Source organism: Pseudomonas sp. S07E 245 (genome assembly GCF_019599025.1).
Lineage (GTDB): Bacteria > Pseudomonadota > Gammaproteobacteria > Pseudomonadales > Pseudomonadaceae > Aquipseudomonas > Aquipseudomonas shirazensis.
Genome location: NZ_CP080625.1, coordinates 227735 through 284641 on the forward strand (window position 1 = coordinate 227735; position 56907 = coordinate 284641).

Consider the following 56907-nt stretch of genomic DNA (forward strand, 5'->3'; position numbering starts at 1 on the left):
ATTTGATGGATGAAGCCATCGCCCCTGCCATACTTTCTCGGTTGCCCGTCCTGGAGCGAAAGCGCCTGGCGCGACTATCTCTACCCCGCCGATGCCCGCGTCACTGACTACCTTGCGCTGTACAGCCAGGTCTTCAACGCCGTCGAAGGCAATACCACCTTTTATGCCAGCCCGGCACCGTCCACGGTAGAACGCTGGGCGCAGATCATGCCGCCCGGCTTTCGCTTCACCGCTAAATTCCCGCGTGAAGTCAGCCATGGCGCTGATCTACGTGAGCAACTTGAGGCAGGGTTGGCCTTTACCCGGCTGATGGCGCCGCTGGGTGGGCGGGTCGCGCCGTACTGGCTGCAGTTGCCGGCCACCTTTGGCCCTTCGCGGTTGCCCGAGCTTGCGTACTTTCTGCAAGAGATCGGCGTGCCGGTTGCAGTCGAGGTGCGTAACGACGCTTTTTTCGCTCGCGGCGAAGAAGAGCGGTCGCTCAATCGTCTGCTGCATGGCATGGGTGTCGAGCGCATCTGTCTGGACTCGCGTGCGTTGTTCAGCTGCACCTCACGCGAGCCTGCCGTGTTGCATGCGCAGAGCAAGAAGCCTCGCGTACCAGCGCGTCCGGCTGCTTTCAGCCAGCACCCACAGGTGCGCTTCATCGGCCAGCCTGAAGTGATTGGCAACGAGCCGTTCCTGACGCCCTGGGTGAGCAAGGTCGCCGAGTGGATCGAAGCCGGCCTGAGCCCTTATGTGTTTCTGCATACTTCCGATAACCAGCAAGCGGCGGCCCTGGCTCAGCACTTTCACCAGCGCTTGAGCGAGCGTCTGCCGGGGTTGCCAGCACTGGCGGAATTGCCACGAGCGCCTGAGGTCGAACAGCTGGGTCTACTCTGACCACTCGTCAATCTGCCGGAGCCAGTGATCATGGATGTACAAACCCTGCGAGCTGAGGCCTTCAAGGCGCTGCATGAGCGTGACGGTGCCTTTGTCATGGCCAATCCCTGGGACGCCGGCTCGGCCAAACTCCTGGCCAGCATGGGCTTCGAAGCGCTGGCGACCACCAGTGCCGGCCTTGCCTTCAGCCTCGGCCGCGCCGATGCCGAGGGTGCGCTGAGCCTGGACGATACCTTGGATAACGCCCGCGCCATCGTCGATGCGAGCGCCTTGCCAGTCGCCGCCGACCTGGAAAACGGCTTTGGCGACTTGCCTGAAGACTGCGCCCAGGCGATCCTGCGCGCGGCCGAGGCGGGCCTGGTGGGCGGCTCGATCGAGGACGCCACTACCCGCAGCGATGCCCCCATCTATGACATGGGCCTGGCCGTGGAGCGGATCCGTGCCGCCGCCCAGGCCGCGCGTAGCCTGCCGTTCACCTTCACCCTGTGCGCCCGCGCGGAAAACCTGCTGCATGAGCGGATGGACCTCGACGACACCATCCTGCGCTTGCAGGCCTACGCCGAAGCGGGGGCCGATGTGCTCTACGCACCAGGCCTGCGCAGCGCCGACGAAGTGCGCGCGGTGGTGCAGGCGCTGGCACCCAAGCCGGTCAACGTGCTGATGGGCCTGGCTGGCGTGCGATTGAACGTCAACCAGCTGCAGGACCTTGGCGTGCGCCGCATCAGCGTCGGCTCGTCGCTGGCCCGCGCGGCCTTTGGCGCGCTGCAGCGGGCAGCGCTGGAAATCCGCGAGCAGGGCACCTTCAGTTACGCCGAGCAGAGCATGCCGTTTGCTCAGCTCAACGATCTGTTCCGTCGCTAAGCCCAGATGCGCTGGCTCGGTTGGCTGCTGTTCATCCTCTCTCTGGCGGCGGCGCAAGCCTGGTACCTGGGCTGGCGCCCGCCTGCCGCCTGGAACCCATGGGCAGCGCTCGACGTACGCCAGCCGCCTAACTGGTTGACCGCGTACAAGCTGTCGCGGCTGCGCCAGGATCCAGCCCTGTGCGAACAAGCCCTGCAAAGCTCCGGCCTGCGTTATCGCGCCCAGGCCGACAGCCCGGCCAGCGCGCGCTGCCCGTTGAGCAATGTGTGGCGGGTCGAGGCAGGCCAGGCCAGCCTGAGTAGCAGTTTCCTCGCAAGCTGCCCGCTGGCGGTGGCCTATGCCTTGTTCGAGACCCATGGCTTGCAGCCGGCCGCGCAGCGCGTGTTTGGCCAGCCGGTGACAAGGGTTGAGCACCTTGGCAGCTTTGCCTGTCGCAATGTGTACAACCGCAAGGAAGGGCGCCTGAGCCAGCATGCGACGGCCAACGCCCTCGATATCAGCGCTTTTCGGCTCAAGGATGGCCAGCGCATCGTGCTGGCGCAGGACTGGCAGGTTGGCGGGCAAAAGGCTGAGTTTCTGCGCGAGGTGCGCAAGGCTGCATGTGCCAGCTTCAGTACGGTGCTAGGCCCGGACTACAACGCTGCTCATCACAATCATTTTCACCTGGACATGGGCGTCTGGCAGGTCTGCCGTTAGGCATGTACGCGCACGTTGTTCAGCACCACCGGGCGTGCCCAGTGCATGTCGAACTCAAGGTCGTGCTGCTGCAGCGTCAGGGTCGGCTGATCGAATGGCTCCGGCGCCGGGTCGAGCAAGTCCATGTCGAATTCGGCAATCGGCAGGTACAGCGGGCGCGGCGCGGGGGCGGCGCCAGGCGTTGGCAGCGGCTGGCCCTGGTGCATGACGACCGGGCGTAACCAGCTGTTGTTAAGGTCCAGATCGCGCTGCTGCTCGATCATCTCGGCGGCGCTGAACGGCTCGGGTGCAGGTTCGAGCAGTGCGGCTTCAAGCTCCGCCTTGGGCAGAAACAGCGGCTCGGGTGGCTTGACCTCGGTGTCGCTGACCTGACAGCTACGCTGTAGGTCGATCAATGCCAGGGCGCGGGCGCCGCCGGTGGGCTCACCACTGACCTGGTCATGCTGCTGCAGCGCCTGGCTGACCGGGTCCACTTCGACAGCACTTTGGTCGGCCATCGCTCGGGCGAAGAAATCCTGCCACAGATGGCTGACGCCACCGAGTGCCTGGGTATTCTGCCGACCGTAGTTGCCGACAGGCGACAGGTAGGTCAAGCCGATGGGAAGAGTGTCTGTCATGGCAGTCGCGGCGGTTCAGCTCTGGCACAATAGCGGATACTGCGTTTATCGGCCGTGGCCGGGGTTTCATTAATTTTTTCGGGTGCAGGATCGGATGGTAGAGCAAGAGCAGGGCACGGGCATCACAGTCGAGGCGTTGGCGCCCGAGTACCAGGCCCAGGCGCAGCAGTGGGCTGTGCAACTGGGTTTGCCGCTGAACGACGACAGCGCCGCCGTGGCGCTGCAGATCGGCGCCGACGGCCTGCAACTGCAGCAGCTCGGAGCGCAGGCGCCAGGGCCGGTGCGGGTCGACTTCGTTGAAGGTCAAGCCGCGCACCGGCGCCTGTTTGGCGGCGGCAGCGGGCAGATGATCGCCAAGGCGGTCGGCGTGGCCCAGGGCGTGCGCCCGCAGGTACTGGATGCCACTGCCGGCCTGGGCAAGGACGCCTTCGTGCTGGCCAGCCTCGGTTGCCAGATGACCCTGATCGAGCGCCAGCCGCTGGTTGCCGCGTTGCTCGCCGACGGCCTGCAGCGCGCGCGTGACGACCATGAAGTCGGGTCCATCGTCGAGCGCATGCGCTTGCTGGTCGGCAACGCCATCGACACCATGCACGCCTGGCAAGGGGAGCCACCCCAGGTGATCTACCTCGACCCGATGTTCCCCCATCGAGAGAAGACCGCGCTGGTGAAAAAAGAGATGCGTGTGTTCCGCCCGCTGGTGGGCGACGACCTCGATGCTCCGGCGTTATTGGCTGCCGCGCTGGCACTGGCCAGCCATCGCGTAGTGGTCAAGCGCCCGCGCAAGGCGCCGATCATTGACGGGCCCAAGCCCAGCCACAGCCTGGAAGGCAAATCGAGTCGCTACGACATCTACCCGAAAAAAGCCCTCAAGGCCTAAGGCGCGTACGCCCGCACAAACAGCTCGACTACCTCGCGCACATGCGCCTCGGCCTCTGCGCCTACCAACGGCGGCGCGCAGCCGAGCAGCAAGCGATAATCCGGCGCGCCCTTGATCAGGCAGAAGAAGTGTTCGGCCGCTCGCCACGGGCTGTCGACGCGCAACAAGCCACGGTCAGCGGCATTGCGTAGCAGTGCTTCCATTTCGGCAAGAATCCGTTTGGGCCCGGCCTCATAGAAATACTGGCCAAAACTTGGGTCATGGCTGCCTTGGGCCATGATCAGCCGGCTCAGCTTGACCGACTCGTCGCTGCTGATCAGCGCGTGGAAGTTTCGCGCGATGTTCAGCAGCACCTGGTCAATCGGCACACCGTCGGGCAGCTCGAATATCAGCTCCGGCAATTGGCTTTGGCAGGTCGCCATCACCGCCGAGCCGAACAGGGTCTGCTTGTCGGTGAAATGGCTGTAGACCGTCAGTTTTGAAACACCTGCCGCCGTGGCGACCGCATCCATGCTGGTGTTGGCGTAGCCAAGGCTCAGGAATAGCGCTTTGGCAGCTTCAAGGATGGCCTCGCGTTTGGCTAGGTCCTTCGGCCGGCCAGGGCCGATGGGTGCGTCGTTTGGCATCAGGGTCTGCATCTTGGTGAACAGGAAGCCATCTTACCGGTTCAAAGGCGCTACGGCTGTAGTGGTCGATCAATCGTCAAGCCGAGCCGTCAGGCTTGTAGCCCAGGCTGCGCATCAGATCAACCGAGGCAACGCCGTAAGGGATGGCGTTGACCAGGCCGAGCCGTTGGCGGCGTTGTGTAGTGTGGCTGGCATCGCGGTCCTGGTAATCGGCCGCAAACGTCAACTCGAGAAACAGGCGGGCAGTGCGGTCGTCGCCAAGTAACTTACCTCAGCTGTTCTCCGATGCCCGCGTTTCTCTCTGAGGAGCGTGGGCATCGTCGTTTCCCGGCATGCGTCATTGTGGCCGTAGCTGTAGCAGCGCCCGCGGACCAGCTGTAGATCCTGTTCTGCTAGTGAGACATAGTCATGCGCACGGGTGACAAGGAGAGCACGATGAACACAGGTTCGGCGATGACAGTTGTGGTGGTTGGGGCGGGTATTGTGGGGGCCTCCGTGGCTTATCATCTCTCACGGCTGGGTGTGCGGGTCACCATAGTGGAAGCAGGGCGGGTGGCGTCTGGTGTGACATCGACGTCCTTTGCATGGATCAATACCTGCTGCAGCGGCGCAGACCCGGCCGCACCGCTGCGAGCCGCTGCGATCGCTGACTACCGCCGCCTCGAGGCGGAGTTGCCGGGGCTGAATGTGCAGTGGACAGGGGCGCTGACCTATGGCATTTCGCCGATGCCGGCTGCTTGTGCCAAGTCTGCTGGAGTCGCAACAGTCTCTTGTGCTGAGATTCTGGCTCTGGAGCCGAATCTCAAGCATCCACCTGTTCAGGCTGTTTATGCAGCAGAGGAGGGGGCACTGAACGCGGTCGATGTTACCTGGGCGCTGATTGAAGGTGCTCGGGGTCATGGTGCCAGGCTTATGGAAGGGACCCAGGTACTGGGGTTCACCGAAAGCGCTGATCGCGTCTCGGGTGTGCGAACCAGCAGCGGGGTAATCGATGCTGATCTAGTGGTGCTTGCAGCTGGTACGGGTATTACGGCGCTGATGGGCTCTTTGGGTTACTCGCTTGCGCTGGAGGCCTCACCTGCCATCTATATCCGCTACAGGTCGCCCAGTCGGCTGGTCAGGGGGATTGTGTCCAATGCGGCGATGGAGGTGCGGCAGGGCAAGGATGGAAGCCTGCTGGCGGCGGAGGATTATCTGGATGATGCGGTCGATAACCGGCCGGGGGCGATTGCGCTCAGAGTCGCTGGGGCGATCAAGAGTGAGTTGCATGGCGTTGCTTCGCTCGACGTCGTGGAGGCTTGTGTTGGTTTGCGGCCTGTGCCGAGTGATGGTGCGCCGCTTGTTGGGTATGTGCCGGGCATCGGTGGGGTGTACGTTTGTGTGATGCACCCTGGGGTTACTTTGGCTGCTACCGTGGGGCGTTTGGTGGGGGCGGAGATTGTGAGTGGCGTGGAGGCTGCTGATTTGGCGCCTTGTAGGCTTGAGCGCTTTGGTTAGCTTCGGGATTTATGGTGGTTGCCTTTGCTCTGCTCTGCGGGATTCCCTCGCTCCGGTCTTGCTCCCGGGAGGACCGCGCTGTACTGGGCCTCTTGGGCCGCTGCTTTTGACTTTCGCTCTTGATCTTGATCAACCTGCGACTTCTGGAGCAAGACCGGAGCGAGGGAATCCCGTAGCGCAGCGAAGGGGCCGGAACCATCACTTATGAATCGGATAAGTCCACCCTCTCATAGGCGCAATCCGGCCCCGCGCAGCCAGATGCCCAGCATCCACATACACTAACCACCACCCAATAATTTCTACCTTTCACCGACTTCCCGCCACCGCACAGCTGATTTAATATACTCGCCAGTATAAATATTAGAAGCGCCTTACACGGACGGTCCCCCATCATGTTGCGTCATGCCTGGTCAATCGCTTTGCCCGCCGCTGCAGCCTTGCTGCTGGCCGCCTGTGGTCAGGAGACCGCGCCGCCCGTCGCGCCGCGTCCGGCCCTGGTGGTGCAGCCGCAGCCGGCCAGCGCCGCCGCCTACAGCTACCCCGGCGAAGTGCGCGCCCGCTTCGAGCCTGAGCTGGCCTTCCGCATTGGCGGCAAAGTCAGCAAGCGCCTGGTGGAAGAGGGCCAGCGGGTCAAGGCCGATCAGCCACTGGCCGAGCTCGACCCACAGGATGTACGCCTGCAATTGCAAGCCAACCGTGCCCAGCTTGCCGCCGCGCAGGCCAACCTGGCGCTGGTGCAGACCGAACGTGAGCGTTATCAGAAATTGCTCGACCGGCAGATGGTCAGCCGCTCGCAGTTCGACAACGCCGAAAACCTCTACCGCGCAGGCCTCGCCCGCCTCAAGCAGGCTCAGGCCGAAGCTGATGTGGCCGGTAACCAGGCCGACTATGCAGTGCTGCGTGCGCCGCAGGCGGGGGTGATTTCCAAGCGTCAGGTCGAGGTCGGCCAGGTCGTCGCAGCAGGGCAGACGGTGTTTACCCTGGCAGCAGATGGCGAACGTGAAGTGGTCATCGGCCTGCCTGAGCAGCAGTTCGCGCGCTTTGCCGTCGGCCAGCCCGTCAGTGTCGAACTGTGGTCGCAGCCCAATCAGCATTACCCCGCGCGCATCCGCGAACTGTCCCCGGCAGCCGACCCGCGCTCGCGGACCTTTGCCGCACGCATCGCTTTTGACTCGAGCAAGGCCCCGGCTGAGCTGGGCCAAAGCGCCCGAGTGTTCGTCGCCCATGAAGGCCAGCCGGCATTGGCGCTGCCGTTGTCGGCGGTGACCGCCGAGCAGGGCCAGGCCTACGTGTGGCGAGTTGACAAGGACAAACGCCTGCAGCGCGTTGCGGTGCGCCTGGGTGCCTATGGCGCCGACAGCGTGCCGGTGCTGGACGGGCTGGCGCCGGGCGACTGGATCGTCGCTGCCGGTGGTCATGTATTGCGCGAGGGCCAGCAGGTGCGGCCGGTCGACCGCAGTAATCGTGATGTGGATCTGGCGGCCAAGGAGTAAGTCCCGATGGGTTTCAACCTTTCCGCCTGGGCGCTGCGCAATCGCCAGATCGTACTGTTCCTGATGATCCTGCTGGCCGCGATTGGTGCGATGTCCTACACCAAGCTGGGGCAGAGCGAGGATCCGCCGTTTACCTTCAAGGCCATGGTCATCCGTACCATCTGGCCAGGTGCGAGCGCCGAAGAGGTGTCGCGCCAGGTTACCGAGCGCATCGAAAAGAAGCTGATGGAAACCGGCGAGTACGAAAAGATCGTTTCGTTCTCGCGCCCAGGCGAGTCGCAGGTCACCTTCATGGCGCGCGACTCGTTGCACTCCAAGGACATCCCCGAGCTGTGGTACCAGATCCGCAAGAAGGTCGCGGATATCCGCCATACCTTGCCGCCGGAGATCCAGGGGCCGTTCTTCAATGACGAGTTCGGCACCACCTTCGGCAATATCTATGCGTTGTCTGGCGAAGGCTTTGACTACGCCGTGCTCAAGGATTACGCCGACCGCATCCAGATCCAGCTGCAACGGGTCAAGGATGTGGGCAAGGTCGAGCTGATCGGCCTGCAGGATGAAAAGATCTGGATCGAGCTGTCCAATCTCAAGCTGGCTACCCTTGGCGTGCCGCTGGCCGCCGTGCAGCAGGCGCTGCAAGAGCAGAATGCGGTGAGCAGCGCGGGCTTCTTCGAGACCCCGAGCGAGCGCCTGCAACTGCGCGTCAGTGGCCGCTTCGACAGTGTCGAGCAGATCCGCCAATTCCCGATCCGGGTCGGCGAGCGCACCTTCCGTATCGGCGATGTCGCCGAGGTGCACCGTGGCTTCAATGACCCACCGGCGCCGCGCATGCGCTTCATGGGTGAAGACGCCATCGGCCTGGCCGTGGCGATGAAGGACGGCGGCGATATCCTGGTGCTGGGCAAGGCGCTGGAGGTCGAGTTCGCTCGGCTGGCGCACAACCTGCCAGTTGGTATGGAGCTGCGCAAGGTGTCTGACCAGCCGGCGGCGGTCAAGGCCGGGGTCGGCGAGTTCGTGCAAGTGCTGGTCGAAGCGTTGGTGATCGTGCTGCTGGTGAGCTTCTTCTCGCTCGGGCTGCGTACCGGGCTGGTGGTGGCGCTGGCGATTCCGCTGGTGCTGGCGATGACCTTTGCCGCCATGCACTACTTCGGCATCGGCTTGCACAAGATTTCCCTCGGTGCGCTGGTATTGGCCCTGGGTCTGTTGGTCGACGACGCGATCATTGCTGTGGAGATGATGGCGATCAAGATGGAGCAGGGCTACGACCGGCTCAAGGCGGCCAGTTACGCCTGGACCAGCACGGCGTTCCCTATGCTCACCGGCACCCTGATTACCGCGGCGGGCTTTTTGCCAATCGCCACCGCGGCCTCCAGTACCGGCGAATACACTCGCTCGATTTTCCAGGTGGTGACCATCGCCCTGCTGACCTCCTGGGTAGCGGCGGTGCTGTTCGTGCCGTACCTGGGCGAGCGTTTGCTGCCGGATCTGGCCAAGCTGCATGCCGCTCGCGGCCACACTGACCCCTATGCGACGCCGTTTTACCAACGTGTGCGGCGAGTGGTGGAATGGTGCGTGCGCCGGCGCAAGACGGTGATCCTGCTGACCATCGCCGCGTTCGTCGGCAGCATCCTGCTGTTCCGTTTCGTGCCGCAGCAGTTCTTCCCAGCCTCGGGTCGGCCGGAGCTGATGATTGACCTCAAGCTGGCCGAAGGCGCCTCGCTGAGTAATTCCGCCGAACAGGTCAAGCGCCTCGAAGGCCTGCTCAAGAACCACGACGGCATCGACAACTATGTGGCCTACATCGGCACCGGCTCGCCGCGCTTCTACCTGCCGCTGGACCAGCAGTTGCCGGCGGCCAGTTTTGCCCAGTTCGTGGTGCTGGCCAAATCCCTGGAAGATCGCGAGGCGCTGCGTAGCTGGTTGATCGCGACCCTGGATGAGCAGTTCCCGCAATTGCGCTCCCGCGTCACGCGCCTGGAAAACGGCCCGCCGGTAGGTTACCCGGTGCAGTTCCGGGTCACCGGCGAGCACATCGAGAAGGTCCGCGCGCTGGCCCGGGAAGTGGCGAGCAAAGTGCTGGAGAACCCGCACGTAGTCAACGTGCACCTGGACTGGGAAGAGCCGAGCAAGGCGGTGTTCCTGCAAATCGACCAGGAGCGTGCGCGCGCGCTGGGGGTGAGTACTTCCCAGCTGGCGAGCTTCCTGCGCAGCTCGTTGACCGGCAGCTCGGTCAGCCAGTTCCGCGAAGACAACGAGCTGATCGAGATTCTGGTGCGGGGCACGGCCGAGGCGCGTGGCGACCTGGGTAACCTGGCAAGCCTCGCAGTGCCGACCGATAACGGCCAGAGCGTGGCGCTGTCGCAGGTGGCGACTCTTGAGTACGGCTTCGAGGAAGGCATTATCTGGCATCGCAATCGCCTGCCAACGGTGACCGTGCGCGCCGATATCTACGACAAGCAGCAGCCGGCGACGCTGGTCAAGCAGATCGAGCCATCGTTGCAGCAGGTGCGTGCCAGCTTGCCGGACGGCTATCTGCTTGAGGTCGGCGGCACTGTCGAGGACTCCGAGCGCGGGCAGAAGTCGGTCAATGCCGGCATGCCGCTGTTCATCGTGGTGGTGTTGAGCCTGTTGATGATCCAGCTGCGCAGCTTCTCGCGCACGGTGATGGTGTTCCTCACCGCACCGCTGGGGTTGATCGGGGTGACCCTGTTCCTGCTGATCTTCCGCCAGCCGTTCGGCTTCGTGGCCATGCTCGGCACCATTGCCCTGGCCGGGATGATCATGCGCAATTCGGTGATCCTGATCGATCAGATCGAGCAGGACATCGCCGCGGGCATGCAGCGCTGGCAAGCCATCATCGAAGCCACGGTGCGGCGCTTCCGGCCAATCGTGCTGACTGCACTGGCCGCCGTGCTGGCGATGATTCCGCTGTCACGCAGCGTGTTCTACGGGCCGATGGCGGTGGCGATCATGGGCGGCCTGATCGTCGCCACGGTGCTGACGCTGCTGTTCCTGCCGGCGCTGTATGCGGCATGGTTCAAGGTCAGGAAGGAAGCGTAAGAGGCGCTGGGCGGACCTGCTGCCAATCTGCAGCAGGTGCGCCAGCGAAGGGCCTCAGAGGGCGCCGAAGACTTTCTTGGCCAGGCTGGTAGCGGCCTGCGCCGGGTTCTGGCGAATGCTCTGCTCTTGCTTGGCAATCATTTCGAACAGGCCATCGAGGGCCTTCTCGGTGACGTAGCTTTCGACGTTGGCGCTCTTGCTGCTGCCAAGGCCCAGGGCCGAGGCTTGACCGGCGAAGCTGTTGTACTGCTGGACGACGCCGACCTTGTCGGTGGCGGCCTTGACGATCGGCAGGAACTTGGCGCGGATCTGCTCGCGGCTGCTCTTGTTCAGGTACTGCGTGGCGGAGTCTTCACCGCCGCTGAGGATGCCCTTGGCATCGGTCACGGTCATCTTCTTCACCGCATCGACGAGGATCGCCTGAGCCTGCGGCACGGCGGCTTCGGCGGCCTTGTTCATGCTGTCTTCCAGCGCTTGCACCTGGTCGCCCTTGCCAAACATCTTCATCGCCTTGGCGGCTTTGCCGAGGTTGCCTGGCAGCTCGATGCGCACGTCGGGATTGTTGCTGAAGCCACCGGGGGTGCCGAGTTGCTTGATCGCCACTTGGGCGCCTTGGGTGAGGGCGTCTTTCAGGCCGCCGGTAGCGTCCTGCTGGCTGAGGTCGCCGAGCGACAGCGCCAGCGCACTGGCGGACAACAGCAGGCCAGCGCAGAGGCCGCCGAAGCGCAGGGAGGAGCGAATCATGGATTATTCCTTATGACAGTGAATAGGTGCAGGGCTCAGCGAGCCGGGTCGACTTTGATCCGCAGCGGCTGCTGGTCGCTGCCGTCGAGCGCGACGCTGTGCTGTTCGGTGCTGATGAACAATAGTTGGCCTTGATACTCGATGCGGGCACTGACCGCGTAGCGGTGTCCCGGTTTGACCTGAGCAGGGTCATAGCTCAGGTGGAACGGCAGCGGCACGTTGCCTTGGATCGGGCCAGCCTGGCTGGCCAAGGTCACGGCTGGGGCATCCATCAGCGATACATCCTGCAAGCTGACGCTGAGGGTAGCGGCTGGCGGCAGGGCAATGCGCTGCAGGTAGAACACTTCGCCATCAAGGCTGGCCTGTGGTGCCGGGCTGTTGCTGGAGCAGGCTGCAAGCAGAGAGGCGCAGCACAGCATAAAGAGCTTTTTCATGGATTCTCCGTAGTCCTGGGGTCGGCTTGTGACCAACCCCGGGGACTGTAGCGGATTTTCCTGCCAAGGTCGCGGCAGTCGCGGCCGAGGGTTTGCACTCAGGTGGGGATTTGCTCCACACCTTCTATTTCGCGGTGCAGCGCCACCTGGCGAATCGACAGGCGCAGCTCGGCCGACAGCACGCGCTTGGCCACACCTTCGGCCAGCTCGCCGAGCTTGTCGTGATGGCTGAGCTTGCCGTTGCCGGCGGGCCGCAGCACGCCTTGCTGGAGCAAGGTCTGGATGAAGTGGCGGAACAGGCTCTTGTCGAAGAACTCCGGTGCATTCAGGCCATGCAGGATCGACAGCCGCTGGGCCATCATCACGCAGAGGTCTTCCAGTTCCTCGGCGGTCAGGGTCTGCTGGCCGTTGTTGACCAACAGTGAGGTCGCCATGTAATAGCGCTGCAGGGCCTGGGTGATGGTCCGCGAGAGCAGCGTCAGCAATACGAACGCACGCGAACTCGGTGCCGGGCGCAGGTAGACGCCGTTTTCCAACCGCAGCAGGCCTTGGGCAACCAGCGCGTCGAGCCAGTGATCGATGGTTTCGTCGAGTTGCTCGGGCGTCCAGCGCAGGAACAGCTCGGCTTGCAGGTACGGATACAGCGCCTTGACGTACTGGCCGATCAGCTCGCGGCTGATCCGTGAGCTGCTCTGGAAGAAGCTCGCCAGCAGCGCCGGCAGGGCAAAGATGTGCAGTACGTTGTTGCGGTAATAGGTCATCAGCACCGCGTTGGCTTCATCCAGATAGAGGATGCGGCCCATGGCATCGTTCTGCTCGGACAGCAGGTTCATGCCTTTGACGTGGCTGATCAAGGCCATGCCATCGCCCTCAGGCAGGGTGGTATGCGCCGAATAGGGCACTTCACGCAGCAAGCTCAGGTATAGGTCGAGCACCCGCACAAGGGCGCTTTCGTCGAGCGCGTGACGGCTGGTCGAGAGCAATGCGAGCGCGACCAGGTTGACCGGATTGACCGCCGCGGCTTCGTTGAGGTGGCGGGCCACGGTTTCGCCCAGGCGGTGGGTGGTGTCGTTCAACCAGGCCGGACGAAACTGCTCGCCGTGATCCTCTTCGCGCCAGCCTGGGCGCTGCTCATCGAGGAAGCTGGCCAGGCGGATCGGCTCGCCGAAGTTGACCGACACCTGGCCGTAGCGCTGTTTGAGCGCGCCGATGACCTTGAAGATGTCGAAGATGGATTCTTTTTTCTTGCTCGCCCCACGCAGCTCGCCTAGGTAGGTGCGGCCTTCGAGCACCCGCTCATAGCCGATGTAAACCGGCACGAACACGATCGGTGTGCGCGACGAGCGCAGGAAACTGCGCAGGGTAATCGCCAGCATGCCGGTGCGTGGCTGCAGCATGCGCCCGGTGCGCGAGCGGCCGCCTTCGACGAAGTATTCGACCGGGAAGCCCTTGGTGAACAGCGTGTGCAAGTATTCGTTGAACACCGCGGTGTACAGCGGGTTGCCCTTGAACGTACGGCGCATGAAGAACGCCCCGCCACGGCGCAGCAGGCTGCCGATGACCGGCATGTTGAGGTTGATGCCCGCGGCTACGTGCGGTGGCGTCAGGCCGTTGCGAAACAGCAGGTAGGACAGCAGCAGGTAGTCGATGTGGCTGCGGTGGCAGGGCACATAGATCACCTCGTGACCGGGAGCGATGCCTTGCACCTGCTCGATGTTGTTGACCTTGATGCCGTCGTAGATCTTGTTCCAGAACCAGCTCAGCACCACTTCAAGAAAGCGGATCGCGGTATAGGTGTAGTCCGAGGCAATTTCGTTGCCGTAGCGCAGCGCTCGCGCCTCGGCTTTCGCCAGCGGAATCTGCTCGCGTTCTGCCTCCTCGGCGATGGCCTGACGCACCTGCTGGTCGTGGATCAGGCCTTTGACCAGGTTGCGCCGGTGCGAAATGTCCGGGCCGATGACCGCGCTCTTGAGGTTGCGAAAGTGCACGCGCATCAGGCGCTGGGCCATACGCACGGTACGCGCATGGCCCTTGTTGTGCTCGACCAGCTCGCGCAGGTGGATCGGCGCCGAGAACTGCACGCGGGTCTTGCGCCCGAGCATGATGATGGTGAGCAGGCGACGCAGGCGTCCGGTTACCGCCCAGCTGTCGGCAAACAGCAGCTTCCATGGGCTCGATTCACTGGCCGGGGTCTGCCCCCAGAACACGCTGACCGGGATGATCTGTGCGTCTTCTTCGGCATGCTGGCTGACTGCTTCGACCAGCCGCTCCAAGGTCGGCGGCGCGCCGCGTTTGTCGTGGCGGCCGAGCCAGTCCGGCTCCGGGGTCAGATAGAAAAACGCCGCAGGCTCGTGCAGCGGGCCAACCACAACGGGCAACACTGGCCGCGGCAGCCCCGCTTTGGTGCATTCGCGGTCGAGCACCGCCAGGTCGGTCAGCGACGGCGAGGGCAGGGCATAGAACACCGGGCGGCTGCGGTCGAGCTTTAGGGTCAGCGATGACTGATTGATGGTCTCGGAGCGTACCCACAGGTAAAGCACGCGGCGCAGGGCGCCGAAGATCAAGCGGCGCAGGGGGGAACGGGTCATGTGATGTGTGGGCCCTGGGAAGAATTTCGGATCGATTTGCAGTCAGTGAGTCTGCCGTATCTGCGCAAGTTCAGCAAAAAACTGCATTGAACAGGCCTGTCATGAATTTTCTTTGTTCTCTGTCATATACTCGGTCCGCCCCTTGCAGGATATTTCAGCAAGCGGCGTCGGCACGGGGAAACCCAGTGCCTGCAAGGCGATCTTCACAATAAAAAAACTGGAGTAGTTCAGATGTCGTCTCGTGAGACTGGGAATGTAAAGTGGTTCAACGATGCCAAGGGTTATGGCTTCATTCAGCGCGAAGATGGGGCCGATGTATTCGTCCACTATCGGGCGATTCGTGGTGAAGGGCATCGCTCGCTGGTTGAAGGGCAGCAGGTTGAATACAACCTCACCCAAGGCCAGAAAGGTCTCCAGGCCGAGGATGTAGTGGGCCTGTAAGCGCTGGTTGGCAAGCCTCAAGCTGCAAGTTGTCCGTGGAACTTGCAGCCTGATGCGATTGCTCGTGTTACATCCCTCTCGCAGTATTACTGCGTGCGCCAGGTGATTTCCTCTTCACCGTCGGCGCTGATACGGATCCAACGGTCGGCATCCTCCTCCCCGTGTTCTTCGCTCCAGCTGCCCGGTGCACAACGCACTTCGACGTTGAGTGCGGCAAAGGCTGCGCGTGCGCAGGCAATGTCGTCCTCCCACGGGGTCTGGTCGCTTTCCAGGTAGAGGCTGTTCCATTTCCCTACAGCCTTCGGTAACCAGGTCACCGGGATGTTACCGGCCTGGCATTTCCAGGTCAGGCCTTTCTGGGTCCATTCGGTGCACGGGCCCAAGGCCTCGACCAACCACTGGGCAATCTGCTTGTGGTCGACGTCGGTGTCCTTCAGGTAAATCTCGATATCAGGTTGACGCATAAAGGGCTCCGGTGTGCTCAGGATTGGCGCAGGAAATAGTCATAACGCATGGAAACGGTTACCTCGAACGGCGCGGCCTGGTCGATCACCAGCGCGCGCTTTTCAGCGCTTGCTCGCCAGCCGTGCGGGGTCATCGCCAGCAGGTCGGCGCGAGCCTTGGGTGCGGCCAGGCTGAGGCGAAACTCGAGGGTTTCACTGTGAGCATGGACCATTCCCGCTGGCACCAGTGCCAGGTGCTTGTCGTCAGCATACGGACGCACTTCATCGTAAAGCACCTCGCGCAGCTCCATCAGGTGACCGCTGGTCGGGCCGACCCGCATCAGGCCGCCGCCGGGGCTGAGCAGGCGCAAGGCCTCCTGCCAGTCGAGCGGGCTGAAAACGCTGGCGATGAACTGGCAGCTGGCATCGGCCAGGGGCACGCGGGCCATGCTGGCGACCATCCAGGTCACCTGCGGCGCGCGCTTGCAGGCGCGTTTAACCGCTTCACGGGAAATATCCAGGGCGTAACCCTGGGCCGCCGGCAGGGCATTGGCGAGCTGCGCGGTGTAATAGCCTTCGCCGCAGCCGATATCCAGCCAGGCGCCGGGCTGGCGCTCGGCAGCCAGCTGCGCCAGGCGCTCGGCGACCGGGGCATAGTGGCCACCGTCGAGAAAGTCACGGCGGGCCTCGACCATCGCCTGATTGTCACCTGGATCACGGCTGTTCTTGTGCTGCACCGGCAACAGGTTCAGATAACCCTGGCGAGCACGGTCGAAGCGATGGCCGGCGCTGCACGCGACACCGTTGTCCAGCGCTGCCAGGGCCGCCTGGCAAAGAGGGCAGATGAGCATCAGGCGAGCAACCGCACCAGGGTCTGGTAGTAGATCTCGGTCAGCAGGTCGAGATCGCTGGCCAGGATGCGCTCGTCGACCTGGTGGATAGTGGCGTTGACCGGGCCGAGCTCGACCACCTGAGTACCCATGGTGGCGATGAAGCGGCCGTCGGAGGTGCCGCCGCTGGTCGATGGCTGGGTGTCGCGGTCGGTGACGGCCTTGATGCTGGCCGCTACCGCGTCGAGCAGTTCACCTGGCTCGGTGAGGAACGGCAGGCCCGACAGCGCCCAATCGATCGACCAGTCCAGCTGATGCTTGTCGAGAATCGCCGCCACCCGCGCCTGCAGGCCCTCGACGGTCGACTCAGTGGAGAAGCGGAAGTTGAACAGCGCAGTCAGGTCGCCAGGCACGACGTTGGTCGCGCCGGTACCGGAATTGAGGTTGGAGATCTGGAAGCTGGTCGGCGGGAAGAACGCATTGCCTTCGTCCCAATGCTCTGCTGCCAGTTCGGCCAGCGCTGGCGCCGCCAGGTGGATCGGGTTGCGCGCCAGGTGCGGATAGGCAACGTGGCCCTGCTTGCCGCGTACGGTCAGCTTGGCACCGAGCGAACCGCGGCGGCCGTTCTTGACCACGTCACCGAGCAAATTGGTGCTCGATGGCTCGCCGACGATGCACCAGTCGAGGCGCTCGTTGCGTGCCACCAGGCGCTCGACGACGGCCTTGGTGCCGTGATGGGCGGGGCCTTCTTCGTCGCTGGTGATGAGAAAGGCGACCTTGCCGCGGTGGTTGGGGTAGTCGTGCACAAAGCGCTCGCTGGCCACCACCATCGATGCCAGGCTGCCCTTCATGTCGGCAGCGCCGCGGCCGCAGAGCATGCCGTCGGCATCGATCAGTGCCTGGAACGGCTCATGTTGCCACTGCTGCACCGGGCCGGTCGGGACCACGTCGGTGTGGCCGGCAAAACACAACACTGGGCCGTCCTTGCTGCCATGGGTGGCCCAGAAGTTGTCGACGTCTTCGATGCGCATCGGTTCAAGCTGGAAGCCGACAGCGCCCAGGCGGTTCATCATCTGGGTCTGGCAGTCGGCATCGACCGGGGTCACCGAGGGACGACGGATCAGGTCGCAGGCCAGTTGAAGGGTAGGCGAGAGCTCGGCGGGGGCCGTCATGGGGAACTCCGGGGGCAAGGCAAGGACGAAAAAACAGGCGCGTTATCTTATATCAAATGCGCCCGCCGGGCACCTTCAGGGTGCCAGCGGGTGGCCTTTATGGTCAGGCAGTCGAGGCTTGTGCTGCATCGCTTGCCGGTTTGGGCAGCGACGACAGGAAGGCCATGATCAGCGCGGCCAGGTACGGCAGCGATTGCACCAGCAGCATGGCCACCCAGAAGCGCATGTCCGAACTCGGCAAGCCCTGCACCAGGTAGATGCCACCGGCAGCGCCCCACAGCAAGAGCATGATGAACAGCTCTTCGCGCGCTTCGGAAATCGCCACCAGCAAACCATGGCTGTCGGCGTTCTTCGGCGTGCGGAAGAACGGCATGCTGCTGGTGAAGAAACCGTACAGCACGGCCTTGGCAATCGTATGCGACAGCGCCAGCCCGGCCAGGGCGGCAGCGAAGGCGTCCTTGAGGTTGACGCCGACCGCACGACGGTAGAGGAACAGGATCTTGCCGACCTTGAAGAAGAACAGCGCCAACGGCGGGATGGCAAAGATCATCAGCGGTGGATCGACCCGGTGTGGCACGATGATCATCGCCGCCGACCACAGCAGCGCACCGACGGTGAAGAAGATGTTCATGCCATCGGCGACCCACGGCAACCAACCGGCGAGGAAGTGATAGCGCTGGCCGCGGGTCAGTTCACTGCCCTTGCCCTGCAGCAGGGCGCGGGCGTGGTGCTTGATGATCTGGATCGCGCCGTAGGCCCAGCGGAAGCGCTGCTTCTTGAAGTCGATGAAGGTATCGGGCATCAGGCCCTTGCCGTAGCTGTTGTGCGCGTAGGCGGCAGACAAGCCTTTTTCGAACACGCGCAAGCCCAGCTCGGCGTCTTCGCAGATGCACCAGTCGGCCCAGCCGAGTTCTTCCAGCACCGAGCGCCGGGTCATGGTCATGGTACCGTGCTGGATGATCGCGTCACGGTCGTTGCGGGTGACCATGCCGATGTGGAAGAAGCCTTTGTATTCGCTGTAGCAGAGCTTCTTGAAGGCGCTTTCGTGCTGGTCGCGGTAGTCCTGAGGCGACTGCACCACAGCGATCTTCGGGTCGGCGAAGTGCGGCACCATGTGCTTGAGCCAGTTGCGGTCGACGCAGTAGTCCGAGTCGATCACGGCGATCACTTCGGCGTCCTTGGCCGTGTGCGGCAACAGGTAGTTGAGTGCGCCACCCTTGAAGCCGGCCAGCGGCGCAACGTGGAAGAACTTGAAGCGCTCACCGAGCAGCTCGCAGTGGGCCTTGAGCGGCTCCCACACGGCCGGGTCCTTGGTGTTGTTGTCGATCACCAGAACTTCATAGTCGGGGTAGTCGAGCGCGGCGAGGGCGTCGAGGGTCTGTTTGACCATCTCCGGTGGCTCGTTGTAGCAGGGCACGTGCACCGACACTTTCGGCCGGTAGGCGCTGTCGCCCTGCACCGGCAGGAATTCGCGACGGCGCTTGGCCGTCCACACCGTTTCGGCCAGTTCATGGGCTTCGGTCATCAACACGATGAACACACCAATCGCCCCCAGCGCCAGCAGGAAACCGACGATCAGGCTGAACCAGGTGCTGTATTGCTGGCTGTAGTCGTAGGCGATCCACACCAGCACCGAGCCACAGAGGAAGGTAATGAAGGTGAGGAAGGTGCGCCCGCGTTGGCGTAGCGCCGAGCCATCGATCAGCAGGATGGTCAGGGCAAGCATCGCCAGCACCACCGAAGCGACCGCAAGGGCGCGCCACTGCGGAATCGCCACCACCGGCCCTTCGAAGTTGAATTTCTGTTGGCGCTCGGCGTTGAACACGCCCCAGTAGGCGCCCACTGAACCTTCGTCGCTGGCCTTCCACGGTTGGTCGTAGGCCTCGATGACGAAGTAGTTGTAGCCGCGTCGGTTGAGGGTGTTGACCAGCGTGCGCAGGTAGATGGCCTGGTCGGCCTGGGTGGCATCGGCGCCGCCGCGCATGCGGCCGTTGCTCGGCCAGCCAACCTCCGACAGCAGCAGCGGTTTGCGCGGGAACTGCTGCTTGAGCTCACGGGCGCGATCAAGCACGAACTCGACCGAATCCTGCATCGGCACAAACTCCCAGTACGGCAAGATGTGCGCGGCGATCAGGTCGACGTGGGGGGCAAGCTCCGGGTTTTCTTTCCAGATATGCCACTGTTCACTGGTGGTCACCGGCACCTTGACCGCCGCGCGGACCCGATCCAGGTACTGGATCAGCGCCTCGGGGGTGACCTCTTTGCGGAACAACGCCTCGTTGCCAACCACCACCCGCACCACGCTGCGCGAGCTGTTGGCCAGCTCGATGGCCTTGCTGATCTCGCGCTCGTTGCGCTCAAGGTCCGGGCTGATCCAGATACCCAGGGTGACGCGCAGGCCGAATTCCTCAGCCAGCCGCGGGACTTCGGCCTGGGTGCCTTCGACGGTATAGATACGGATACTGTCGGTCAGTTTGCTCAACTGCTCGAGGTCCTGGCGCATCTCCTCCTCGCTCGGGTACTGGCCCTTTTGCGGGCTTTCACCCAGGCGAAACGGCGAGTAGGAGAAGCCGGAAATCTGCTCCGGCCAGGCCGGCGCGGACACCGGGCGGTTGATCAGCGCCCAGAACCCGGTGAACAGCGCGGCGATGACCAGCACCACTACCAGGTTGAGGCCGAATTTGCGTGATGACATAAGCGATTGTAGGTTCCGAAGAGGGGAGTGGGCGGGTGCCAGCTGGGGCTGCGTTCTACGCTTGGACAAGAAAGCAGCAGTGCCATTCGGCGCAGAGGGTGAAGCTCTGCTCCCACTCGGTTGTCGTCCAAGTCTGACTCTCTGATCGGACATTAAAGCAGGATTGGTAGGTTTTTTACCAACTAACAGCGCCGTGCGGCCCGGCAACCCGCCAGCTGGCATATAATGCGCGCCGGTTTTTTGCGGATAGCGAGCATGAGCACAGAAGATCCACGCTTCGCCGGCGTTGCCCGTTTGTACGGCGACCAAGGCCTGCAACGCCTGCGCGACGCCCATGTGGCGGTGGTCGGCATCGGCGGGGTCGGCTCATGGGTGGCCGAGGCGCTGGCGCGCAGCGGTGTTGGCGAAATCAGCCTGTTTGACCTTGATGATGTCTGCGTGAGCAACACCAACCGCCAGGCGCATGCGCTGGAAGGCCAGGTGGGGCGGGCTAAAGTCGAGGTCATGGCCGAGCGTCTGCTGGCAATCAACCCGGCCTGCACAGTCCATGCAGTGGCAGACTTCGTCACCCGTGACAGCATGGCCGAGCACATCACCGAGCAGATGGACTGCGTCATCGATTGCATCGACAGCGTGATGGCCAAGGCGGCGTTGATTGCCTGGTGCCGGCGGCGCAAGATCGCCGTGGTCGCCACCGGTGGCGCCGGCGGCCAGATCGACCCCACGCAGATCCAGATCGGCGACCTGAACAAGACCTTCAACGACCCGTTGGCCTCACGCGTGCGCTCGACCCTGCGCCGCGACTACAACTTCTCGCGCAACACCTCGCGCAATTACGGCGTGCCGTGCGTGTTCTCCAGCGAGCAGCTGCGTTATCCCAAGGGTGACGGCAGCGTTTGCCTGCAAAAGAGCTTTGTCGGTGAGGGCGTGCGCCTGGATTGCTCCGGCGGCTTTGGCGCGGTGATGATGGTCACCGCCACGTTCGGCATGGTGGCGGCGAGCAAAGCCATCGAAAAACTGGTGGCCGGTGCGCGCCGGCCGTCGGAACGGGTGGTCGCGCCGGCGGCTGATCTGTAAGCAGCGGTCAGCGCTTCAGGCTTCGCTGGCGAGCTGCGCCATACGCTGCAGTACCGCATGCAGGCCGTTGCTGCGCGACGGCGACAATTGGCGTTCAAGCCCCAGCTCGCTGAACCAGCCGCGCAGGTCGAGCTGGGCCAGCTCGGCGCTGGCCAGCCCTTGTACCCGCGCCAGCAACAACGCCAGCAAACCGCGTAACAGACGCGCATCGCTGGTGGCCTTGAAACGCCATTGGCCGTCATCGACTCCGGCCACCAACCAGACCAGGCTTTCACAGCCGTGGACACGGTTGCTTTCGGTTTTCTCGGTGTCATCCATCGGCGCCAGGCGCTCGCCCCACTGCATCAGCAAGCGTGCGCGCTGTTCCCAGCCACGGGCTTCGGTGAAGCACGCCAATGCCTCGCGGGCTTGATCGGGCAGGCTCATCGCAGCAGCTCCAGGCCTTGATCCAGCGCTTCGAAAAGGCGCGCCAGATCGTCACTGTCGTTATACAGCCCCAGCGACACGCGGATCGCGCCCTCAAGGCCGAGGCCTTTGAGCAGGGGCATTGCACAGTGATGACCGGCGCGCACGGCGATGCCTTGCTCGGTCAGTACATGGGCGATGTCGGCGTTGTGTACGCCGTCGACGACAAAGCTGACCAGCGCGGTCTGTGGTGCGCCCAGTACGCGAACGCCCTCGCGATCGGCCAGACCGCGCAGCAGGTGCTGGTGCAGGCTTGCTTCGTGGCGCTCGACCGCGTTGGCATCAAGGCTGGCCAGATAGTCCAGCGTGGCGCCCAGGCCAATCACGCCGGCAATCGGTGGCGTGCCGGCTTCGAAGCCGAGCGGCGCAGGACGAAAACTGGCGCTGTGGTAATCCGACAGTTGGACCATCTCGCCGCCAAACTGCCAATGGCGCAACTGCTGCAGCGCGCGATGGCGGCCGTAGAGCACGCCGACGCCTTCCGGGCCGTACAGTTTGTGGCTGGAGAACACGTAGAAGTCGCAGCCCAGTTGTTGCACGTCGTGGCGTCCATGCACCACGCCCTGAGCGCCATCGACCACGGTCAACGCGCCTTGGGCGCGGGCGTGGGCGAGCAGGGCTGGCAGCGGTTGCCAGGTGCCGAGCACATTCGACAGCTGGCTGACCGCCAGCAAGCGTGTACGTGGGCCGATCAGCTGCAGTGCCTGGTCAAGGTCAATCTGGCCTTGCGAGTTCACCGGCAATATCACCAGGCGCAGATTGCGCCGCTGCGCCAGTTGCTGCCAGGGCAACAGGTTGGCGTGGTGCTCCAGCGCACTGATGGCGATCTCGTCGCCGGCATTGAAGCCGTGCTCAAGGCCATAGGCGAGCAGGTTCAGCGCTGAGGTCGCGCCGTGGGTGAAGATGATCTGTTGCGCATCAGCGGCATTCAGCCAGGCAGCCACTTTGTCGCGGCTGGCCTCGAACGCTTGAGTGGCCAGTGCTCCCGGCAGGTGTTGCGCGCGGTGCACATTGGCGGCGCCATGGCTGTAGTAATGGCTCAGTGCATCCAGCAGGGCCTGTGGCTTCTGGGTAGTGGCGGCGCTGTCCAGGTAAGTCTGGTGCTGGCGTTGCAACGCGGCGATCGCGGGGAAGTCGGCGCGCCAGGGGGAGGGCTGAAACATGTTTGCGGGACCTGCAATGAAAATCGGGCCTGGCTTTACGCCAGACCCGATCTTATCACTTCGAACCTGATGGTTCTCAGTTGTGCGCGTGCAGCGCCTCGTTCAGCTCGATTGCCGACTTGTGCGTCTTGCACTCGACTGCGCCGTTGAGCGAGTTGCGACGGAACAGCAGGTCGGTCTGGCCGGCCAGATCACGGGCCTTGACCACCTTGACCAGTTCGTTGTTCTCGTCGAGCAGGTTCACCTTGGTGCCGGCCGTGATGTACAGGCCAGCTTCAACGGTGTTGCGGTCGCCCAGAGGGATACCGATACCGGCGTTGGCGCCGATCAGGCAGCCTTCGCCGACCTTGATGACGATGTTGCCGCCACCGGACAAGGTGCCCATGGTCGAACAACCGCCGCCCAGGTCCGAACCCTTGCCGACGAAGACGCCCGCCGAGACGCGGCCTTCGATCATGCCTGGGCCTTCGGTGCCGGCGTTAAAGTTGACGAAGCCTTCGTGCATGATGGTGGTGCTTTCGCCAACATAGGCGCCCAGACGCACGCGCGCCGCATCGGCGATACGCACGCCGGCCGGGACCACGTAGTCGGTCATTTTCGGGAACTTGTCGACCGAGAACACTTCCAGCAGCTCGCCCTTCAGACGTGCTTCCAGTTGCAGTTCGGCAAGCTCAGCCAGGTCGACCGCGCCACGGTTGGTCCAGGCTACGTTCGGCAGCAGCGGGAAAATGCCGGCCAGGCTCAGGCCGTGCGGCTTGACCAGGCGGTGCGAGAGCAGGTGCAGCTTGAGGTAGGCCTCAGGCGTCGAGGTCAGTGCGCTGTCTTCGGCCAGCAGGGTGGCGACCAGCGGCTTGTGGCTTTCTGCCAGGCGGGTCAGCAGCGCGTACTGGGTAGCGTCGACCGACTTGACCGCATCGGCCAGCTGGCCGGCCTGGGCATTGCTGAACGCGATGGCCTGGTTGCCGCCTTCATAGCCCAGCACCGGGGCGATGGCAGCGATCAGTTCGGCGCTCGGGTTGAGCAGTGGTTGTGCGTAGAACACTTCCAGCCAAGTGCCCTGACGGTTTTGGGTGCCGACACCGAAGGCCAGGCTGAACAGAGTAGTGGACATGCGATTACCTCTTGCGAATAGGGGGGTGGCAGCGCTGTTGGGCTCAGCCCAGCGCAGCGGCGTACAGATCCGGCTTGAAGCCGACCAGGGTGCGTTCGCCAAGGTCGAGCACCGGGCGCTTGATCATCGACGGCTGGGCCAGCATCAATTCGACGGCCTTGGCCTGGTCAATGTCGGCTTTGCTGGCATCGTCGAGTTTGCGGAACGTGGTGCCGGCGCGGTTGAGCACAACCTGCCAGCCGTGCTCGTTGCACCAGCGGATCAGGCTGTCACGGTCGATGCCTTGGCTTTTATAGTCGTGAAAGGCGTAGTCGATGGCGTGTTCTTCAAGCCAGCTACGCGCCTTTTTCATGGTATCGCAGGCCTTGATGCCGTAGAGAGTGTAAGCCATTGAATTCAAAGGGTCCGGCGGGTTCACCCAAAACCTCCCCAATATCTCCCGTTGTTTAGTCGGCGGATTATGCGACATCGCTGGGGCTGGCGCCACGGCTGGCTGCCGAATGCCCGCGGTTAAGCGCGTTGAGTAGCACGCTGTTACACATTCTGCGGCAGCCTGCGACTATCGTGCAGCGGCAGATGCCCTTAACTCCCCGCTAACATATTGTTTCAATTGCGGTCCTAGCGCTGTAAGCGTTTCTCCAATTTGACAGGATTTTTACCGATGCAGTCAGCCTATACCGTCCTCATCCTGCTGACGCTGGTAAGCGTGTCCAAGCTGGTCGGGCGCTTGATCCCACTGCCGTTGCCGTTGGTACAGATCGCGGCAGGCGCACTATTGGCGTGGCCCAGCCTGGGCTTGCATGTGGCATTGGAGCCGGAGCTGTTCCTGTTTCTGTTCCTGCCGCCGCTGCTGTTCGCCGATGGCTGGCGTATCCCCAAGCGGGAGCTGTGGCGCATGCGCGGCCCGGTCATCGCCCTGGCGGTTGGGTTGGTGCTGTTTACCGTGGTCGGCGCGGGTTACTTCATTCATTGGCTGCTGCCGAGCATTCCGCTGCCGGTGGCGTTTGCCCTCGCCGCCGTGCTGTCGCCGACCGATGCAGTGGCCGTCTCGGCCATTGCCCAGGACCGACTGCCGACGCCGTTGATGCACATGCTTCAGGGCGAAGCCTTGCTCAATGATGCCTCGGGCCTGGTGACCTTCAAGTTCGCCCTGGCTGCGGCGATTACCGGGGTGTTTTCGCTCACCGACGCGAGCTTGTCGTTCGTGCTGGTGGCCTTGGGAGGGCTGGCCGTTGGCGTGGCGTTGAGCTGGCTGGTAGGGCGGCTACGCGCGTGGATGATCACCCGCGGCTGGGATGATCCGGCCACCCATGTGGTGTTCATGCTGTTGCTGCCGTTCGCGGCCTATGTGCTGGCCGAGCGTCTTGGTGTGTCGGGCATCCTTTCGGCGGTAGCCGCAGGCATGATGCAGAGCTGGCTGGATCTGCTGCCGCGCCAGACCAGCACCCGGCTACTCAATCGCAGCGTCTGGTCGTTGCTTGAGTTCGCCTTCAACGGTTTGATCTTCTTGCTGCTGGGCCTGCAGTTGCCGGACATCATCAAGGCAGTGGTCAGCCACGAAACCTCGCTGTGGCCGGCGCTCGCCTACCGCTGCCTGGAAGTGCTGGCGATCTTTGCGGCGCTGATCGTGCTCCGTTTCATCTGGGTGCAGAGCATCTGGCGGGCGATTGGCGTGGTACGCCGCTGGCGCGGCAAGCCTGAACTGGTGTTGGTGCCGACTGCACGTTCCTGCTGGCTGTTGACCCTGGGCGGCGTGCGCGGTGCGGTGACCTTGGCGGGCGTGATGTCGGTGCCGTTGTTGATCAGTGCCGGTGAGGCGTTCCCGCAACGCGACTTGCTGATCTTTATTGCCGCCGGGGTGATTCTGTTGTCGTTGATCAGTGCATGCATTGCCTTGCCGCTGCTCTTGCGCGGCATTACCCAGAGCCCGGACGAGCGCTTGCAGCAGGAAGTGCGGGAGGCGTGGCGGCTGACCGCAGAGGCAGCGATCCATGCCCTCGAAGCCGAGGAAGTGGTCGATGCCAACGCTGCTCAGGATGCGGATCAGGCAACCTTGGCGGTCGAGCTCAAGGCGCGGCTGATGGCCGAGTATCGCGATGAACTGGCCAGCTACAACGACAGCGCCGAAGCCCGTGAGCTGGCGCACCAGATGGACTTGCTCGAGCGTCGCCTGCGTTTGCGTGCGCTGCGTGCCCAGCGCCTGGAGCTCTATAGCCTGCATCGCCAGCACCTGGTAGGTGATGAGGTCGTGCGCCAGGTGCTGGGCGATCTGGACATGAGCGAGGCCAACCTTGGACAGGTTCGCTAGGTTCAGTCGTGCGGGTAGGCCAGGCGCATCAGCTCAAGGTCCTTTTCGCTGAGCTGGTGGTTGCGTGCGATTTCAAAATCGCCGATGGTCTGCCATTGCGCGACGGCATAATGCATGATCGACAACGGGTCGTAAGCGGTTTTTATCATGGCTGTATCAGCCTGCACGTCCAGATACTGCTGGTGCACATCCTGTGCAGTCCAGCCAGCGGCTTGGAGCGTGGCGATAAGCGCCTGTTCGTTCCACGGGATATTGGCATCAGGGTGGGTGTGTTCGTGCTGTAGTCCGAGGGCGTGGCCGAACTCATGCAGCACTGTACATTCAAACCACTCTTCGCCTGGAGCGACGTTCAGGCACATGGTCTCATCGGTATAGGCCAGCGCATCGGTGCCGAGGTCTGATTGATTGTGCAGGACATCCTTGCCGGTCAGAACCCTGATCTGGGCCTTGGCATCGTTGTCTTCGGCCAGATCCAATTCCAGATTCGCCTCGGACAAGTCAGTCCACTGGCTCGCCAGTTCGAAAATTGCCATTTTCAGGCTTCGATCAGGTGAGCCCATGAACGAGATCCACAGCGTGCGGCCCGGCTCCCACAAGTGCGTGTGTTTGACGAGGCCGCGTTTGTGTCGCCCGCCACTACTTACGCCTCTGTTGCGTGGGTTTTCGGCGATCGCCAGGTCGTAGGAGAGCTGCTCTGGGATGCGGTTGCGGCAACAAGGCCGGGAATCGATGATCATCGGGAAAGCTCCTGGTCAACTGATGGACCACGAGCTTCGCCGATCGGCTATGCAGCTGTGCCTTACATATATCAGCTTGTAACTGGCTCAGCGGCGTTCAAGGAAGCGCTGGATACGCGACGCCGCCTCGATGCACTCCTCCAATGGTGCGACCAGGGCCATGCGCACACGGCCTGCGCCTGGGTTGACGCCGTCGACTTCGCGGGACAGGTATGAACCCGGCACGACGGTGACATGCTCAGCTTCGAACAGATCGCGGGTGAAGTCAGCATCGCAACCCGGCACCTTGGCCCACAGGTAGAAGCTGCCATCGGGCCGCTGCACGTCCATAACCGGCTGGAGAATCTCCAGCACGGCGTCGTACTTGGCCCGGTACTGGTCGCGGTTGGCCCGTACGTGAGTTTCGTCCTGCCAGGCGGCCACGCTGGCCAGCTGGGTTTGCACGGGCATGGCGCAGCCGTGATAGGTGCGGTACAGCAAAAACGGCTTGATGATCTGCGCATCGCCCGCGACAAAGCCTGAGCGCAGGCCGGGCAGGTTGGAGCGCTTGGACAGGCTGTGGAACACCACGCAGCGCTTGAAGTCGCTGCGACCCAGCTCGGCGCACGCGGTGAGCAGGCCCGGCGGCGGGTTTTCTTCGTCGAAGTACAGCTCGCTGTAGCATTCGTCGGAGGCAATCACGAAGTCGTGCTCGTCGGCCAGGGCGATCAGCTTTTTCAGCGTGTCCAGCGGCACCAGCGCGCCGGTCGGGTTGCCTGGCGAGCACAGGAACAGGATCTGGCAGCGTTGCCAGGTGTCGGCCGACACTGCGTCGAAGTCAGGGTTGAAACCGTTGTCTTCCAGGCACGGCAGGTAGTGCGGGGTGGCACCGGCCAGCAGCGCTGCACCTTCGTAGATCTGGTAGAACGGGTTGGGGCTGATCACCAGGCCATCGTCGGCGCGGTTGACCACCGCCTGGGTGAATGCAAACAGGGCCTCGCGGGTACCGTTGACCGGCAGGATGTGACGGTCAGCGTCAAGCCAGCCGCCGGGCACATTGAAGCGGCGTTCGCACCACTGGCCAATCGCCTGACGCAGGGCCGGCAAACCCAGCGTGCTGGGATACACCGCCAGCTTGTCGAGGTTGTCTGCCAGGGCCTTGGCTACAAAGGCCGGCGACTCGTGCTTGGGTTCGCCGATCGACAGGGCAATGGCACGTTTGTCAGCGGCGGGCTGCACGCTGCCGAGCAGGGCGCGCAGCTTCTCGAACGGGTAGGGCTGCAGCTGGGTCATGGCTTGGTTCATCGGCACGAGGTCTCGTCAATCATCTAGATAGTCAGGCGGGCAGGGCTGTTGTCGCTGCCTTGGCTGGGCTGCAACTGCTGGACCAGCGCTTCTTGCAGGCGGCTGCACAGTTGCGGGTCGGACAGCGGCTGGTTGTTGGCGTCGGTAATGAAGAACACGTCTTCGACCCGCTCGCCGAGAGTGGCGATCTTGGCGTTTTGCAGCGACAGGTCGAACTCGAGGAAGATCCGCCCGATCCGTGCCAGCAGGCCAGGCCGGTCGGGAGCCGTGATCTCGAGAATGGTCACCGCGCGCTGGGCATCATTGAGGATGGTTACCTGCGGCGCAAAGGTGAAGTGCTTGAGCTGACGCGGGACTCGCCGCTGGATGATGGTCGGGTAGTCTTCCGGGTTGCGCAAGGCTTCGGTCAAACCATCGCGAATCTGCTTGACCCGCTGCGGATTGTCGCCGATCGAGCCGCCGTCGTTGTCCAGCACGATGTAGGTGTCGAGGGTGAACTGGCTGCTCGAAGTGATGATGCGCGCGTCGTGGATGTTCAGGTTCAGCTGCGACATCGCCGCCACCGTCACGGCAAAGAAGTCGTGCTGGTCGGGCGCATAGATGAAGATCTGCGTGCCACCTTCGAACTCGCGCTGGGTGGTTTCCTTGATCAGCACCAGCGGGCCGCCGTCAGCCGGCTGCTGCAGGATTGCATCGCTGTGCCAGGCGACGTCGGCGGCGGTGTGCTTGAGGAAGTAGTCGTCACCCAGTTGCGACCAGAGCTGCTCGACGTCGTCCGGGTCGGTGCCTTCGCGGATCAGGATGTCCAGCGCAGCGCTTTGTGTCTGGCGGATCTGCTCTTCGCGGTCGAGCGGGTTTTCCAGGCCGCGGCGCAGTGCGCGCTTGGTCTCGCTGTAAAGCTGGCGCAGCAGGCTGGCGCGCCAGGAGTTCCACAGCGTCGGGTTGGTCGCGTTGATGTCGGCAACGGTCAGTACGTAGAGATAGTCGAGGCGCGTTTCATCGCCGACGTGCAGGGCAAAATCATTGATCACCTGCGGGTCGGAGAGGTCCTTGCGCTGGGCCGTGGTCGACATCATCAGATGGTTGCGCACCAGCCAGACGATCAGCCGAGTGTCCCAGGTCGGCAGCTGGTGGCGTTCGCCGAACGCCTGCGCATCGACTGCGCCGAGCTCGGAGTGGTCGCCCTGACGGCCCTTGCCGATGTCGTGATAGAGCCCGGCCAGGTAGATCAGCTCGGGTTTGGGCAGGCGGCCCATGAGCTTGCTGGCCAGCGGGAATTTCTCTGAAACCGGGGTGTACTGCAATTTGCGCAGGTGCTTGATCAGGTTGAGCGTATGCGCATCGACCGTATAGATGTGGAACAGGTCATGCTGCATCTGCCCGACGATCAGGCCGAACTCGGGCAGGTAACGGCCAAGAATGCCGTAGCGGTTCATCCGGCGCAGGTTGCGGTGGATGCCGATCTCGCACTTGAACAGCTCGATGAACAGGCTGGTGTTGCGGATATCGTTGCGAAAGTCATCGTCGATCAAGTGTCGATGGGCACGCAGCAGGCGCACGGTATCGGCGCGCACGCCCTTGATTTCGGGGTGCTGGGCCATCAGCACGAACATCTCGAGCATGGCAAACGGGGTGCGCTTGAACACGTTCTGATGGGCGGCCTCGATGTAGCCATCATGCAGCCGGAAGCGGGCGTTGAGCGGCTGGGTGGTGCCGCTGTCTTCATCCGCCAGAATCACTTCTTCGAAATGCTGGATGATCAGGTCGCAGAGCTGGCTGATGCTCATCACCACCCGATAGTACTGCTGCATGAACTGCTCGATGGCACGCTTGGGGTTTTCGTCGCTGAAGCCGAGCAAGGCGGCGATGCTGCGCTGGTGATCGAACAGCAGGCGGTCTTCGGCGCGGCCGGCGAGCATGTGCAGGGCATAGCGCACCCGCCAGACAAACGCCTGGGACGATGCCAGCAGTTCGTTTTCGCTTTCCAACAGGAAGCCTTCGCCGGCCAGGGCGTGCAGGTTCAAGGTGCCGTACTGGCGGCGCGCGACCCAAAGCACGGTCTGGATATCACGCAGGCCGCCGGGCGAGCCCTTGACGTTGGGTTCGAGGTTGTATTCGGTGTCGTTGTACTTGTGGTGGCGGGCCTTGAGTTCGGCGCGCTTGGCCAGGAAGAACTCCTTGCTCGGCCACAGGTGCGAGGTACTGGTGGCCTCGAGCATGCGCTGACGCAGGGCTTCGGGGCCGCAAATGGTGCGGCTTTCCATCAGGTTGGTGATCACCGTCAGGTCGGCGCGGGCCTGCTCGACGCACTCGTCGACACTGCGCACGCTCTGGCCGACTTCAAGGCCGATGTCCCAGAGCAGGGTCAGTAGCTGTTCGATGGCGTCGCGATACTGCTCGTGCTGGGCGCCGTCGAGCAGAATCAGCAGGTCGATGTCCGAGTACGGGTGCAGTTCGCCGCGGCCATAGCCGCCCACGGCGATCAGGGCGATCGCTTCGGGTGGTTGCCAGTCGAACTGGCTCCAGGCCTGTTGCAGGATGTTGTCGACGAACCAGGCGCGATCTTCGATCAGCCGGCGGATGTCACGGCCTTCGCGAAAGCGCCGATCGAGCACCTCGCGGGCCAGGCGGATAGCCTTCTTGAAGGCAGCGATGGGGCTTGCCTTGAGCGCCAGTTCCGCCTGGAACTGGCCGCGGTCGAACAGCTCGGGATCCACCTGGGGCATCGAGTCGCTTTCCTGAAAGTGTTAGGCCGACTTGCGGGGGATGGTGTCGTCTTTGCGCAGGGTGAAGATCTCGTAACCGGTCGCGGTAACCACCAGGGTGTGCTCCCACTGCGCCGACAGCTTGCGGTCCTTGGTGATGGCCGTCCAGCCGTCGCCCAGTACTTTGGTGTCGGCCTTGCCCTGATTGATCATCGGCTCGATGGTGAAGGTCATGCCTTCCTTGAGTTCCATGCCGGTGCCGGCACGGCCGTAGTGCAGGATCTGCGGTTCTTCATGGAAAACCTTGCCAATGCCGTGACCGCAGAACTCGCGCACCACCGAAAAACCGTTCTTCTCGGCGTGCTTCTGGATCACTTCGCCGATGTCGCCCAGACGGCAGCCCGGCTTGACCAGCTCGATCGCCTTGTACATGCATTCCTGGGTGACCTGGGACAGGCGCTCGGCCCACACCGGCACGGTGCCGACATGGAACATGCGGCTGGTATCGCCGTGGTAACCGTCCTTGATCACGGTCACGTCGATGTTCAGCGTGTCGCCATCCTTCAACGGCTTGTCGTTGGGGATGCCATGGCAGACCACGTGATTGATCGAGGTGCAGATCGACTTCGGGTAGCCTTTGTAGTTGAGCGGGGCCGGGATGGCCTGCTGAATGTTGACGATGTAGTCGTGGCACAGGCGGTCGAGCGCTTCGGTGGTAACGCCGGGCTTGACGTGTGGCTCGATCATCTCCAGCACTTCAGCGGCCAGGCGGCCGGCGATGCGCATCTTTTCGATGTCTTCTGCAGTCTTGATGGTAACGGTCATTGACAGGCTCTCTACGGCGCCGTGCAGGGCGCGAACAAACGGGAAAGGCCAGATTCTACCAGAGCGAGGCGCCCATCTGTCGGCAGAAAGGCCCGCTGGCGGCTCTCTATATGAGGCATTTTGGCGCGATTGCGGGCCCGCTGCAAAAAGCACTGACGGACGCGACAGGATTGCAGTTCCGTCAGCGCCGAGTCTGTGGTATAAAGTGCGCCGCTTTCGGGGACGACCTCGACTGCCTTAACCCACACACGTGTCGACACGATGACCTGGGTGCCCCGACCGCTTCGGCGACGTGGGTTGGTCATTGGGATACGTGGAGGCCCAACCCGACTTATCAAGGAACAATCATGTCCCAAGTCAATATGCGCGATATGCTGAAGGCCGGTGTGCACTTCGGTCACCAGACCCGTTACTGGAACCCGAAAATGGGTAAATACATTTTCGGCGCGCGTAACAAGATTCACATCATCAACCTGGAAAAAACCCTGCCGATGTTCAACGACGCTCTGTCGTTCGTCGAGCGCCTGGCCCAGGGCAAAAACAAGATCCTGTTCGTCGGCACCAAGCGTTCCGCCGGCAAACTGGTCGCCGAGCACGCTGCTCGCAGTGGTTCGCCATACGTCGACCACCGCTGGTTGGGCGGCATGCTGACCAACTACAAGACCATCCGCGCTTCGATCAAGCGTCTGCGTGATCTTGAAGTCCAGGCTGAAGACGGTACCTTCGCCAAGCTGACCAAGAAAGAAGCTCTGATGCGTTCGCGCGATCTGGAGAAACTGGACCGCAGCCTGGGTGGTATCAAGGACATGGGCGGTCTGCCTGACGCACTGTTCGTCATCGACGTTGATCACGAGCGCATCGCGATCACCGAAGCCAACAAGCTGGGCATCCCGGTTATCGGCGTTGTCGATACCAACAGCAGCCCGGAAGGTGTTGATTACATCATCCCAGGCAACGATGACGCCATCCGCGCAATCGAGCTGTACATGGCTTCGATGGCTGACGCCATCATCCGCGGCCGCAACCATGTTGCTGGCGGCACCGAAGTCTATGTTGAAGAAGCAGCGGCACCAGCTGCTGAGTAATTGACGCCTGGCGTCTACTTGGCACGCAAAAAGGGGGCTTGGCCCCCTTTTTGCCACCTGAAATCCTCCTGTCAGCAATACCGCCGCATGATGACCTCCTGCTGGCAACAAGACAGTGGATTAGCAGAATTGAACGCCCGTGACGAGCGGGTGGAATGGTTGAAAAACTTTCCAAGAGGATTTTGAAATGGCAGCAATTACTGCAGCGCTGGTCAAAGAACTGCGCGAGCGTACCGGCGAAGGCATGATGGATTGCAAGAAAGCCTTGGAAAAGGCTGACGGCGATATCGAAAAAGCCATTGACGACATGCGTGCCTCCGGCGCCATCAAGGCCGCCAAAAAGGCTGGCAACGTTGCCGCTGAAGGCGCTATCGCCATCAAGGCCGACGACAAGTCCGCCGTCCTGCTGGAAGTGAACTCGCAGACCGACTTCCTGGCTCTGCAAGACGACTTCAAAAACTTCGTTGCTGAAAGCGTGGAACAGGCTTTCAACGACAAGCTGACCGACGCTGCCCCGCTGATCGCTGCGCGCGAATCGGCGCGTGAAGCACTGGTCGCCAAGGTTGGTGAGAACGTCAACATCCGTCGCCTGGTGCGCGTTGAGGGTGACGTTGTTGGTGCCTACCTGCACGGCAACAAGATCGGTGTTGCGGTTGTTCTGAAGGGCGGCGATGTTCAGCTGGCCAAAGAAATCGCCATGCACGTTGCTGCGTCGAACCCTGAGTTCCTCGATTCGTCGGAAATCTCCGCCGAGGCCATCGAGCGCGAGAAGGCTGTGTTCCTGCAGTTGAACGCTGACAAGATCGCCGGCAAGCCGGAAAACATCGTTGAGAACATGATCAACGGTCGTATCACCAAGTTCAAAGCTGAAGCCTCGCTGAAAGAGCAAGCTTTCGTCATGAACCCGGAGATCAAAGTCGGCGAACTGGCCAAGAAAGCCGGTGCTGAAATCGTTTCCTTCACCTACTTCAAAGTAGGCGAAGGCATCGAGAAGCCGGTCGACAACTTCGCTGAAGAAGTTGCCGCCCAGCTGGCTGCTGCCAAGCAGTAAGACAGCCTCGTCTGTCGCCCCAAAGAGGCTGCCCGCTCACGCGCGCAGCCTCTTTGTCAAACCGGCACCAGGTTTATCCGGCCTGGTACCGCTGGCGCTGAAGCAGCGCCACGCTACAGTTAGCTGGCTGTAACCCAGCCCGCGCAGAATTTTCTTAAAAACGCCGCAGGAGAGACTCGCAATGGCTCAGCAGGTGAGTGGTCGCCAACCTCGCTATAAACGCATTTTGCTCAAACTTAGCGGCGAGGCCCTGATGGGCTCGGAAGAGTTCGGGATCGACCCGAAAGTGTTGGACCGCATGGCCCTCGAAGTGGGGCAGCTGGTCGGCATCGGTGTCCAGGTGGGCCTGGTCATCGGCGGCGGCAACCTGTTCCGCGGTGCAGCGCTCAGCGCCGCCGGCATGGATCGGGTTACCGGCGACCACATGGGCATGCTCGCCACGGTGATGAATGGCCTGGCCATGCGCGACGCCCTCGAGCGTTCGAACATCCCGGCACTGGTCATGTCGGCTATCTCCATGGTCGGCGTCACCGACCATTACGATCGTCGCAAAGCTATTCGCCACCTCAACTCCGGGGATGTGGTAATTTTCTCCGCCGGTACCGGCAACCCGTTCTTCACCACCGACTCCGCAGCCTGCCTGCGCGGCATCGAAATCGATGCAGATGTGGTGTTGAAGGCGACCAAGGTCGACGGTGTGTACACTGCCGATCCATTCAAGGACCCGCACGCCGAGAAGTTCGATCGCCTCACCTATGATGAGGTTCTGGATCGCAAGCTGGGTGTGATGGACCTGACCGCAATCTGTCTGTGTCGCGACCACAAGATGCCATTGCGTGTATTCAACATGAACAAGCCTGGCGCCCTGCTGAATATCGTGGTGGGTGGCGCTGAAGGTACTTTGATCGAGGAAGGCCAAGCATGATCAACGAAATCAAGAAAGATGCTCAGGAACGTATGACCAAGTCGCTGGAATCGCTCCAGCATGCGTTCAGCCGCATCCGCACCGGTGTTGCTCACCCAAGCATTCTCGAAGGCGTGATGGTGCCGTACTACGGTGCGGATACGCCGATCAAGCAAGTGGCCAGCATCACCGTCAAGGATTCGCGCACCCTGCAGGTCGTTGCTTTCGAGCGCAACATGCTCAGCGCGGTCGACAAGGCTATCGGTAGCGCAGGCCTCAACCTGAACCCGACCAACCTGGGCGAGCTGCTGCTGATCACCATGCCAGCCCTTACCGAAGAAACCCGCAAGGGCTTCACCAAGCAGGCCCGTGAAGCTGCCGAAGATGGCCGTGTCGCCGTGCGCAACATCCGTCGTGATGCGCTCAGCCAGCTCAAGGACCTGGTCAAGGAAAAGGAAATCAGCGAAGACGAAGAGCGTCGTGCGGCTGATGACATCCAGAAGCTGACCGACAAGTTCGTCGCGGATATCGAGACTGCCGTGAAGGCGAAGGAAAAGGACCTGATGGCCGTCTGAGGCCAGGGTTCTCTTCATGGAAAAGACCAAGCAAGCGGCGCCGTCAGGGGTGCCGCGTCACGTCGCGATCATCATGGACGGCAACAATCGCTGGGCGAAGAAGCGTCTGCTGCCCGGTGTTGCCGGGCATAAAGCTGGCGTGGATGCTGTGCGCGCGGTGATTGAAGTATGTGCCGAGGCGGGTGTCGAAGTCCTGACCCTGTTCGCCTTCTCCAGTGAAAACTGGCAACGCCCGGCCGATGAAGTCGGCGCATTGATGGAGTTGTTTTTCACGGCCTTGCGCCGCGAAGCCCGGCGCCTCAATGACAACAACATCAGCCTGCGCATCATCGGTGATCGCAGCCGCTTTCATCCGGAGCTGCAGGCCGCCATGCGCGAGGCCGAAGCGGCAACCGCCGGCAGCAATCGCTTCATCCTGCAGGTCGCTGCCAATTATGGTGGTCAGTGGGATATCGCCCAGGCAGCGCAACGGCTGGCCCGTGAGGTTCAGGCTGGGCATCTGCGCCCGGACGACATAACTCCGGGGTTGTTGCAGGCCTGTCTGTCGACGGGCGACCTGCCGCTGCCTGACTTGTGTATTCGTACCGGCGGCGAGCATCGCATCAGTAACTTCCTGTTGTGGCAGCTGGCCTACGCCGAGCTGTATTTCTCCGACCTGTTCTGGCCGGACTTCAAACACGAGGCCATGCGTACCGCGCTGGCCGATTTCGCTTCGCGCCAACGCCGCTTCGGGAAAACCAGCGAGCAGGTCGAGGCTGGAGCTCGTGCTTAATGCTTAAACAACGCATCATTACTGCGCTGATCCTGCTGCCGATTGCACTGGCTGGATTCTTTCTTCTGCAGGGCGGCGACTTCGCCCTGTTCATCGGCTGTGTGGTCACCTTGGGCGCCTGGGAATGGGCGCGTCTGGCCGGCTTGATGGCTCAACCAATGCGCATCGCTTATGCCGCTGTGGTGGCTGCGGCGTTGATGCTGCTGTACCTGTTGCCCGAACTGGCGCCTTGGGTGCTCGGCGCAGCGGTGATCTGGTGGGGGTTGGCGACCTGGCTGGTGCTGACCTACCCGCGCAGCAGCGAACTGTGGTCGAGTGCCGCCTGCCGCCTGCTGATCGGCTTGCTGGTGCTGCTGCCGGCCTGGCAAGGCCTGGTGTTGCTCAAGCACTGGCCGCTGGGCAACTTCCTGATTCTCTCGGTGATGGTGCTGGTGTGGTCTGCCGACATCGGTGCGTACTTTTCCGGTCGCGCGTTCGGCAAGCGCAAGCTGGCCCCTCACGTCAGCCCCGGCAAGAGCTGGGAAGGCGTGTATGGCGGCCTTGCCGTCAGCCTGCTGATCGCCTTGGGCGTAGGCCTGGTGCGTGACTGGAGCATCGGCCAGCTGCTGTTGGGGCTGCTGGGTGCGGTAGTGGTGGTGATGGCTTCAGTGGTGGGTGATCTCACTGAAAGCATGTTCAAGCGCCGCGAAGGCATCAAGGACAGCAGCAACCTGCTGCCTGGCCATGGTGGTGTGCTTGACCGCATTGACAGCCTGACCGCTGCCATCCCGATGTTCGCCGTGCTGCTGTGGGCCGCTGAATGGGGTGTCATGTGAGCCGTAGGCAACGGATCACGGTGCTTGGCGCTACCGGTTCGATTGGTCTGAGCACGCTTGACGTGATTGGCCGTCACCCAGAGCGCTACCAGGTATTTGCGCTCAGCGGTTATTCCCAGGTCGAGCAGCTGCTGGCGCTGTGTTTGCGCCATAGCCCAGCGTTTGCTGTGGTACCAAGCGCTGACGCTGCGCTGCGCCTGCGTGCGGATCTGGCGGCGGCGGGCAGTGCTACCGAGGTGCTCGAAGGCGAGGCCGGCCTGTGTCAGGTGGCTGCAGCCAGCGAAGTCGACGCGGTAATGGCTGCGATCGTCGGTGCTGCTGGCTTGCGTCCAACCCTGGCGGCGGTTGAGGCCGGCAAGAAGGTCCTGCTCGCCAACAAGGAAGCGCTGGTTATGTCCGGCGCGTTGTTCATGGACGCAGTGCGGCGCAGTGGCGCGGTGTTGCTGCCGATCGACAGCGAGCACAATGCTATTTTCCAATGCTTGCCCGGCGATTATGCGCGTGGTCTGGGTGCAGTTGGCGTGCGCCGCATCTTGCTGACGGCCTCCGGCGGGCCGTTCCGCGAAACGCCATCGGCGCAGCTTGAAGCAGTCACGCCCGAGCAGGCCTGTGCCCATCCCAACTGGTCGATGGGGCGCAAGATTTCGGTCGACTCGGCGAGCATGATGAACAAGGGCCTCGAGCTGATCGAGGCGTGCTGGCTGTTCGATGCTGCGCCAGCTCAGGTCGAAGTCGTGGTGCATCCGCAAAGCGTGATCCACTCATTGGTGGATTACGTCGATGGTTCGGTGCTCGCCCAGTTGGGTAATCCCGACATGCGCACGCCGATTGCCAATGCGCTGGCCTGGCCAGAGCGGATCGACTCCGGCGTTGCCCCGCTTGACCTGTTTGCCATTGCTCGGCTGGATTTCCAGGCGCCCGACCCGCAACGCTTCCCCTGCCTGCGCCTGGCGCGTCAGGCGGCAGAAGCCGGCGACAGTGCACCTGCGGTACTCAATGCGGCCAATGAAGTGGCAGTTGAGGCATTTTTGCAGCGGCGTATCCGCTTCCCGGAGATCGCGGGTATGATCGAGCAGGTGCTCGAACAGGAGCCAGTTGTGCCACTGACGTCGCTGGATGCGGTGTTTGCTGCCGACCAGCGCGCGCGGGAGCTGTCCCGGGAATGGCTGCGGCGGAACGGCCGCTGATGCGTGCTCGCTCCAGGGTTGTCCTGAACGTCTTTCGGAGATGGATATGACTGCGCTCTACATGATCATCGGTACCCTGGTTGCGTTGGGCGTGCTGGTCACCTTCCATGAATTTGGTCATTTCTGGGTTGCGCGCCGTTGCGGGGTCAAGGTGCTGCGTTTCTCGGTAGGCTTCGGCACCCCGCTGCTGCGCTGGCACGACCGGCATGGCACGGAATTCGTGGTTGCGGCCATTCCGCTGGGCGGTTACGTGAAGATGCTCGACGAGCGCGAGGGCGAAGTGCCGCCGGCGCTGATCGAGCAGTCATTCAATCGCAAGCCGGTCGGCCAGCGCATCGCCATTGTCGCCGCTGGGCCGATCGCCAACTTTCTCCTGGCAATCGTGTTCTTCTGGCTGCTGGCCATGCTTGGCACCCAGCAGGTACGGCCGGTCATCGGTGCGGTCGAGGCGGGTAGCCTGGCCGCCAGTGCCGGCCTCGCTGCTGGCCAGGAAATCGTCTCGGTGGACGGCAAGGCGACCAATGGCTGGTCTGCGGTCAACCTGCAACTGGTGCGCCGCCTTGGCGAGAGCGGCACCCTGCGCGTGGGTGTGCTGGACGAGGGCAGCACTGCCGAGAAGCAACACGAGATCAACTTGAACCAGTGGCTGCGCGGGGCGGATGAACCCGATCCGATCCAGTCGCTGGGTCTGCGCCCGTGGCGCCCGGTGATTGCCCCGGTACTGGCCGAAATCGACCCGAACGGGCCGGCGGCGGCAGCGGGGCTGAAAACCGGTGACAAGCTGCTGAGCCTGGATGACATTGCCCTTAACGACTGGCAACAAGTGGTCGACAGCGTGCGTGCCCGCCCAGAGGCCAAGGTGCAGCTGCGGATCGAGCGCGATGCTGCGGTGCTGAATGTCGCGGTAACCCTGGCGCGCAAAGGCGAAGGCCAGGCCTCCGGTGGTTACCTCGGGGCAGGGGTCAAAGGTGGCGAATGGCCGGCGACGATGCTGCGCGAAGTCAGCTATGGGCCGCTGGCCGCGATGGGCGAAGGCCTGACGCGGACCTGGAACATGAGCATTCTGACCCTTGAGTCGTTGAAGAAAATGCTGTTCGGCGAGCTCTCGGTAAAAAACTTGAGCGGACCGATAACCATTGCTAAAGTGGCGGGCGCTTCAGCCCAGTCGGGCGTTGGGGATTTCCTGAATTTCCTGGCCTACCTGAGCATAAGCCTGGGGGTTCTGAACCTGCTGCCCATTCCAGTACTGGATGGGGGGCATCTGTTGTTCTACCTGATCGAGTTGGCACGCGGCCGTCCGCTGTCGGATCGGGTGCAAGGTTGGGGGGTCCAGATCGGTATAAGTTTGGTCATAGGGGTGATGTTGCTCGCCCTGATCAACGATCTGGGTCGACTATAAAGCTTCGCTCAATTGCAAACCTGCCGCCTTTTTGCGGCGGGTTGTTTATTGCCAGTTGGAATAAAAGGACTTCATGAAACGTCTGCTGCTAACTGCGGTCCTCTCCGCACTGATGATCGCTGAAGTTCACGCTGAGTCCTTCACCATCTCCGATATCCGCGTCAACGGCCTGCAGCGGGTTTCCGCCGGCAGCGTGTTCGGCGCACTGCCTCTGAACGTGGGCGATCAGGCTGACGACCGTCGCCTGGTGGATTCCACCCGCTCGCTGTTCAAGACTGGCTTCTTCCAGGATATCCAGCTGAGCCGCGACGGCAACGTCTTGATCATCAATGTGGTCGAACGTCCGTCGGTAGCCAGCATCGAGATCGAAGGCAACAAGGCGATCAGCACTGAGGACCTGATGAAAGGTCTGAAGCAGTCTGGTCTGGCCGAAGGCGAGATCTTCCAGCGCGCCACCCTCGAGGGTGTGCGTAACGAACTGCAACGTCAGTACGTGGCCCAGGGCCGCTACTCGGCCGAGGTCGAAGCTGAAGTCGTGCCACAGCCGCGTAACCGGGTTGGCCTGAAGATCAACATCAACGAAGGCACGGTTGCCGCGATCCAGCACATCAACGTGGTGGGCAACACCGTGTTCGATGATGACGAACTCGGCCAGCTGTTCGAGCTGAAAACCACCAACTGGTTGTCGTTCTTCAAGAACGACGACAAGTATGCCCGCGAAAAACTCTCCGGTGACCTCGAGCGTCTGCGCTCCTACTACCTGGACCGCGGCTACATCAACATGGACATCGCTTCTACCCAGGTGTCGATCACCCCGGACAAGAAGCACGTCTACATCACCGTCAACATCAACGAAGGTGAGAAGTACACCGTTCGTGACGTGAAGCTGTCCGGTGACCTCAAGGTTCCGGAAGACCAGGTCCAGTCGCTGCTGCTGGTGCAGCCAGGCCAGGTCTTCTCGCGCAAGGTGATGACCACCACGTCTGACCTGATCACCCGTCGTCTGGGTAACGAAGGCTATACCTTCGCCAACGTCAACGGCGTGCCGCAGGCGCACGATGAAGACCACACCGTCGACATCATGTTCGTGGTCGACCCGGGCAAGCGTGCCTACGTCAACCGCATCAACTACCGCGGCAACACCAAGACCGAAGATGAAGTGCTGCGTCGCGAAATGCGTCAGATGGAAGGCGGCTGGGCTTCGACCTACCTGATCGACCAGTCCAAGACTCGCCTTGAGCGTCTGGGCTTCTTCAAGGAAGTCAACGTCGAGACCCCGCCTGTGCCGGGTACCGATGACCAGGTCGACGTCAACTACAGCGTTGAAGAGCAGGCCTCCGGTTCGATCACCGCCAGCGTCGGCTTCGCCCAGAGCGCCGGTTTGATCCTCGGTGGTTCGATCAGCCAGACCAACTTCCTCGGTACCGGTAACAAGGTTTCGATCGGTTTGACCCGCAGCGAATACCAGACCCGCTACAACTTTGGCTTCGTTGACCCCTACTGGACGGCCGATGGCGTCAGCCTGGGCTACAACGCCTTCTACCGCAGCACCGACTACGACGACCTCGACGTCGACGTGGCCAGCTATGCAGTAGACAGCCTGGGTGCCGGTGTCAGCGTCGGTTACCCGATCAGCGAGACATCGCGTCTGACCTACGGCCTGAGCGTGCAGCAGGACAAGCTGAAGACCGGTCGCTACACCGTTGACGAGATCTTCGACTTCGTCGACAAAGAGGGCGACAACTTCCTCAACTTCAAGGCGTCTGTCGGCTGGTCCGAATCGACCCTGAACAAAGGTGTACTGGCTACCCGTGGTCACTCCCAGAGCCTGACCCTGGAAAGCACCGTGCCGGGCAGCGACCTGTCGTTCTACAAACTGGACTACCGTGGCCAGCTGTTCAAGCCGCTGTCCAACGATTACACCCTGCGTCTGCACACTGAGCTGGGTTACGGTGACGGTTATGGCAGTACCTCTGGTCTGCCGTTCTACGAGAACTACTACGCCGGTGGTTTCAACTCGGTACGTGGCTTCAAGGACAACACCCTCGGCCCGCGCAGTACGCCGAGCAAGGGTAACCGTCCGGGTACCGCGGCTGACCCCGATCAGGATCCGTTGGCCTTCGGTGGCAACGTGCTGGTCCAGGGTGGTGTCGAGTTGCTGTTCCCGCTGCCGTTCGTCAAGGACCAGCGCTCGCTGCGCACCTCCGTGTTCTGGGACGTGGGTAACGTGTTCGACACCAACTGCGGTTCCAAGCCTGATTGCACCAAGGTCGGCTTCTCGGACATGGCCAGTTCGGTTGGCCTGGGCGTAACCTGGATCACTGCGCTGGGCCCGTTGAGCTTCAGTTTGGCAATGCCGATCAAGAAGCCGGCAGAAGCCGAAACCCAGGTGTTCCAATTCTCTCTGGGGCAGACCTTCTAAGGTCGGCCCCGTGCTTAACGACAACGGATTCTCCAGGAGTGCATCGTGCGTAAGTTGACCCAACTGGCCTTCGTGGCTGCGGCGCTGGTCGCCACCCCCGCTTTCGCCGAAATGAAAGTGGCTGTGCTGAACTATCAGATGGCACTGCTCGAGTCGGACGCCGCCAAGCGTTACGCCGTCGATGCCGAGAAGAAGTTCGGCCCGCAACTGACCAAGCTCAAGGGCCTGGAAAGCAGCGCCAAAGGCATCCAGGACCGTCTGCTCAAAGGCGGCGACAAGATGCAGCAGCAAGAGCGTGAGCGTCTTGAGCTCGAGTTCAAGCAAAAAGCCCGTGACTTCCAGTTCCAGTCCAAGGAACTCAACGAAGCCAAGGCCGTTGCCGACCGTGACATGCTCAAGCAGCTCAAGCCGAAGCTAGACGGTGCTGTTGAAGAAGTGATCAAGAAAGGCGGCTTTGACCTGGTACTCGAGCGCGGCGCAGTGATCGATGTCAAACCGCAGTACGACATCACTCGCCAAGTCATCGAGCGCATGAACCAAGCCCGTTGATATGACCGTGACCATGACGCTCGGCCAATTGGCCGAGGCGCTCGGCGCTACCCTCAAGGGGCCCGAGGCGCTGCAGATTACCGGGCTGGCCACCTTGCAGGAGGCCGGTCCCGGGCAATTGAGCTTTCTCGCCAACCCGCAGTACCGCAAGTACCTGGACAATTCTCAGGCTTCTGCGGTTCTGCTCAAGGCAGCAGACGCCGAAGGCTTCGCCGGCAACGCCGTGATCGTCGCCGACCCGTATCTGGCTTACGCGCGCATCTCTCACCTGTTCGACCCAAAGCCCAAGGCTGTAGCGGGGATTCACCCCAGCGCCGTGGTTGCTGATGACGCTCAGGTCGATGCCAGTGCCAGCATTGGGCCGTTTGCGGTGATCGAGAGCGGTGCGCGCATCGCTGCCAATGTCACCGTGGGTGCGCACTGCTTCATTGGTGCGCGCTGTGTGATTGGCGAAGGCGGCTGGCTGGCCCCGCGGGTCACGCTGTATCACGACGTGACCATTGGTGCGCGGGTGACGATTCAGTCCGGTGCGGTGATCGGCGGCGAGGGCTTCGGCTTTGCCAATGAGAAGGGCGTCTGGCGCAAGATTGCCCAGATCGGCGGTGTGAGCATCGGTGATGATGTCGAGATCGGCGTCAATACTGCGGTAGACCGCGGTGCATTGGCGGATACCCAGATCGGCAACGGGGTCAAGCTCGACAACCAGATCCAGATCGCGCACAACGTGCAGATTGGCGATCACACGGCTATGGCCGCGTGTGTCGGCATCTCTGGCAGTACCCGCATTGGCAAGCATTGCACCATTGCTGGCGGTGTCGGCATGGTTGGCCATATCGATGTCTGCGACAACGTGTTCGTCTCCGGCATGACCATGGTTACCCGTTCGATCACCGAGCCGGGTGCCTATTCTTCCGGCACGGCCATGCAGCCGCTGGGTGATTGGCGCAAGAGTGCGGCGCGGATTCGCCAGCTCGACGATATGGCCAAACGCCTGCAGCAGATGGAAAAACGCTTCGAGACCGTGACCTCAGGTGGCCAGCCGACATCAGAAGGCTGATACCATTTCCTGAGCCAAGAGTGATCCGTTGCTAGCTGGCTCCTCTATTGGATTGCTAAAGGAGCGTGTGGTCAGCACCTGCGCTCCCTATTCTTACTACAGGCTTCCCCCCGAAATGATGGACATCAACGAGATTCGCGAATACCTGCCTCACCGTTACCCGTTCCTGCTGGTGGACCGGGTCACGGAGCTGGACTTCGAGGCCCAGAGCATTCGTGCCTACAAGAATGTCAGCATCAACGAGCCGTTCTTCAATGGCCACTTCCCGGCCCACCCGATCATGCCAGGCGTGCTGATCATCGAAGCCATGGCCCAGGCAGCCGGGATTCTCGGGTTCAAGATGCTCGATGCCAAGCCGGCAGACGGCACGCTGTACTACTTCGTTGGCTCCGACAAGCTACGCTTCCGTCAGCCAGTGTTGCCAGGCGACCAGTTGGTCCTGGAAGCCAAGTTCCTCAGCCGCAAGAGCATGATCTGGAAGTTTGAGTGCCGTGCCCTGGTTGACGGCAAGCCGGTATGCTCGGCGCAGATTACCTGTGCGGAACGCTCCCTATGAATTCAATTGATCCGCGGGCTATCGTCGATCCTTCTGCCAGGCTGGCGGACGGTGTCGAGGTGGGCCCCTGGTCGATCATTGGTCCCGATGTCGAAATCGGGGAGGGCACAGTAATCGGCCCACATGTGGTACTCAAAGGGCCGACCCGGATCGGCAAGAACAACCGTATCTACCAGTTTTCCTCGATTGGCGAAGACACCCCTGACCTCAAGTACAAGGGTGAAGCGACGCGTCTGGTGATCGGCGACCACAACGTGATCCGCGAAGGCGTGACCATTCACCGCGGAACCGTTCAGGACCGTGCTGAAACCACCCTCGGCGATCACAATTTGATCATGGCCTATGCCCACATCGGCCATGACAGTGTGATCGGCAACAATTGCATTCTGGTCAACAACACAGCGCTGGCTGGCCATGTGCATGTGGGCGACTGGGCAATTCTGTCTGGTTACACCCTGGTTCATCAGTACTGCCACATCGGCGCTCACGCGTTTTCCGGCATGGGCACCGCGATCGGCAAGGACGTACCCGCGTTCGTCACTGTATTTGGCAGCCCGGCCGAAGCCCGCAGCATGAACTTCGAAGGCATGCGTCGGCGTGGATTCAGCGATGAAGTCATCCTCGCGCTGCGCAAGGCCTACAAAATGGTCTATCGCCAGGGCTTGACGGCTGACGAGGCTATCAACGAGTTGCAGGAGTTGGCTGCATTGCACCCTGAGGTCGAGCTGTTCCGTGCCTCCATCCAGAGCTCCGCTCGCGGCATCACCCGCTGATATGAGTGAGCTTTGTGTAGCGTTGGTCGCAGGTGAGGCCAGCGGCGATATCCTTGGCTCCGGTTTGATGCGCGCACTCAAGGCGCGCCATCCTGGTGTGCGCTTTATCGGTGTCGGCGGCCCGTTGATGGAGGCCGAGGGCATGCAGTCCTACTTCCCCATGGAGCGCCTGGCAGTGATGGGTCTGGTTGAGGTGCTCGGGCGTCTGCGTGAGCTGCTCAAGCGACGCAAACTGCTGATCGAGACCCTGCTTGACGCGAAGCCCGATGTGTTCATCGGCATCGATGCACCCGACTTCACCCTCAATATTGAACTGAAACTGCGCCAGCACGGCATCAAGACCGTGCACTACGTCAGCCCGTCGGTCTGGGCCTGGCGGCAGAAGCGGGTGCTGAAGATCCGCGAAGGCTGCGACCTGATGCTGACCCTGCTGCCATTCGAGGCGCGCTTCTATGAAGAGCAGGGTGTACCGGTGCGCTTTGTCGGCCATCCGCTGGCCGATACGATTCCGCTGGAGGCTGACCGTCAAGCCGCTCGTGCCGAGCTGGGCCTGCCCGCCGGGCCGCTGGTGGCATTGATGCCCGGCAGCCGCGGCGGCGAAGTCGGCCGGCTGGGTGCGCTGTTCCTGGAGGCCGCCGAGCGTTTGCAGCAGTTGATCCCGGGTGTGCGGTTTGTCTTGCCCTGCGCCAACCAGACCCGCCGTGAGCAGATCGAGCAGATGCTGGCAGGTCGCGACCTGCCGCTGACTCTGCTTGATGGTCAGTCACATCAGGCACTGGCCGCCTGCGATGCAGTGCTGATTGCGTCGGGTACCGCTACGCTGGAAGCGATGCTGTACAAGCGGCCAATGGTTGTCGCCTATCGCCTGGCGCCGCTGACCTACTGGATTCTCAAACGCATGGTCAAAAGCCCCTATGTGTCGCTGCCCAATCTGTTGGCGCAGCGCATGTTGGTGCCGGAACTGCTGCAGGACGCCGCCACCAGCGAGGCCCTGGCGCAGACCCTGGCACCGTTACTTGCCGATGGTCGGCATCAGACTGACAGCTTTGATCAGATTCACCGCACCCTCCGCCGTGACGCCTCGAACCAGGCGGCGGACGCAGTGCTGGCCTTGTTGGAGCGACGCTAGATGCAGCTGGGACTGGATTTCAACCTGGTCGAAGAACTCGTTGCAGGCGTCGACGAAGTTGGCCGCGGGCCACTCTGCGGTGCGGTGGTTACGGCAGCGGTGATCCTCGATCCACGGCGGCCGATCCTCGGCTTGAACGACTCCAAGAAGCTCACCGAAGCCAGGCGCGAAGCGTTGTTCGACGAAATCTGCGAAAAAGCCCTGAGCTTTTGCATTGCGCGGGCTGAGGTTGATGAAATCGACCGGCTGAACATTCTCCATGCCACCATGCTGGCCATGCAGCGCGCGGTCGAGGGCTTGAGCATCACGCCCAAGCTTGCCTTGATCGATGGCAATCGCTGCCCGGTGCTGGCTGTGCCATCCGCCCCAGTGGTGCAGGGCGACGCCAAGGTGCCTGCGATCGCTGCCGCGTCGATCCTGGCCAAGGTCACCCGCGACCGCGAGATGAGCGCCTTCGAGTTGATCTACCCCGGCTACGGTATGGGTAGTCACAAAGGCTATCCGACCCCCGTGCACCTTGAGGCACTTGCCCGGCTTGGGCCTACGCCGATCCACAGGCGCTCCTTCGCGCCGGTGCGGGTGGCCTGGGAAGCGCGCGCGGGCGTGCCTACCTCACTGATCTGATCGCCTGCGCGGGTCGCGCTGCGACCCTGCAGGCCGTCACGTGGCAGCGCAGCCGTTCACATTTGCGGTACAATCCCGCGCTTGTCCGCTGCTCTGCTATAGGCCCCCTTACATGTCGGTTTCTTTCGTTCACCTTCGTGTGCACTCCGAATTCTCCCTGGTCGATGGCCTGGTGCGGATCAAGCCGCTGGCCAAGGCCTTGGCCGGACTGAACATGCCGGCAGTGGCGATTACCGACCAGAGCAACATGTGCTCGTTGGTGAAGTTCTACAAGAGCGCGATGGGCAGCGGCATCAAGCCGATTTGCGGCGCCGATTTGTGGCTGGCCGGGGCTGATCCGGAAGCGCCATTGTCGCGTATCTGCTTCCTGGCGATGAACCCCAAGGGTTATCGCAACCTCACCGAATTGATTTCGCGCGGCTGGGTCGACGGCCAGCGCAATGGCTTGGTGGTCATCCAGCGCGACTGGATAGCCCCGGCCAGCGAAGGCTTGATCGCGCTGTCTGCCGCCCGCGAAGGGGATATCGGCATGGCCCTGCTCAGCGGCCGCAGCGCAGAGGCCGAAGCCTTGCTGCGCGACTGGCTGGGCATGTTCCCCGGGCGCTTCTACGTCGAGCTGCAGCGCACCAATCGTCCTGGTGATGAAGACTACCTGCACGCCGCTGTAGCCCTGGCTGACCGGGTTGGCGCGCCGCTGGTCGCGACCAACGATGTGCGCTTCATCAAACAGACTGATTTTGACGCCCACGAAACCCGCGTCTGCATCGGTGAGGGCTGGACCCTCGACGACCCGCGCCGACCGCGCCTGTACAGCGATCAGCAATACCTGAAAAGCCAGGAAGAGATGGTCGAGCTGTTCAGCGACCTGCCCGACGCCGTGGCCAATACGGTGGAAATCGCCAAGCGCTGCAACATCGAGGTGCAACTGGGCAAGCACTTCCTGCCCGACTTCCCGACGCCCAATGGCATGGGCATCGATGACTACTTGCGCCACGTTTCCCACGAGGGCCTGGAAGAACGGCTGACGGTGATCCTGCCCAAGGACACTACCGAGGACTACGAGGCCAAGCGTCAGGTCTATCTGGACCGGCTCAAGTTCGAGCTGGATATCATCATCCAAATGGGCTTCCCCGGTTACTTCCTGATCGTTATGGACTTCATCAAGTGGGCCAAGAACAACGGTGTACCGGTCGGCCCTGGCCGGGGTTCGGGTGCCGGTTCGCTGGTCGCCTACGTGTTGAAGATCACCGACCTAGACCCGCTGGCCTACGACCTGCTGTTCGAGCGCTTCCTCAACCCTGAGCGGGTATCGATGCCCGACTTCGACGTCGACTTCTGCATGGATGGCCGCGACCGAGTCATCGAGTACGTCGCCGACGCCTACGGGCGTAACGCGGTAAGCCAGATCATCACCTTTGGCACCATGGCTGCGAAAGCGGTGGTGCGCGATGTGGCGCGGGTGCAGGGCAAGTCCTACGGGCTGGCTGATCGTCTGTCGAAGATGATCCCGTTCGAAGTCGGCATGACCCTGGAAAAGGCCTACGAGCAGGAGGAGGTGCTGCGCGACTTCCTCAAGAGCGACGAGGATGGCCGCGAGATCTGGGACATGGCCCTCAAGCTCGAGGGCGTCTGCCGCGGTACCGGCAAGCACGCGGGTGGTGTGGTTATCGCACCGACCAAGCTCACCGACTTTTCGCCGATCGCCTGTGACGAAGAGGGCGGCGGCCTGGTAACCCAGTTCGACAAGGACGACGTCGAGGCGGCGGGGCTGGTCAAGTTCGACTTCCTCGGCCTGCGCACCCTGACCATCATCAAGTGGGCGATGGAGACGATCAACCGCGAGCAGGCCAAGGAAGGCTTGCCCGATCTGAACATCGACTTCATCCCGCTGGACGACAAGAAAACCTACGAGCTGCTACAAAAGGCCGAGACCACTGCGGTATTCCAGCTCGAGTCGCGCGGCATGAAAGAGCTGATCAAGAAGCTCAAGCCCGACTGCCTGGAAGACCTTATCGCATTGGTGGCGTTGTTCCGCCCAGGCCCACTGCAGTCGGGCATGGTTGATGACTTCATCAACCGTAAACACGGTCGCGCCGAGCTGGCCTACCCACACCCGGACTACCAGTACGAAGGCCTGCAGCCTGTATTGGCACCGACCTACGGCATCATCCTTTATCAGGAACAGGTGATGCAGATCGCGCAGGTCATGGCCGGCTACACCCTCGGCGGCGCTGACATGCTGCGTCGGGCGATGGGTAAGAAAAAGCCCGAAGAGATGGCCAAGCAGCGTGGCGGCTTCATCGAGGGTTGTGCCAACAACGGCATCAGTGCGGATCTGGCCGGTAACATCTTCGATCTGGTAGAAAAATTCGCCGGCTACGGCTTCAACAAGTCGCACTCGGCCGCCTACGGCCTGGTTTCTTATCAGACCGCTTGGCTCAAGACGCACTACCCGGCGCCGTTCATGGCGGCCGTACTTTCTGCGGATATGCACAACACCGACAAGGTGGTGGTGCTGATCGAAGAAGTGCGCACCATGAAACTGCGCCTTGACGCCCCGGATGTGAACGCCTCCGAGTTCAAGTTCACAGTCGACGACGATGGACGCATCATTTATGGCCTGGGCGCGATCAAGGGTGTAGGTGAAGGGCCGGTGGAGGCCATTGTCGAGGCGCGCAGTGCCGGCGGGCCGTTCAAGGATCTGTTCGATTTCTGTGAGCGCATCGACCTCAAGCGGGTCAACAAGCGTACTCTCGATGCACTGATCCGCAGCGGTGCGCTGGATCGCCTCGGGCCGCACTTCCACGACGAGATCAAGGCCTACCAGGCCAACATCGACCGCAACCGGGCAGCGCTGATGTCGGCGCTCGAAGAGGCGGTGAAGTCGGCCGAGCAGACCGCGCGGACCGCCGATAGCGGCCACATCGACCTGTTTGGCGGGCTGTTCGTCGAAGCCGATGTCGACGTTTATGCCAACCACCGCAAGGCGCGCGAGCTGACCCTCAAAGAGCGCTTGAAAGGGGAAAAGGACACGCTGGGGCTGTACCTGACCGGCCACCCGATCGACGAGTACGAAGGCGAAATTCGCCGCTTCGCCCGCCAGCGGATCATCGACCTGAAACCGTCGCGCGAAGTGCAGACGGTGGCCGGGATGATCATTGCCTTGCGCGTGATGAAGAACAAGAAGGGTGACAAGATGGGCTTCGTCACCCTCGATGACCGCTCCGGACGCATCGAAGCCTCGCTGTTCGCAGACTCGTTCATGGCCGCCCAGGCACTGTTGCAGAACGATGCCATGGTCGTGGTCGAGGGCGAGGTCAGTAACGATGATTTCTCTGGCGGTCTGCGCCTGCGCGTCAAGCAGGTGATGACCATGGAAGACGCGCGCACGCGGCTGGCCGAGAGCCTGCGCCTGAAGGTCGCCCATGATGCACTCAAAGGTGACCGCCTGCGCTGGCTGGGTGAACTGATCACCCGCCATCGTGGCGGTTGCCCGATCACCCTTGAATACACCGGTAGCGACGCCAAGGCCATGCTGCAGTTTGGTAATGACTGGGCGATCGACCCGGCGGACGGGCTGATTCAAGCCCTGCGTGACCAGTTCGGGCGTGAGAACGTCTTCCTGCAATACCGCTAATGCGATGAATTTTTAATCTCGACCTGAATGCGCCTGATCCTTTAAGGTAGGGCGCCAAACGGATCAACCGGCCGGCCGCCTGGCCGTAGACCCAAGACGGATGCCTATGAACCCGAATTTCCTCGATTTCGAACAGCCGATTGCCGACCTGCAAGCCAAGATTGAAGAGCTGCGTCTGGTTGGCAATGACAACTCGCTGAACATCAGCGATGAGATTGCCCGTCTGCAAGACAAGAGCAGCACCCTCACCGAAAGCATCTTCAGCAATCTGACCAGCTGGCAGATTGCGCGCCTGGCACGTCACCCGCGCCGGCCGTACACACTGGACTACCTGCAGCACATCTTCACCGAGTTCGAAGAGCTGCACGGCGACCGCCACTTCTCCGACGACGCTGCCATTGTTGGTGGTACTGCGCGTCTGGACGGCAAGCCGGTGATGGTCATCGGTCACCAGAAAGGCCGCGAAGTGCGCGAGAAGGTGCGTCGCAACTTCGGTATGCCGCGTCCGGAAGGCTACCGCAAGGCCTGCCGCCTGATGGAAATGGCTGAGCGCTTCAAGATGCCGATCCTGACCTTCATCGATACTCCGGGTGCCTACCCAGGCATCGACGCCGAAGAGCGCAACCAGAGCGAGGCTATTGCCTGGAACCTGCGTGTCATGGCGCGGCTGAAAACTCCGATTATCGCCACCGTGATTGGCGAAGGTGGTTCGGGCGGTGCGCTGGCCATTGGTGTCTGTGACCAGTTGAACATGCTGCAGTACTCCACCTATGCGGTGATCTCGCCGGAAGGTTGCGCTTCGATCCTGTGGAAAACCGCCGACAAGGCTGCCGATGCAGCCGAAGCGATGGGTATCACTGCCGAGCGCCTGAAGAGCCTGAATATCGTCGACCAAGTGATCGAGGAGCCGCTGGGCGGCGCCCATCGTGATCCAGTCAAGGTTTCGCAAACCATTCGTGGCGAGCTGATTCAGCAGCTGGATATGCTCAGTGGGCTGGACCATGACACGCTGCTCAAGCGTCGTTATGACCGCCTGATGAGCTACGGTCTCTGATCTGAGTTGATGCCGTCGGGGTCGCGCAGCGACCCCAGCTTCTCAGTGAGGCACACATGATCGACCTCACCCACAGCCTTTCCCCCTGGCAGCACGCTCCCGCGTGGTATGTCGCCCTCTCCGGCGGCCTCGACTCCAGCGTCCTTCTGCACCTTCTCGCTGACTACACCCGCCACCACCACGCGCCCCCCCTGCGTGCCATCCACATCCACCACGGCCTGCAAGCCGCCGCCGACAGCTGGCCAGCCCATTGCCAATCCCTGTGCGACAAGCTCGCCATCGAACTGCAGGTCATCCACGTCACGGTCGCGCCCGGCGCCAGCCTCGAGCAAGCCGCGCGCAATGCTCGCTATCACGCCTTTGCCGACATTCTGCGCCCCGGTGAAGTCCTGTTCACCGGCCAGCACCGCGACGATCAGGCTGAAACCCTGCTGTTCAGGCTATTGCGCGGCGCCGGCTTGCGTGGCCTGGCGGCAATGCCAGCAGCCAGGCCGCTTGGCCAGGGGCAGTTGGTCAGGCCATTGCTGGCCCTGTCGCGGCAACAATTGCACAGCTATGCCGAGCAGTCCCAACTGCGCTGGATAGAAGACCCGAGCAATGCCGACACCCACTACGCCCGTAATTTTCTGCGCGGCGAGGCTTTGCCGCTGCTGCACCAGCGCTGGCCGCAAGCCAGCCAGAGCCTGGCGCGCAGTGCCGATCATCTGGGCGAGGCGCTGAGCCTGCTCAACGAACTCGCCGCTGACGACCTGGCGCTGGCAGGGCAGGGCGCTCCGAGCGCATGGCCTGGGCTGGACTCACTCGCTCTGGAAGCGCTCAAGGCACTCTCGCCCGCCCGTCAGCGCAATGCTTTGCAGTACTGGTTAAGCACTCGCACGCGGTTGCCGGATAGCCGCCATTGGGTCGGTTGGGAAGCGTTGCGCGACGCCGCCGATGACGCGCAACCCATCTGGCGCCTGGCCGACGGTCAGTTGCAACGCAGCCACGGCCGCATCTGGTGGCTCAGCGGCGATTGGCTGGCCGCCCCTTCAGGCGAGCTTGCCTGGCCGGATCATGGCCGGCCGCTAGAGTTGCCGGGCAACGGCCGCGTACGCCTGTGCGGTACGTTGCCGCAGGCAGCGCTGCGGATTGCCTATCGTCAGGGCGGCGAACGGCTGGCGCTACCCGGCCGCGGCCACCGCGACCTCAAGCGCTTGCTCAACGAACATCAGGTGCCACACTTCATTCGGCCAAGGCTGCCGCTGCTGTGGCAGGGCGAGCGCCTGCTGGCAGTGGCCAACCTGCCGCAACTGGCCCAGGGCGACTGTACCTTGGAGTGGCGGATGCCGAGCAACGCGCAAGGTTTGAGCTGAGGATTAGATTCCGGTAGACTACCCTCCCTTCTTGATACAACTTCTGTGGCTTCATCGAAAACACAGCAGTTGCCGATTACCAAGCAGTTTTTTGCTGGGCTGATTTCCTAAAATGACGAGCGAGCTCCATGCCGGGTATGCACCTGGTCTGTACAGACGCGGCAGTTTTTCGAGATGCACTGTGATTGACGCAGGTGATCGGGGGCTTCGGCCTTCCTTCGCTTTCTCCGGCGGCGCTAGCCGCTTTAACGCAGACTTCTAGGGTTTTTCATGACGCGCTACATATTCGTCACGGGCGGTGTTGTTTCTTCATTGGGGAAAGGCATTGCCTCGGCTTCCCTGGCGGCCATCCTGGAAGCGCGGGGGCTTAAGGTCACCATGCTCAAACTGGATCCGTACATCAACGTCGATCCAGGCACCATGAGCCCGTTCCAGCATGGTGAGGTGTTCGTCACCCATGACGGCGCCGAGACCGACCTTGACCTGGGCCACTATGAGCGGTTCATCCGCACCACGATGACCCAGAACAACAACTTCACCACTGGCCGTGTCTACGAGCACGTGCTGCGCAAAGAGCGCCGTGGTGATTACCTGGGCGCGACCATTCAGGTCATCCCGCACATCACCGACGAAATCAAGCGCCGCATCATCAAGGGTGCTGGCGACGCTGACGTTGCCTTGGTCGAAATCGGCGGCACGGTCGGCGACATCGAGTCGCAACCGTTCCTCGAGGCGATCCGCCAGTTGCGCTTCGAAGTCGGCGCCAAGCGCGCGATGCTGATGCACCTGACGCTGGTGCCGTACATCGCCACTGCTGGCGAGACCAAGACCAAGCCGACTCAGCACTCGGTCAAGGAACTGCGCTCGATCGGCCTGCAGCCTGACGTGCTGGTGTGCCGCTCCGATCACCCGATCGACAACTCGTCGCGCCGCAAGATCGCCCAGTTCACCAACGTTGAAGAACGTGCGGTGATCGCGCTGGAAGACGCCGACACCATCTACAAGATCCCGGGCATCCTGCATGCACAGGGTCTGGACGACTTCGTCACCGAGCGCTTTGGCCTGCAGTGCGACAGCGCTGACCTGTCCGAGTGGGACAAGGTGGTCGACGCCAAGCTCAACCCTGAGCATGAAGTCACCATCGCCATGGTCGGCAAGTACATGGAGCTGCTGGATGCGTACAAGTCGCTGATCGAAGCGATGAGCCACGCCGGTATCCAGAATCGCACCAAGGTCAACCTGCGTTACATCGACTCCGAAGACATCGAGAACCAGGGCACCAGCCTGCTCGAAGGTGCTGATGCCATTCTGGTCCCGGGCGGCTTCGGTCTGCGCGGTGTCGAAGGCAAGATCAAGGCGGTCCAGTTCGCTCGCGAGAACAAGGTGCCGTACCTGGGTATCTGCCTGGGCATGCAGGTTGCCGTGATCGAGTTCGCCCGTAACGTAATGGGCTGGGCCGACGCCAACTCCACCGAGTTCGACCGCAACAGCGAGCACCCGGTGGTGGGTCTGATTACCGAGTGGGCCGACAACACCGGTTCCGTCGAAACCCGTACCGAAGCCTCCGATCTGGGCGGCACCATGCGTCTGGGCGCCCAGGAATGCCAGCTGATCGGCAACTCCAAGGTCCACGATTGCTATGGCAAGGACGTGATCGTCGAGCGTCACCGCCACCGCTACGAGGTCAACAACAACCTGCTGCCGCAGATGATTGAAGCTGGCCTGCAGATTTCCGGGCGTTCCGGTGACGGCGCGTTGGTCGAAGTGGTCGAGTCGAAGGACCATCCGTGGTTCGTTGCTTGCCAGTTCCACCCCGAGTTCACATCCACCCCGCGTGACGGTCATCCGCTGTTCAGCGGCTTCGTCAAGGCGGCACTGGTCCAGAAGAACAAGGCCTGATCCATGACCCAGAAGATCATTCGCGTCGGTAACATCGAGATCGCCAACGACAAGCCGTTCGTTCTGTTCGGTGGCATGAACGTGCTTGAGTCGCGTGATCTGGCCATGAAGGTTTGCGAAGAGTACGTGCGGGTTACCGAAAAGCTCGGTATCCCTTACGTGTTCAAGGCCAGTTTCGACAAGGCCAACCGCTCTTCGGTCAGCTCCTACCGCGGCCCGGGCATGGAAGCAGGGCTGAAGATCTTCGAAGAGATCAAACAGACCTTCAACGTGCCGGTCATCACCGACGTGCACGAGCCGTATCAGGCTGCACCGGTTGCCGAAGTCTGCGACATCATCCAGTTGCCGGCCTTCCTCTCGCGTCAGACCGATCTGGTCGTGGCGATGGCCAAGACCGGCGCAGTGATCAACATCAAGAAAGCCCAGTTCCTTGCACCTCAGGAGATGAAACACATCCTGGCCAAGTGCGTCGAGGCGGGTAACGATCAGTTGATCCTGTGCGAGCGTGGCTCGAGCTTCGGCTACAACAACCTGGTTGTGGACATGCTCGGCTTTGGCCTGATGAAGCAGTTCGAGTACCCGGTGTTCTTCGACGTGACCCATGCCCTGCAGATGCCGGGTGGTCGCTCGGACTCTGCCGGCGGCCGCCGCGGCCAGGTCACCGACCTGGCCAAGGCTGGCATGAGCCAGGGTCTGGCCGGGTTGTTCCTGGAAGCACACCCGGACCCGGACAACGCCAAGTGCGATGGTCCATGCGCGCTGCGCCTGGACAAACTGGAGCCATTCCTGGCCCAGCTCAAGCAATTGGACGACCTGGTGAAAAGTTTTCCGACGGTAGAAACCGCGTAACACTCATTTCTCGGGTAAAGTACCGCCCGTTCTACCCCTGACCCTCGGGTCAGGGGCTCCCCTTCGCCAGGCCTGCCCTCTGCGTATTCGCCTGGTGAAAGGCTCGAATTCCCTAAGCTGCGTTGTTTTCGTCAATTCTGGAGTGCTTACAACAATGGCAAAGATCGTCGACATCAAAGGTCGTGAAGTTCTCGATTCGCGTGGCAACCCCACCGTGGAAGCCGATGTACTGCTCGACAACGGCATCATCGGCAGCGCGTGCGCGCCGTCCGGTGCTTCCACCGGCTCGCGCGAAGCGCTGGAGCTGCGTGATGGCGACAAGAGCCGTTACATGGGCAAGGGCGTACTCAAAGCCGTTGCCAACATCAACGGCCCGATCCGCGACCTGCTGCTGGGCAAGGACCCGGTTGACCAGAAAGCCCTCGACCGCGCCATGATCGAACTGGACGGTACCGAGAACAAGGCCAAGCTGGGCGCCAACGCTATCCTCGCCGTGTCGCTGGCAGCTGCCAAAGCCGCCGCACAGGACCAGGACCTGCCGCTGTACGCGCACATTGCCAACCTCAATGGCACTCCAGGCCAGTATTCGATGCCGGTACCGATGATGAACATCATCAACGGCGGCGAGCACGCCGACAACAACGTCGACATTCAAGAGTTCATGGTCCAGCCGGTTGGCGCCAAGACCTTCTCCGACGGCCTGCGCATGGGCACCGAAATCTTCCATCACCTCAAAGCAGTGCTCAAGGCCCGTGGCCTGAACACCGCAGTCGGTGACGAAGGTGGTTTCGCACCAAACCTGGCCTCCAACGAAGACGCTCTGGCAGCCATCGCCGAAGCCGTTGCCAACGCTGGCTACAAGCTGGGCACCGATGTCACCCTGGCCCTGGACTGCGCTGCCAGCGAATTCTACGAAGACGGCAAGTACAACTTGTCCGGTGAAGGCAAGTCGTTCGACTCCGAAGGCTTTGCCGAGTACCTCAAAGGCCTGACCGAGCGCTTCCCGATCATCTCCATCGAAGACGGTCTGGACGAGTCCGACTGGGCTGGCTGGAAGATCCTCACCGACAAGATCGGCGAGAAGATCCAGCTGGTTGGCGATGACCTGTTCGTCACCAACACCAAGATCCTCAAGGAAGGCATCGACAAGAGCATCGGTAACTCGATCCTGATCAAGTTCAACCAGATCGGCTCGCTGACCGAAACCCTCGAAGCCATCCAGATGGCCAAGGCTGCCGGCTACACCGCAGTGATTTCGCATCGCTCCGGCGAAACCGAAGACTCGACCATCGCTGACCTGGCTGTCGGCACTGCCGCTGGCCAGATCAAGACCGGCTCGCTGTGCCGTTCCGACCGCGTCTCCAAGTACAACCAGCTGCTGCGCATCGAAGAGCAACTGGGCGCCAAGGCGGTGTACCGTGGTCGCGACGAGTTTCGCGGCTAAGCAAGAGATGGTAAAAAGGCAGCTGCCGAGGCTGTCTGAGCGTTCTTACTGAGCTTTCAGACACCTCCTACGGGTTTCTGTCAACGAAGCCTGGCCTCGGCCAGGCTTCGTGCTATCGGAAGCCCCGCAGCGGCGGCCTTTTAATC

At 62.2% G+C, this 56907-nt stretch carries 50 protein-coding genes (1 of these 50 running past the window's edge); 32 read left to right on the forward strand and 18 right to left on the reverse strand.

Annotation, left to right across the window (positions count from 1 at the left end):
• The 4 genes in view from K3F44_RS01040 to K3F44_RS01055 are tightly spaced (at most 30 nt apart) and all read left to right on the forward strand, a layout consistent with a single transcriptional unit that may run on beyond the window.
• Positions 1–6: the final stretch of a hypothetical protein gene (locus K3F44_RS01040; protein WP_101317179.1), read on the forward strand. It extends 282 nt beyond the left edge of the window; only the last 6 of its 288 coding nucleotides appear in the window; its start codon lies off the left edge, out of view; the stop codon is at positions 4–6.
• Positions 7–9: 3 nt separating this feature from the next.
• Positions 10–879, forward strand: coding sequence for a DUF72 domain-containing protein (locus K3F44_RS01045; protein ID WP_220633195.1), 870 nt, complete (start codon positions 10–12; stop codon positions 877–879).
• A 30-nt stretch (positions 880–909) separates the two neighbouring features.
• The gene (locus K3F44_RS01050; protein WP_150571537.1) at positions 910–1740 is read left to right on the forward strand and encodes an oxaloacetate decarboxylase; all 831 of its coding nucleotides are present in this window, start codon (positions 910–912) and stop codon (positions 1738–1740) included.
• A 6-nt stretch (positions 1741–1746) separates the two neighbouring features.
• On the forward strand, positions 1747–2436 hold the full coding sequence (locus K3F44_RS01055; protein WP_101317186.1) for an extensin family protein: 690 nt from the start codon (positions 1747–1749) through the stop codon (positions 2434–2436).
• Here K3F44_RS01055 and K3F44_RS01060 read toward each other — a convergent pair.
• Complete coding sequence (locus tag K3F44_RS01060; RefSeq protein ID WP_101317188.1) at positions 2433–3053, reverse strand: energy transducer TonB; 621 nt, start codon at positions 3051–3053, stop codon at positions 2433–2435. The two genes, K3F44_RS01055 and K3F44_RS01060, sit on opposite strands and share 4 nt — an antisense overlap.
• 94 nt (positions 3054–3147) lie before the next feature.
• Between K3F44_RS01060 and K3F44_RS01065 the strand changes: the two genes are divergently transcribed.
• Complete coding sequence (locus K3F44_RS01065; RefSeq protein ID WP_188035513.1) at positions 3148–3930, forward strand: class I SAM-dependent methyltransferase; 783 nt, start codon at positions 3148–3150, stop codon at positions 3928–3930.
• Here the strand turns inward: K3F44_RS01065 and K3F44_RS01070 are convergent.
• Together K3F44_RS01070 and K3F44_RS01075 are read right to left on the reverse strand one after the other, a co-directional pair.
• Positions 3927–4568: a TetR/AcrR family transcriptional regulator gene (locus K3F44_RS01070; protein ID WP_220633196.1), complete on the reverse strand. Its 642-nt coding sequence runs from the start codon at positions 4566–4568 to the stop codon at positions 3927–3929. The two genes, K3F44_RS01065 and K3F44_RS01070, sit on opposite strands and share 4 nt — an antisense overlap.
• A gap of 64 nt (positions 4569–4632) precedes the next feature.
• Entirely contained in the window at positions 4633–4782 is a 150-nt protein-coding gene (locus K3F44_RS01075) for a hypothetical protein (protein WP_220633197.1), read from the reverse strand.
• A gap of 209 nt (positions 4783–4991) precedes the next feature.
• On the opposite strand from K3F44_RS01075, the gene K3F44_RS01080 reads away from it, so the two are divergent.
• The 3 genes from K3F44_RS01080 (at position 4992) to K3F44_RS01090 (ending at position 10606) form a co-directional block, all read left to right on the forward strand.
• Positions 4992–6053: an FAD-binding oxidoreductase gene (locus tag K3F44_RS01080; protein ID WP_220633198.1), complete on the forward strand. Its 1062-nt coding sequence runs from the start codon at positions 4992–4994 to the stop codon at positions 6051–6053.
• Positions 6054–6445: 392 nt separating this feature from the next.
• A complete protein-coding gene (locus K3F44_RS01085; RefSeq protein WP_220633199.1) occupies positions 6446–7546 on the forward strand; it encodes an efflux RND transporter periplasmic adaptor subunit in 1101 nt (366 codons plus the stop codon).
• A 6-nt stretch (positions 7547–7552) separates the two neighbouring features.
• A complete protein-coding gene (locus K3F44_RS01090; RefSeq protein ID WP_220633200.1) occupies positions 7553–10606 on the forward strand; it encodes an efflux RND transporter permease subunit in 3054 nt (1017 codons plus the stop codon).
• Positions 10607–10660: 54 nt separating this feature from the next.
• Here K3F44_RS01090 and K3F44_RS01095 read toward each other — a convergent pair whose 3' ends face one another.
• The 3 genes from K3F44_RS01095 to plsB form a co-directional block, all read right to left on the reverse strand.
• Positions 10661–11350, reverse strand: coding sequence for a DUF4197 domain-containing protein (locus K3F44_RS01095; protein ID WP_101317199.1), 690 nt, complete (start codon positions 11348–11350; stop codon positions 10661–10663).
• Positions 11351–11385: 35 nt separating this feature from the next.
• The gene (locus tag K3F44_RS01100; protein WP_101317201.1) at positions 11386–11784 is read right to left on the reverse strand and encodes a YbaY family lipoprotein; all 399 of its coding nucleotides are present in this window, start codon (positions 11782–11784) and stop codon (positions 11386–11388) included.
• A gap of 98 nt (positions 11785–11882) precedes the next feature.
• On the reverse strand, positions 11883–14372 hold the full coding sequence (gene plsB, locus K3F44_RS01105; RefSeq protein ID WP_220633201.1) for a glycerol-3-phosphate 1-O-acyltransferase PlsB: 2490 nt from the start codon (positions 14370–14372) through the stop codon (positions 11883–11885).
• Between the two features lie 231 nt (positions 14373–14603).
• On the opposite strand from plsB, the gene K3F44_RS01110 reads away from it, so the two are divergent.
• Positions 14604–14813 (forward strand): cold-shock protein, encoded by a 210-nt coding sequence (locus K3F44_RS01110; RefSeq protein WP_101317205.1) that lies wholly within the window; start codon positions 14604–14606, stop codon positions 14811–14813.
• 86 nt (positions 14814–14899) lie between these two features.
• Here the strand turns inward: K3F44_RS01110 and K3F44_RS01115 are convergent, their stop codons facing one another.
• The 4 genes from K3F44_RS01115 to K3F44_RS01130 form a co-directional block, all read right to left on the reverse strand.
• On the reverse strand, positions 14900–15277 hold the full coding sequence (locus tag K3F44_RS01115) for a hypothetical protein (protein ID WP_150570837.1): 378 nt from the start codon (positions 15275–15277) through the stop codon (positions 14900–14902).
• Positions 15278–15294: 17 nt separating this feature from the next.
• Positions 15295–16107 (reverse strand): putative RNA methyltransferase, encoded by an 813-nt coding sequence (locus K3F44_RS01120; RefSeq protein ID WP_101317209.1) that lies wholly within the window; start codon positions 16105–16107, stop codon positions 15295–15297.
• Positions 16107–17258, reverse strand: a complete 1152-nt coding sequence (dapE, locus tag K3F44_RS01125) for a succinyl-diaminopimelate desuccinylase (protein ID WP_150570838.1) — start codon at positions 17256–17258, stop codon at positions 16107–16109. Before dapE ends, K3F44_RS01120 begins: the two co-directional genes overlap by 1 nt.
• Positions 17259–17361: 103 nt before the next feature.
• The gene (locus tag K3F44_RS01130) at positions 17362–19953 is read right to left on the reverse strand and encodes a glycosyltransferase (RefSeq protein ID WP_101317213.1); all 2592 of its coding nucleotides are present in this window, start codon (positions 19951–19953) and stop codon (positions 17362–17364) included.
• A gap of 255 nt (positions 19954–20208) precedes the next feature.
• Here K3F44_RS01130 and tcdA point away from each other — a divergent pair, with 255 nt between their 5' ends.
• A complete protein-coding gene (tcdA, locus tag K3F44_RS01135) occupies positions 20209–21030 on the forward strand; it encodes a tRNA cyclic N6-threonylcarbamoyladenosine(37) synthase TcdA (protein ID WP_220633202.1) in 822 nt (273 codons plus the stop codon).
• Positions 21031–21045: 15 nt separating this feature from the next.
• Here the strand turns inward: tcdA and K3F44_RS01140 are convergent, their stop codons facing one another.
• The 4 genes from K3F44_RS01140 to K3F44_RS01155 form a co-directional block, all read right to left on the reverse strand.
• A complete protein-coding gene (locus K3F44_RS01140; protein WP_220633203.1) occupies positions 21046–21456 on the reverse strand; it encodes a SufE family protein in 411 nt (136 codons plus the stop codon).
• Positions 21453–22658 carry a cysteine desulfurase gene (locus K3F44_RS01145; RefSeq protein ID WP_150570842.1) on the reverse strand — a complete coding sequence of 402 codons (1206 nt, stop codon included), beginning with the start codon at positions 22656–22658 and terminating at the stop codon, positions 21453–21455. Before K3F44_RS01145 ends, K3F44_RS01140 begins: the two co-directional genes overlap by 4 nt.
• 76 nt (positions 22659–22734) lie before the next feature.
• Positions 22735–23769, reverse strand: a complete 1035-nt coding sequence (gene dapD / locus K3F44_RS01150) for a 2,3,4,5-tetrahydropyridine-2,6-dicarboxylate N-succinyltransferase (RefSeq protein WP_101317221.1) — start codon at positions 23767–23769, stop codon at positions 22735–22737.
• A gap of 43 nt (positions 23770–23812) precedes the next feature.
• The gene (locus K3F44_RS01155; protein WP_101317223.1) at positions 23813–24160 is read right to left on the reverse strand and encodes an ArsC family reductase; all 348 of its coding nucleotides are present in this window, start codon (positions 24158–24160) and stop codon (positions 23813–23815) included.
• A gap of 270 nt (positions 24161–24430) precedes the next feature.
• Between K3F44_RS01155 and K3F44_RS01160 the strand changes: the two genes are divergently transcribed.
• Positions 24431–26077: a Na+/H+ antiporter gene (locus K3F44_RS01160; protein WP_220633204.1), complete on the forward strand. Its 1647-nt coding sequence runs from the start codon at positions 24431–24433 to the stop codon at positions 26075–26077.
• 2 nt (positions 26078–26079) lie between these two features.
• Here the strand turns inward: K3F44_RS01160 and K3F44_RS01165 are convergent, their stop codons facing one another.
• The 4 genes from K3F44_RS01165 to map form a co-directional block, all read right to left on the reverse strand.
• Positions 26080–26814 carry a M12 family metallopeptidase gene (locus tag K3F44_RS01165; protein WP_150572029.1) on the reverse strand — a complete coding sequence of 245 codons (735 nt, stop codon included), beginning with the start codon at positions 26812–26814 and terminating at the stop codon, positions 26080–26082.
• 87 nt (positions 26815–26901) lie between these two features.
• Entirely contained in the window at positions 26902–28098 is a 1197-nt protein-coding gene (gene dapC / locus K3F44_RS01170; RefSeq protein WP_150570845.1) for a succinyldiaminopimelate transaminase, read from the reverse strand.
• Between the two features lie 23 nt (positions 28099–28121).
• On the reverse strand, positions 28122–30824 hold the full coding sequence (locus K3F44_RS01175) for a [protein-PII] uridylyltransferase (RefSeq protein ID WP_101317232.1): 2703 nt from the start codon (positions 30822–30824) through the stop codon (positions 28122–28124).
• Between the two features lie 21 nt (positions 30825–30845).
• Positions 30846–31628, reverse strand: coding sequence for a type I methionyl aminopeptidase (gene map / locus K3F44_RS01180; protein WP_188035524.1), 783 nt, complete (start codon positions 31626–31628; stop codon positions 30846–30848).
• A gap of 347 nt (positions 31629–31975) precedes the next feature.
• Between map and rpsB the strand changes: the two genes are divergently transcribed.
• From rpsB to eno, 21 genes are all read left to right on the forward strand, one after another.
• Positions 31976–32713, forward strand: a complete 738-nt coding sequence (gene rpsB, locus K3F44_RS01185) for a 30S ribosomal protein S2 (RefSeq protein ID WP_101317236.1) — start codon at positions 31976–31978, stop codon at positions 32711–32713.
• A gap of 187 nt (positions 32714–32900) precedes the next feature.
• Positions 32901–33764: a translation elongation factor Ts gene (gene tsf / locus K3F44_RS01190; protein WP_101317239.1), complete on the forward strand. Its 864-nt coding sequence runs from the start codon at positions 32901–32903 to the stop codon at positions 33762–33764.
• Positions 33765–33945: 181 nt separating this feature from the next.
• Positions 33946–34689 carry a UMP kinase gene (gene pyrH, locus K3F44_RS01195; protein ID WP_101317241.1) on the forward strand — a complete coding sequence of 248 codons (744 nt, stop codon included), beginning with the start codon at positions 33946–33948 and terminating at the stop codon, positions 34687–34689.
• Positions 34686–35243, forward strand: coding sequence for a ribosome recycling factor (frr, locus tag K3F44_RS01200; protein ID WP_101317243.1), 558 nt, complete (start codon positions 34686–34688; stop codon positions 35241–35243). The genes pyrH and frr overlap by 4 nt, the downstream gene beginning before the upstream one ends.
• 16 nt (positions 35244–35259) lie before the next feature.
• Entirely contained in the window at positions 35260–36015 is a 756-nt protein-coding gene (gene uppS, locus K3F44_RS01205) for a polyprenyl diphosphate synthase (RefSeq protein ID WP_103436325.1), read from the forward strand.
• Positions 36015–36830 (forward strand): phosphatidate cytidylyltransferase, encoded by an 816-nt coding sequence (locus K3F44_RS01210; RefSeq protein WP_101317247.1) that lies wholly within the window; start codon positions 36015–36017, stop codon positions 36828–36830. Before uppS ends, K3F44_RS01210 begins: the two co-directional genes overlap by 1 nt.
• Positions 36827–38017 carry a 1-deoxy-D-xylulose-5-phosphate reductoisomerase gene (gene ispC / locus K3F44_RS01215; protein WP_101317249.1) on the forward strand — a complete coding sequence of 397 codons (1191 nt, stop codon included), beginning with the start codon at positions 36827–36829 and terminating at the stop codon, positions 38015–38017. The genes K3F44_RS01210 and ispC overlap by 4 nt, the downstream gene beginning before the upstream one ends.
• 46 nt (positions 38018–38063) lie before the next feature.
• Positions 38064–39416, forward strand: a complete 1353-nt coding sequence (rseP, locus tag K3F44_RS01220; protein ID WP_188035526.1) for an RIP metalloprotease RseP — start codon at positions 38064–38066, stop codon at positions 39414–39416.
• Positions 39417–39489: 73 nt separating this feature from the next.
• Entirely contained in the window at positions 39490–41838 is a 2349-nt protein-coding gene (gene bamA, locus K3F44_RS01225; RefSeq protein WP_101317252.1) for an outer membrane protein assembly factor BamA, read from the forward strand.
• 45 nt (positions 41839–41883) lie between these two features.
• Positions 41884–42387: an OmpH family outer membrane protein gene (locus K3F44_RS01230; protein ID WP_101317254.1), complete on the forward strand. Its 504-nt coding sequence runs from the start codon at positions 41884–41886 to the stop codon at positions 42385–42387.
• Between the two features lies 1 nt (position 42388).
• A complete protein-coding gene (gene lpxD, locus K3F44_RS01235) occupies positions 42389–43444 on the forward strand; it encodes a UDP-3-O-(3-hydroxymyristoyl)glucosamine N-acyltransferase (RefSeq protein WP_220633205.1) in 1056 nt (351 codons plus the stop codon).
• A gap of 115 nt (positions 43445–43559) precedes the next feature.
• The gene (gene fabZ, locus K3F44_RS01240) at positions 43560–44000 is read left to right on the forward strand and encodes a 3-hydroxyacyl-ACP dehydratase FabZ (protein ID WP_101317259.1); all 441 of its coding nucleotides are present in this window, start codon (positions 43560–43562) and stop codon (positions 43998–44000) included.
• Positions 43997–44773, forward strand: a complete 777-nt coding sequence (gene lpxA, locus K3F44_RS01245) for an acyl-ACP--UDP-N-acetylglucosamine O-acyltransferase (protein WP_101317262.1) — start codon at positions 43997–43999, stop codon at positions 44771–44773. Before fabZ ends, lpxA begins: the two co-directional genes overlap by 4 nt.
• A 1-nt stretch (position 44774) precedes the next feature.
• A complete protein-coding gene (gene lpxB / locus K3F44_RS01250; protein ID WP_220633206.1) occupies positions 44775–45902 on the forward strand; it encodes a lipid-A-disaccharide synthase in 1128 nt (375 codons plus the stop codon).
• A complete protein-coding gene (gene rnhB / locus K3F44_RS01255; RefSeq protein ID WP_220633207.1) occupies positions 45903–46526 on the forward strand; it encodes a ribonuclease HII in 624 nt (207 codons plus the stop codon). It begins immediately after the preceding gene.
• 112 nt (positions 46527–46638) lie between these two features.
• A complete protein-coding gene (gene dnaE, locus K3F44_RS01260) occupies positions 46639–50163 on the forward strand; it encodes a DNA polymerase III subunit alpha (protein ID WP_220633208.1) in 3525 nt (1174 codons plus the stop codon).
• Positions 50164–50269: 106 nt separating this feature from the next.
• Positions 50270–51217, forward strand: coding sequence for an acetyl-CoA carboxylase carboxyltransferase subunit alpha (locus K3F44_RS01265; protein WP_101317270.1), 948 nt, complete (start codon positions 50270–50272; stop codon positions 51215–51217).
• 56 nt (positions 51218–51273) lie between these two features.
• A complete protein-coding gene (gene tilS / locus K3F44_RS01270; protein ID WP_220633209.1) occupies positions 51274–52569 on the forward strand; it encodes a tRNA lysidine(34) synthetase TilS in 1296 nt (431 codons plus the stop codon).
• Positions 52570–52839: 270 nt separating this feature from the next.
• Entirely contained in the window at positions 52840–54468 is a 1629-nt protein-coding gene (locus K3F44_RS01275; protein WP_101317274.1) for a CTP synthase, read from the forward strand.
• Positions 54469–54471: 3 nt separating this feature from the next.
• On the forward strand, positions 54472–55317 hold the full coding sequence (gene kdsA, locus K3F44_RS01280) for a 3-deoxy-8-phosphooctulonate synthase (RefSeq protein ID WP_101317276.1): 846 nt from the start codon (positions 54472–54474) through the stop codon (positions 55315–55317).
• 154 nt (positions 55318–55471) lie between these two features.
• A complete protein-coding gene (gene eno / locus K3F44_RS01285) occupies positions 55472–56761 on the forward strand; it encodes a phosphopyruvate hydratase (RefSeq protein WP_101317278.1) in 1290 nt (429 codons plus the stop codon).
• Positions 56762–56907 lie beyond the last annotated feature (146 nt).

Excerpts from the sequence above, each read along its gene's own strand:
- dapD (WP_101317221.1), bottom strand. The coding sequence starts at position 23,769 with ATGTCCACTACTCTGTTCAGCCTGGCCTTCGGTGTCGGCACCCAAAAC.
- plsB (WP_220633201.1), bottom strand. The coding sequence starts at position 14,372 with ATGACCCGTTCCCCCCTGCGCCGCTTGATCTTCGGCGCCCTGCGCCGC.
- tilS (WP_220633209.1), top strand. The coding sequence starts at position 51,274 with ATGATCGACCTCACCCACAGCCTTTCCCCCTGGCAGCACGCTCCCGCG.
- K3F44_RS01055 (WP_101317186.1), top strand. The coding sequence starts at position 1,747 with ATGCGCTGGCTCGGTTGGCTGCTGTTCATCCTCTCTCTGGCGGCGGCG.
- kdsA (WP_101317276.1), top strand. The coding sequence starts at position 54,472 with ATGACCCAGAAGATCATTCGCGTCGGTAACATCGAGATCGCCAACGAC.
- K3F44_RS01050 (WP_150571537.1), top strand. The coding sequence starts at position 910 with ATGGATGTACAAACCCTGCGAGCTGAGGCCTTCAAGGCGCTGCATGAG.
- K3F44_RS01120 (WP_101317209.1), bottom strand. The coding sequence starts at position 16,107 with ATGCTCATCTGCCCTCTTTGCCAGGCGGCCCTGGCAGCGCTGGACAAC.
- frr (WP_101317243.1), top strand. The coding sequence starts at position 34,686 with ATGATCAACGAAATCAAGAAAGATGCTCAGGAACGTATGACCAAGTCG.
- rnhB (WP_220633207.1), top strand. The coding sequence starts at position 45,903 with ATGCAGCTGGGACTGGATTTCAACCTGGTCGAAGAACTCGTTGCAGGC.
- bamA (WP_101317252.1), top strand. The coding sequence starts at position 39,490 with ATGAAACGTCTGCTGCTAACTGCGGTCCTCTCCGCACTGATGATCGCT.
- K3F44_RS01155 (WP_101317223.1), bottom strand. The coding sequence starts at position 24,160 with ATGGCTTACACTCTCTACGGCATCAAGGCCTGCGATACCATGAAAAAG.
- tsf (WP_101317239.1), top strand. The coding sequence starts at position 32,901 with ATGGCAGCAATTACTGCAGCGCTGGTCAAAGAACTGCGCGAGCGTACC.
- lpxD (WP_220633205.1), top strand. The coding sequence starts at position 42,389 with ATGACCGTGACCATGACGCTCGGCCAATTGGCCGAGGCGCTCGGCGCT.
- K3F44_RS01060 (WP_101317188.1), bottom strand. The coding sequence starts at position 3,053 with ATGACAGACACTCTTCCCATCGGCTTGACCTACCTGTCGCCTGTCGGC.
- dnaE (WP_220633208.1), top strand. The coding sequence starts at position 46,639 with ATGTCGGTTTCTTTCGTTCACCTTCGTGTGCACTCCGAATTCTCCCTG.
- tcdA (WP_220633202.1), top strand. The coding sequence starts at position 20,209 with ATGAGCACAGAAGATCCACGCTTCGCCGGCGTTGCCCGTTTGTACGGC.
- K3F44_RS01130 (WP_101317213.1), bottom strand. The coding sequence starts at position 19,953 with ATGTCATCACGCAAATTCGGCCTCAACCTGGTAGTGGTGCTGGTCATC.
- K3F44_RS01145 (WP_150570842.1), bottom strand. The coding sequence starts at position 22,658 with ATGTTTCAGCCCTCCCCCTGGCGCGCCGACTTCCCCGCGATCGCCGCG.
- dapC (WP_150570845.1), bottom strand. The coding sequence starts at position 28,098 with ATGAACCAAGCCATGACCCAGCTGCAGCCCTACCCGTTCGAGAAGCTG.
- K3F44_RS01115 (WP_150570837.1), bottom strand. The coding sequence starts at position 15,277 with ATGCGTCAACCTGATATCGAGATTTACCTGAAGGACACCGACGTCGAC.
- K3F44_RS01160 (WP_220633204.1), top strand. The coding sequence starts at position 24,431 with ATGCAGTCAGCCTATACCGTCCTCATCCTGCTGACGCTGGTAAGCGTG.
- K3F44_RS01175 (WP_101317232.1), bottom strand. The coding sequence starts at position 30,824 with ATGCCCCAGGTGGATCCCGAGCTGTTCGACCGCGGCCAGTTCCAGGCG.
- K3F44_RS01085 (WP_220633199.1), top strand. The coding sequence starts at position 6,446 with ATGTTGCGTCATGCCTGGTCAATCGCTTTGCCCGCCGCTGCAGCCTTG.
- fabZ (WP_101317259.1), top strand. The coding sequence starts at position 43,560 with ATGATGGACATCAACGAGATTCGCGAATACCTGCCTCACCGTTACCCG.
- K3F44_RS01110 (WP_101317205.1), top strand. The coding sequence starts at position 14,604 with ATGTCGTCTCGTGAGACTGGGAATGTAAAGTGGTTCAACGATGCCAAG.
- K3F44_RS01065 (WP_188035513.1), top strand. The coding sequence starts at position 3,148 with ATGGTAGAGCAAGAGCAGGGCACGGGCATCACAGTCGAGGCGTTGGCG.
- K3F44_RS01070 (WP_220633196.1), bottom strand. The coding sequence starts at position 4,568 with ATGCAGACCCTGATGCCAAACGACGCACCCATCGGCCCTGGCCGGCCG.
- dapE (WP_150570838.1), bottom strand. The coding sequence starts at position 17,258 with ATGACGGCCCCCGCCGAGCTCTCGCCTACCCTTCAACTGGCCTGCGAC.
- K3F44_RS01080 (WP_220633198.1), top strand. The coding sequence starts at position 4,992 with ATGAACACAGGTTCGGCGATGACAGTTGTGGTGGTTGGGGCGGGTATT.
- map (WP_188035524.1), bottom strand. The coding sequence starts at position 31,628 with ATGACCGTTACCATCAAGACTGCAGAAGACATCGAAAAGATGCGCATC.
- lpxA (WP_101317262.1), top strand. The coding sequence starts at position 43,997 with ATGAATTCAATTGATCCGCGGGCTATCGTCGATCCTTCTGCCAGGCTG.
- K3F44_RS01100 (WP_101317201.1), bottom strand. The coding sequence starts at position 11,784 with ATGAAAAAGCTCTTTATGCTGTGCTGCGCCTCTCTGCTTGCAGCCTGC.
- rpsB (WP_101317236.1), top strand. The coding sequence starts at position 31,976 with ATGTCCCAAGTCAATATGCGCGATATGCTGAAGGCCGGTGTGCACTTC.
- K3F44_RS01090 (WP_220633200.1), top strand. The coding sequence starts at position 7,553 with ATGGGTTTCAACCTTTCCGCCTGGGCGCTGCGCAATCGCCAGATCGTA.
- K3F44_RS01210 (WP_101317247.1), top strand. The coding sequence starts at position 36,015 with ATGCTTAAACAACGCATCATTACTGCGCTGATCCTGCTGCCGATTGCA.
- lpxB (WP_220633206.1), top strand. The coding sequence starts at position 44,775 with ATGAGTGAGCTTTGTGTAGCGTTGGTCGCAGGTGAGGCCAGCGGCGAT.
- rseP (WP_188035526.1), top strand. The coding sequence starts at position 38,064 with ATGACTGCGCTCTACATGATCATCGGTACCCTGGTTGCGTTGGGCGTG.
- K3F44_RS01165 (WP_150572029.1), bottom strand. The coding sequence starts at position 26,814 with ATGATCATCGATTCCCGGCCTTGTTGCCGCAACCGCATCCCAGAGCAG.
- K3F44_RS01265 (WP_101317270.1), top strand. The coding sequence starts at position 50,270 with ATGAACCCGAATTTCCTCGATTTCGAACAGCCGATTGCCGACCTGCAA.
- K3F44_RS01045 (WP_220633195.1), top strand. The coding sequence starts at position 10 with ATGAAGCCATCGCCCCTGCCATACTTTCTCGGTTGCCCGTCCTGGAGC.
- pyrH (WP_101317241.1), top strand. The coding sequence starts at position 33,946 with ATGGCTCAGCAGGTGAGTGGTCGCCAACCTCGCTATAAACGCATTTTG.
- eno (WP_101317278.1), top strand. The coding sequence starts at position 55,472 with ATGGCAAAGATCGTCGACATCAAAGGTCGTGAAGTTCTCGATTCGCGT.
- K3F44_RS01140 (WP_220633203.1), bottom strand. The coding sequence starts at position 21,456 with ATGAGCCTGCCCGATCAAGCCCGCGAGGCATTGGCGTGCTTCACCGAA.
- uppS (WP_103436325.1), top strand. The coding sequence starts at position 35,260 with ATGGAAAAGACCAAGCAAGCGGCGCCGTCAGGGGTGCCGCGTCACGTC.
- K3F44_RS01095 (WP_101317199.1), bottom strand. The coding sequence starts at position 11,350 with ATGATTCGCTCCTCCCTGCGCTTCGGCGGCCTCTGCGCTGGCCTGCTG.
- K3F44_RS01275 (WP_101317274.1), top strand. The coding sequence starts at position 52,840 with ATGACGCGCTACATATTCGTCACGGGCGGTGTTGTTTCTTCATTGGGG.